Source organism: Allobosea sp. ASV33 (genome assembly GCF_016428755.1).
In the GTDB taxonomy this organism is placed as follows: Bacteria; Pseudomonadota; Alphaproteobacteria; order Rhizobiales; family Beijerinckiaceae; genus Allobosea.
In genome coordinates, this window is record NZ_JAELTI010000041.1 from 1 (window position 1) to 41342 (window position 41342).

General features: G+C 67.2%; 35 protein-coding genes. 15 read left to right on the plus strand and 20 right to left on the minus strand.

The window, feature by feature from the left end; translation table 11 throughout:
• Nucleotides 1–248: 248 nt before the first annotated feature.
• Entirely contained in the window at nucleotides 249–818 is a 570-nt protein-coding gene (locus tag JHD80_RS13805) for a gamma-glutamylcyclotransferase (RefSeq protein WP_199088201.1), read from the minus strand.
• A gap of 169 nt (nucleotides 819–987) precedes the next feature.
• On the opposite strand from JHD80_RS13805, the gene JHD80_RS13810 reads away from it, so the two are divergent.
• Nucleotides 988–2028, plus strand: a complete 1041-nt coding sequence (locus JHD80_RS13810; RefSeq protein WP_199088203.1) for a DUF2125 domain-containing protein — start codon at nucleotides 988–990, stop codon at nucleotides 2026–2028.
• Nucleotides 2029–2222: 194 nt separating this feature from the next.
• Here the strand turns inward: JHD80_RS13810 and rpoH are convergent, their stop codons facing one another.
• From rpoH to JHD80_RS13830, 4 genes are all read right to left on the minus strand, one after another.
• The gene (gene rpoH / locus JHD80_RS13815) at nucleotides 2223–3119 is read right to left on the minus strand and encodes an RNA polymerase sigma factor RpoH (protein ID WP_199088205.1); all 897 of its coding nucleotides are present in this window, start codon (nucleotides 3117–3119) and stop codon (nucleotides 2223–2225) included.
• Between the two features lie 218 nt (nucleotides 3120–3337).
• Entirely contained in the window at nucleotides 3338–4366 is a 1029-nt protein-coding gene (locus JHD80_RS13820) for an RluA family pseudouridine synthase (RefSeq protein WP_199088206.1), read from the minus strand.
• 184 nt (nucleotides 4367–4550) lie between these two features.
• A complete protein-coding gene (locus tag JHD80_RS13825; protein WP_199088208.1) occupies nucleotides 4551–6251 on the minus strand; it encodes a heme biosynthesis protein HemY in 1701 nt (566 codons plus the stop codon).
• 18 nt (nucleotides 6252–6269) lie between these two features.
• Nucleotides 6270–8123 (minus strand): uroporphyrinogen-III synthase, encoded by a 1854-nt coding sequence (locus JHD80_RS13830; RefSeq protein WP_199088216.1) that lies wholly within the window; start codon nucleotides 8121–8123, stop codon nucleotides 6270–6272.
• A gap of 269 nt (nucleotides 8124–8392) precedes the next feature.
• Here JHD80_RS13830 and tsaD point away from each other — a divergent pair, with 269 nt between their 5' ends.
• From tsaD to JHD80_RS13850, 4 genes are read left to right on the plus strand one after another with little or no spacing between them, the layout of a single operon-like run.
• Nucleotides 8393–9448: a tRNA (adenosine(37)-N6)-threonylcarbamoyltransferase complex transferase subunit TsaD gene (tsaD, locus tag JHD80_RS13835; RefSeq protein WP_199088222.1), complete on the plus strand. Its 1056-nt coding sequence runs from the start codon at nucleotides 8393–8395 to the stop codon at nucleotides 9446–9448.
• The gene (locus JHD80_RS13840) at nucleotides 9445–10440 is read left to right on the plus strand and encodes an NAD(P)H-dependent glycerol-3-phosphate dehydrogenase (protein ID WP_199088224.1); all 996 of its coding nucleotides are present in this window, start codon (nucleotides 9445–9447) and stop codon (nucleotides 10438–10440) included. The genes tsaD and JHD80_RS13840 overlap by 4 nt, the downstream gene beginning before the upstream one ends.
• On the plus strand, nucleotides 10437–10778 hold the full coding sequence (locus JHD80_RS13845) for a hypothetical protein (protein WP_199088226.1): 342 nt from the start codon (nucleotides 10437–10439) through the stop codon (nucleotides 10776–10778). Before JHD80_RS13840 ends, JHD80_RS13845 begins: the two co-directional genes overlap by 4 nt.
• Nucleotides 10778–11188 (plus strand): EVE domain-containing protein, encoded by a 411-nt coding sequence (locus tag JHD80_RS13850; protein WP_199088235.1) that lies wholly within the window; start codon nucleotides 10778–10780, stop codon nucleotides 11186–11188. Before JHD80_RS13845 ends, JHD80_RS13850 begins: the two co-directional genes overlap by 1 nt.
• 5 nt (nucleotides 11189–11193) lie before the next feature.
• Here JHD80_RS13850 and JHD80_RS13855 read toward each other — a convergent pair whose 3' ends face one another.
• Nucleotides 11194–12324, minus strand: coding sequence for a DUF2235 domain-containing protein (locus JHD80_RS13855; RefSeq protein ID WP_199088237.1), 1131 nt, complete (start codon nucleotides 12322–12324; stop codon nucleotides 11194–11196).
• A gap of 230 nt (nucleotides 12325–12554) precedes the next feature.
• On the opposite strand from JHD80_RS13855, the gene acs reads away from it, so the two are divergent.
• Together acs and JHD80_RS13865 are read left to right on the plus strand one after the other, a co-directional pair.
• Complete coding sequence (acs, locus tag JHD80_RS13860; protein WP_199088239.1) at nucleotides 12555–14507, plus strand: acetate--CoA ligase; 1953 nt, start codon at nucleotides 12555–12557, stop codon at nucleotides 14505–14507.
• Nucleotides 14508–14718: 211 nt separating this feature from the next.
• On the plus strand, nucleotides 14719–15441 hold the full coding sequence (locus tag JHD80_RS13865) for an AprI/Inh family metalloprotease inhibitor (RefSeq protein ID WP_199088241.1): 723 nt from the start codon (nucleotides 14719–14721) through the stop codon (nucleotides 15439–15441).
• Nucleotides 15442–15585: 144 nt separating this feature from the next.
• Here the strand turns inward: JHD80_RS13865 and JHD80_RS13870 are convergent, their stop codons facing one another.
• On the minus strand, nucleotides 15586–16200 hold the full coding sequence (locus JHD80_RS13870) for a GNAT family N-acetyltransferase (RefSeq protein ID WP_199088243.1): 615 nt from the start codon (nucleotides 16198–16200) through the stop codon (nucleotides 15586–15588).
• Nucleotides 16201–16529: 329 nt separating this feature from the next.
• Here JHD80_RS13870 and JHD80_RS28700 point away from each other — a divergent pair, with 329 nt between their 5' ends.
• Nucleotides 16530–17210, plus strand: coding sequence for a cold-shock protein (locus JHD80_RS28700; protein WP_282568392.1), 681 nt, complete (start codon nucleotides 16530–16532; stop codon nucleotides 17208–17210).
• A 111-nt stretch (nucleotides 17211–17321) separates the two neighbouring features.
• Here the strand turns inward: JHD80_RS28700 and bfr are convergent, their stop codons facing one another.
• The 5 genes from bfr to JHD80_RS13905 form a co-directional block, all read right to left on the minus strand.
• On the minus strand, nucleotides 17322–17816 hold the full coding sequence (gene bfr / locus JHD80_RS13885) for a bacterioferritin (RefSeq protein WP_199088251.1): 495 nt from the start codon (nucleotides 17814–17816) through the stop codon (nucleotides 17322–17324).
• Between the two features lie 118 nt (nucleotides 17817–17934).
• Nucleotides 17935–18222, minus strand: coding sequence for a (2Fe-2S)-binding protein (locus JHD80_RS13890; protein WP_199088259.1), 288 nt, complete (start codon nucleotides 18220–18222; stop codon nucleotides 17935–17937).
• Complete coding sequence (gene irrA / locus JHD80_RS13895; RefSeq protein ID WP_199088260.1) at nucleotides 18219–18752, minus strand: iron response transcriptional regulator IrrA; 534 nt, start codon at nucleotides 18750–18752, stop codon at nucleotides 18219–18221. Before irrA ends, JHD80_RS13890 begins: the two co-directional genes overlap by 4 nt.
• A 228-nt stretch (nucleotides 18753–18980) precedes the next feature.
• Nucleotides 18981–20570, minus strand: a complete 1590-nt coding sequence (locus JHD80_RS13900) for a DHA2 family efflux MFS transporter permease subunit (protein WP_199088262.1) — start codon at nucleotides 20568–20570, stop codon at nucleotides 18981–18983.
• 203 nt (nucleotides 20571–20773) lie between these two features.
• Nucleotides 20774–21970, minus strand: coding sequence for an HlyD family secretion protein (locus JHD80_RS13905; RefSeq protein WP_199088264.1), 1197 nt, complete (start codon nucleotides 21968–21970; stop codon nucleotides 20774–20776).
• A gap of 149 nt (nucleotides 21971–22119) precedes the next feature.
• On the opposite strand from JHD80_RS13905, the gene JHD80_RS13910 reads away from it, so the two are divergent.
• Nucleotides 22120–22803, plus strand: coding sequence for a TetR/AcrR family transcriptional regulator (locus JHD80_RS13910; protein WP_199088266.1), 684 nt, complete (start codon nucleotides 22120–22122; stop codon nucleotides 22801–22803).
• 10 nt (nucleotides 22804–22813) lie between these two features.
• Here the strand turns inward: JHD80_RS13910 and JHD80_RS13915 are convergent, their stop codons facing one another.
• The 3 genes from JHD80_RS13915 to JHD80_RS13925 form a co-directional block, all read right to left on the minus strand.
• A complete protein-coding gene (locus JHD80_RS13915) occupies nucleotides 22814–23314 on the minus strand; it encodes a histidine kinase (protein ID WP_199088268.1) in 501 nt (166 codons plus the stop codon).
• A 118-nt stretch (nucleotides 23315–23432) separates the two neighbouring features.
• On the minus strand, nucleotides 23433–24365 hold the full coding sequence (locus JHD80_RS13920; protein ID WP_248311546.1) for a DMT family transporter: 933 nt from the start codon (nucleotides 24363–24365) through the stop codon (nucleotides 23433–23435).
• A 145-nt stretch (nucleotides 24366–24510) separates the two neighbouring features.
• Entirely contained in the window at nucleotides 24511–25545 is a 1035-nt protein-coding gene (locus JHD80_RS13925; RefSeq protein ID WP_199088277.1) for an aspartate-semialdehyde dehydrogenase, read from the minus strand.
• A gap of 456 nt (nucleotides 25546–26001) precedes the next feature.
• Here JHD80_RS13925 and JHD80_RS13930 point away from each other — a divergent pair, with 456 nt between their 5' ends.
• Nucleotides 26002–27105 carry a hypothetical protein gene (locus JHD80_RS13930; protein WP_199088279.1) on the plus strand — a complete coding sequence of 368 codons (1104 nt, stop codon included), beginning with the start codon at nucleotides 26002–26004 and terminating at the stop codon, nucleotides 27103–27105.
• A gap of 89 nt (nucleotides 27106–27194) precedes the next feature.
• On the plus strand, nucleotides 27195–27500 hold the full coding sequence (locus tag JHD80_RS13935; protein ID WP_199088281.1) for a hypothetical protein: 306 nt from the start codon (nucleotides 27195–27197) through the stop codon (nucleotides 27498–27500).
• 229 nt (nucleotides 27501–27729) lie between these two features.
• Here JHD80_RS13935 and JHD80_RS13940 read toward each other — a convergent pair whose 3' ends face one another.
• Nucleotides 27730–30132, minus strand: a complete 2403-nt coding sequence (locus JHD80_RS13940; protein ID WP_199088283.1) for a transketolase-like TK C-terminal-containing protein — start codon at nucleotides 30130–30132, stop codon at nucleotides 27730–27732.
• A gap of 429 nt (nucleotides 30133–30561) precedes the next feature.
• Between JHD80_RS13940 and JHD80_RS13945 the strand changes: the two genes are divergently transcribed.
• On the plus strand, nucleotides 30562–31983 hold the full coding sequence (locus JHD80_RS13945; protein ID WP_199088285.1) for an amidohydrolase: 1422 nt from the start codon (nucleotides 30562–30564) through the stop codon (nucleotides 31981–31983).
• Between the two features lie 206 nt (nucleotides 31984–32189).
• On the opposite strand, the gene JHD80_RS13950 is transcribed toward JHD80_RS13945, so the two are convergent.
• Entirely contained in the window at nucleotides 32190–32468 is a 279-nt protein-coding gene (locus JHD80_RS13950; RefSeq protein WP_199088287.1) for a hypothetical protein, read from the minus strand.
• Nucleotides 32469–32744: 276 nt separating this feature from the next.
• Here JHD80_RS13950 and JHD80_RS13955 point away from each other — a divergent pair, with 276 nt between their 5' ends.
• Nucleotides 32745–33854: an aminotransferase class I/II-fold pyridoxal phosphate-dependent enzyme gene (locus JHD80_RS13955; protein ID WP_199088296.1), complete on the plus strand. Its 1110-nt coding sequence runs from the start codon at nucleotides 32745–32747 to the stop codon at nucleotides 33852–33854.
• Nucleotides 33855–34029: 175 nt separating this feature from the next.
• On the opposite strand, the gene JHD80_RS13960 is transcribed toward JHD80_RS13955, so the two are convergent.
• Genes JHD80_RS13960 through JHD80_RS13970 form a run of 3 tightly spaced genes read right to left on the minus strand, consistent with a single transcriptional unit; the run spans nucleotide 34030 to nucleotide 36720 of the window.
• Complete coding sequence (locus tag JHD80_RS13960) at nucleotides 34030–34986, minus strand: Rossmann-fold NAD(P)-binding domain-containing protein (protein WP_199088298.1); 957 nt, start codon at nucleotides 34984–34986, stop codon at nucleotides 34030–34032.
• On the minus strand, nucleotides 34979–35596 hold the full coding sequence (locus tag JHD80_RS13965) for a helix-turn-helix transcriptional regulator (protein ID WP_199088300.1): 618 nt from the start codon (nucleotides 35594–35596) through the stop codon (nucleotides 34979–34981). Before JHD80_RS13965 ends, JHD80_RS13960 begins: the two co-directional genes overlap by 8 nt.
• Nucleotides 35597–35604: 8 nt before the next feature.
• Nucleotides 35605–36720: an aminotransferase class I/II-fold pyridoxal phosphate-dependent enzyme gene (locus JHD80_RS13970; RefSeq protein ID WP_199088302.1), complete on the minus strand. Its 1116-nt coding sequence runs from the start codon at nucleotides 36718–36720 to the stop codon at nucleotides 35605–35607.
• A gap of 150 nt (nucleotides 36721–36870) precedes the next feature.
• Between JHD80_RS13970 and argH the strand changes: the two genes are divergently transcribed.
• Entirely contained in the window at nucleotides 36871–38289 is a 1419-nt protein-coding gene (argH, locus tag JHD80_RS13975; RefSeq protein ID WP_248311547.1) for an argininosuccinate lyase, read from the plus strand.
• A gap of 317 nt (nucleotides 38290–38606) precedes the next feature.
• Nucleotides 38607–41342: aminotransferase class III-fold pyridoxal phosphate-dependent enzyme (locus JHD80_RS13980; RefSeq protein ID WP_199088304.1), on the plus strand; the 2736-nt coding region annotated here is incomplete at its 3' end.

Below are 41342 nucleotides of genomic sequence, written 5' to 3' on the forward strand. Positions count from 1 at the left end.
CTGCGAGATCCATGTCCATCTTCTCGCCGAGGACGGGATGAGCCGCCGCGCCGCCTTGCTCGACCTGATGCCGGAAGCCAATCCGGAAGGCTGACGAGACCAGGCCGATATTCGACGGGACCTGAGCGTCATCCCGGACAAGCTGCGCAGCAGCGCCGATCCGGGATCCATCTTGGAACGACGAACTTTATGATGGATCCCGGGGCAAGCCCGGGACGATAAAGCGATTCCGAGAGCAGTTGGCAGCCCTATCCCGCCAGCGGCGGATGCGGCGCGCCAAGCCGTGGCGCGAGGTGCTGCGCCAACTCCGCCAGCACGGGGTCGAAGATGCCCATCTTGCGCAGATGCTCATGGGTCTGCAGCACATAATCCGGGTTTTCGCCGGACTGGCCCCGGCCCTCCCGAACGAGCTTGAGCAACTGCTCCGCCGGCAGCTTGCCGGCATATTGCAGGTGCGTGCGGTCGGCGACATAGACGATACCGCGCACCTGCCGGCCATCCTCCAGCTTCAGCGGCACATGCCGTTCGAGATAGACCGAGGTCGCCTGTTCGCGCGCCCGCAGATAGTCCACCGTCTCCTGCGCCCTCGAGGCCGCGACGCGGAAGGCAAGCCCGCGGCAGACCCCGCCGCGATCGAGCCCCAGCACCAGCCCCGGCCGCTCCGGCGTGCCGCGATGCACATGCGAGAACACGCAGAGCGAGCGGTGATAGCCGCGCAGGCGCGCCTGCACGCTTTCCTCGAAGGCGAAGCCCGGCCGCCAGATCAGCGAGCCATAGCCGAAGACCCAGAGATCCGTCGCGCCGAATTCGGTCGTCATCCTCATCCCATAATTTGGCCGCGCCGGCCTGCTTGCTTGAGCATCGCCCCGAAAAGCGGTACCCGCCTTTCGAGCAAATCCGGTGCCACGACAACGAGATAGGCCGCCCGCGAAAGCAACCCGGGCGATCTAACGATCCGCCCGCCCCTGCGCAAGGAACGCCTGCCGCATGACCGATCCCCTTCCGACGCGCCGCCGCAGCCGCTTCTGGCTTTACGGGCCCTTCATGCTGCTGGTCGTCCTCGCTGCCGGCTGGTCCGCCTTCTGGTTCTACGCCCGCGGCCGGATCGCGACCGAGATCGATACCGCATTGGCCCGCGAGGTCGAACGCGGCCGCACCTGGACCTGCACCGACCGCAGCATCGGCGGCTTCCCCTTCCGCATCGAGTTGCGCTGCACGGCGCTGAGCCTGACCTCGACACGCTGGGGCGATGCGGTCCGCGTCGAAACCGGCCCTGCGGTCGTGGTCGGCCAAGTCTATTCGCCCGGCCTCGTGATCCTGGAGGCTTCGAGCCCGGCAAAGGTCACGCTGCCCGAAGGCCGCGTGCTCGACCTGACCTGGAAGAATCTCGACGCCAGCTTCGCCTGGCGCAGCCCCGAGCGCTTCGCGCTCGTCGCCAGCGAACCGCGCGGCGTGCTGACCACGCCCGGCCTCACCACCGAGACCTGGGGCGCAGCCACCCTCGAAGCGCATTTGCGCCGCAACCCGACGCGCCCCGCCACCGATCAGGCCGTCGACATCGCCATCGCCGCCAAGGGCACGATCCTGCCGCCGATCGATGCCCTGCTCGGCAACACGGAGGCCGGCGAGATCGACCTGCAGGCGACGCTCACCCAGGCCGAGAACTTCCGCAAGGGCTTCAATCCCGACGCGCTCGAAAGCTGGCGCGCCGCCAACGGCACCTTCGAACTGACCCGCCTCGTCTCGACCAAGGGCAAGGCCCGCGTCGACGGCAGCGGCCAGCTCGCTCTCGACCCGCTGCACCGCGTCGCCGGCGATCTCCAGCTCGCGGCGGCCGGTATCGAGCAGATCGGCGGCCTGCGCATCGGCAACCTCCTGGGCGGCCTCGGCGGCATTTTGGGCGGACGCAGCAGCAATGCCGCAGCAGCGCCCGGCCTCACCACCTTGCCTCCGGTTTCGCTGCGCGAAGGCCGGGTCTTCATCGGCCCGTTCCGCTTGCCGCTCCAACCGCTGCCGCCGCTGTACTGAGGCATTCGCAGGCCGTCATGCTCGGGCTTGACCCGAGCATCTCCGGATACGGAGGCGCAGAGAACATGAAAGCTCCCGCGCCTCTCTCGGCATGAGCTTCTCGGGTCGACACTGCATGCCGCCCGAGAATGACGCGGATACGAAAAAGGGGCGCCTCGCGGCGCCCCTTTGAAACTCCAACAGGGAAACCAGGCTCAAGCCGCGGGCAGCGCCGCGCGCGGCGCCTCGATGCGGGTGATCGCCTTCTTCACGGCTTCCTGCACCTTCTCGAAGGCGCGGACCTCGATCTGGCGCACCCGCTCGCGCGACACGCCGAACTCCTCGGAGAGCTGCTCCAGCGTGATCGGATCCTCGGCCAGGCGGCGCGCCTCGAAGATGCGCCGCTCGCGCGGGTTCAGCACCTCCAGCGCCTCGCGCAGCGCCGAGTGGCGGTTATCAGCCTCCTCGGAATCGGCGAGGCGGCGCTCCTGGCTTTCCGAATCGTCGACCAGCCAGTCCTGCCATTCACCCTCGCCATCCTCACGGAGCGGCGTGTTGAGCGAGGCGTCGCCGCCGAGGCGGCGGTTCATATCGACCACATCCTGCTCGTTGACGCCGAGCTTGGTCGCGATCTGCTGGACCTGATCGGGGCGCAGATCGCCCTCGCCCAGCGCCGAGATCTTGCTCTTGGCCTTGCGCAGGTTGAAGAACAGCTTCTTCTGGTTCGCGGTGGTGCCCATCTTCACCAGCGACCACGAGCGCAGGATGTACTCCTGGATCGAGGCCTTGATCCACCACATCGCGTAGGTGGCGAGGCGGAAGCCCTTCTCGGGCTCGAAACGCTTGACCGCCTGCATCAGGCCGACATTGCCTTCCGAGACGACCTCGCCGATCGGCAGGCCGTAGCCGCGATAGCCCATGGCGATCTTGGCGACGAGGCGCAGGTGCGAGGTGACGAGCTTGTGCGCCGCATCGCGGTCGCCATGCTCGCGCCAGCGCTTGGCCAGCATGTATTCCTGGCTCGGTTCCAGCATCGGGAACTTGCGGATTTCATCGAGATAACGTGACAGCCCGCCTTCGGCGGACAGGACGGGCAGCGAAGCACTCGCCATGCTCGTTCTCCTCATAGAGGCCCCCGCTTGGCGGCAGGCCCTCCGCGCGATCAACCTTCGCGCAGGCTTCGGATCCGGCAAAACGATCCAACGCGGGAACCTGTCATCGGTTCGGTCGGAACGCTCGCTTGCGGCGCCCCCTTGGCCATCCGCATCCGAACAACCCCAGTATATGCGAACTCACTCTGGCGGAAAGGTGGCAAAACCGCCCATTTCGCTCACAGCCGCGCGAGCGCGGCTTGCAGATTCGCAAAATCCTCGGGCGGCTCGGATTCGAACAGCATCTCCTCGCCCGTCGCCGGATGCTCAAATCCGAGGATCGCGGCATGCAGCGCCTGCCGGCCGAGCGTAGCCAGCGCGGCCTGCGCATCCACCGGCAGACGCACCGCCTTGGTGGCGAAGCCCGAGCCGTAGAGCTGGTCGCCCAGCAGGGGATGGCCGATATGGCTCATATGCACGCGGATCTGGTGCGTGCGCCCGGTCTCCAGCCGGCATTCGATCAGGCTCGCCAGCGGCTCGGTCTCGTCGAGACCCTTCAGCAGCGGCGGATAGCGCTCGAGCAACTCGATATGCGTGATCGCCTCGCGCCCGCGCCCCTCCTTCACCACGGTCATCTTCTCGCGGTTGCGGGTGGAACGCTCGATCGGCGCATCGATCGTGCCTTCGCGCAGGCGCGGCACGCCCCAGGCGATCGCGAGATAGGCGCGCTGCAGCGGCCCGGTGCGGCCATGGTCGGCGAACTGCTTGGCGAGCTTCTGATGCGCCCGGTCGTTCTTGGCGACGACGAGCAGGCCGCTGGTATCCTTGTCGAGCCGGTGCACGATGCCGGGCCGCCGGACCCCGCCGATGCCGGACAGGCTCTCGCCGCAATGGGCGATCAGCGCATTGACCAGCGTGCCGTCCTCATGGCCACCGGCCGGGTGGACGACGAGTCCCGCCGGCTTGTCGATGACGATCAGGTGCTCGTCCTCGTAGACGACGTTGAGCGGGATATCCTGCCCGACAGGGTCGGCCGGCTTCGCCGCCGGCATGACCAGCGCGATCGTGTCGCCCTCGACCACCTTGCGGCTGCCATCGCTGAAGACGGCACCGTTGAGGCTGACCCCGCCTTCCTTGATGACCTGCTGCAGGCGCGCGCGCGAAATCTCGCCGGCAAGCAACGCGAGCGCCTTGTCCAGGCGCTGGCCGGCCTGCTCGGGGCCGACCGTCAGGGTGACGGTGGCGTTGGGATCGAGAATGGATGTCATCGCGCCGCTATAAGGCGCAAGTGCCCCGGCCGCACGCCTTTTCCGCAGTACACCGGTTCGCTCACCCGCTGTCATGCTCGGGCTTGACCCGAGCATCTCATGATACAGAGGCTCGGGCGCCTCTTCCTGAAAGAGATTCTCGGGTCTGCGCTTCGCTCCGCCCGAGAATGACGCTGGCGCCGGCTTACCCGAACAGCCTGAAGCCGCTCTTCTTCGGCTCCGGCGGCGGTTCCTCCTCCGGGCCCGGATCATCCGGCGCATGTGAGACCGGGAAGATCACCGGCTTGGGCGGCGTTGCCTCGCGCGCAGGTGCCGGCTTGGCCTCGGCCAGCTTGGCTTCGGCAGGCTTCGCAGGCTCGGCAACCACTTCCACCGGTTTCGGTTCGACGACCGGCTTCGGCTCCTCTTTCGGAACGGGCGGCGCCGCGGCCACGACCGGCTCCGGCTTCGGCTCTTCCTTCGCCACAGACGCGGGCGGAGGGACCGGCGGCGCAACGGCGGCAGGCTCGATCGTCGTGACGCTCTCGGCCTTCACCTCGATCAGCTTGGTCGAATCGTCGAGATCGGCCAGCACGTCGTCGACCGCTTGCGCCTTGCTGCCGAGCGTCGCCGGCGGCACCGTCCAGACGAAGGCGTCGAGCCGGCCGGTGATCGGCGAGACCGGCATCCAGTGATCGGAAACCAGCCCGTCCGCGACCCAGGCGGCATCGCGCGGCGCCCGCGTCGCCCGCGCCAGCCATTCCCGCACGCGACCGGCAGCGCCGTGCTCGGCGTCCTCCAGTTCGGCCATCAGCAGGCAGGCGCGCACCGAGGCACCGCCTGCCAGCAAGGGCTTCAGCGTCTCTCGCGCCTTCTGGAACTCGCGCGCCTGGATCGCAGCACCGGCCAGTGCCAGAACGCTTTCGGGGTCGGACGGGCGCAGCTTCGTCAGCGTGACCGCCCGGTTGAGGCGATCCAGCGCGCTGTCGCCCGGCCGCGCATCGAGATAGGCGGCGGCGATATCGGGATGCGGCGCATCCTTCCAGGCCGCTTCCAGCAGCTTCGACGCCTTGCGGACATCGCCCCGCTCGGCGAGCATCCGCCCGGCGAGCGCGGCGGCCGGCGTCAGGGCCGGCGCGAGCTTGACCGCTTCCAGAGCGGCGGCGAGCGCTTTCTCGGGCTCGTTGTCGCGCGCCTGCAGAGCCTCGGCCGCCAAGAGCACCGCGCGCTGGCGGCGCGCCTCGGCCTTGTCTGCGAGCCTGAGAGCGGCCCGGCGCTCGACGGCGGTGCGGGCCGAGGCCCAGTCGCCGGCCTGCGTGTGAAAATCGAGCAGGGCGTCATTGGCCCAGGCGAGCGAAGGCGAACGGCGCACCGCATCATCGGCGAAGGCACGCGCAGCGGTGACGTCGCCGCGCCGCTTGGCCTCGACGAAGAGCCCGCGCAGGCCGAGCACCCGCGTCTCGGATTTCTCCAGCATCGCCTTGAAGGCGGCCTCGGCCTGTGCCCGGTCACCGCTCAACTGCGCGGTCTGCGCTTCCAGCAGCAGGGTCAGCGGCTCGCCCGGCACAAAGCGGCGCGCCTCACCGGTATAGCGCCCGGCGGCGATGGGATCGCCCGCGCCGATCGCGACCATGCCGCGCGACACGGCCTCGAAGCCGCGCGCCCGGCGCCGCGCCCGCGAGGACAGGCTGAAGGCCGATGGCAGGCCGAAGACGAAGCGGACGATCGCCCAGGCCAGCAGGACGAGGAAGGCGAGCGCGACGACGCCGACCGCCGCCAGCGCGACGCTGGTCTCGATGCGGTAGCCCTGCCAGAGCACGGAAACCTCGCCCGGCCGATCGGCGAGCCAGACGGCGCCGAAGGCAAGGCAGGCGAAGACCGCGAGGTAGACGAGAACGCGAACCATGGAATTCTCAACCCTCCGTCAGCCGGCCACGCCGAGCGCCGCGACCGCATCCTGCGCGATTTTGGCGATCGCCGCATCCGCCGCGGCGCGTTTCTGCAGATCCGCGCCGAATTCCGCACTGGCACGGCGCGCCGGCTCCGGCAACTGGCCCCAGAGGGCTGCCGCCTTGATCATGTCCCCGGCCGCGATGGCGCTTTCCAGCCGGATCGGCAGCGTCGCCGGATCGGTCGAGCCGCTATCGCCGACCGGACGGACCGTGACGACGCGGCTCGCCAAGGCCAGCAGCTTGTCGCTCCAGCTATCGGAGGCCGGCATGACCTCGCGCTGGAACATCGCGCCATGTTTCCGGAAGCCGGCTTGCAGGGCCTCGCGTGTCGGCGCCCCGCCCGAAGAGACGGCCGCCAGGGCCGCGAGATCGGCCGGCGCCACGCCGCTCTTGGTCAGCGCCGGGATATCGCCGGCGAAGGGCCGCCCGCCGGCGAGCGCGCGCTGCACGCGCTCGGCCAGCACGATCCGCGCCGCCGCCATCGCCTCCGGGCTCGCACCTGCAGCCGCCTTCGCCTGTGTCTCGACGCTGCCGAGCCGCCCGGCGATCTGGTCGAGCCGCTGGCCGAAAGCTGCGGCTGCCGCCTCGGCGCGCTGAGCCTGGGCCGTAAAAGCGCTGGTATCTGCCGCGGGCGCATTACCGAGCGAAGCGAGCTTCGCCGTCACCGCCTGCAATTCGGAGCCCGCTTTCGCAGCCGCTTCGGTCGCAGCCGCAGCTTTGCGGTCGGCTGCAGCCGTGCCTGCCTGCAAGGCTTCGACCCGACTGCGCAGTTCGGCGATCGCCTCGGTGTTTCCTGCGGGAGCCGTCTTCGGGAGAACATAGGACACGAGCGCGCCGCCGATCACGCCGCCGACGAGCCCGGCTGCGGCAACCGCGAGCCAGGGAGTGCGGGCAGGCGCTTCACGTTCGCCGGGCGCGCGCGCCGGCTCGACCGGGGGCGCCGCGAATTCTTTCGGCAATGCCTCGGTCGGCGCCACCGCTTCCGGCGACGGCTTGCCGGCTGTGTCGTCCGCTGCCGGCTCCGTCGACGACGATACGACCTTGAGATCGACGGTCGGCGGCGTGCGCTGCAGGCTGCCCCGCGGCTCCGGGCGGGCTGCGTTCAGCAGATGCTCGCGCGCCGAGACCTGTTCCAGCGCCGCCAGCATCCCGGCTTCCTCCGGGTGTTCGGCGACCAGTATGGTGCTGGCGCCGGCCGAGATCAGGGGCGCGGCGACATCGGCCGAGAGCGCGACATGGGTCAGTTCGAGCGCCTCGTCGGCAACGCCGGCCGCCTGCGCCAGCGCGATGAAGGTTCGCGCCCCGCGCGCCGAATAATGCAGCGCCGCCCCGCCGCCGCCGTGCCGCAACGCGGCCTGCGTATCTTCGGGCAGGGCAGAGACCGGCTCGGCCGCATAGGCGGTCCAGAGCGTCACTGCGTAGCCGGCCTCGCGGAGGCGATCCGGCACGTCCTCCTTGCGGTCGCGCCCGGCGATCATCAGGAGCTTCGCGGGCGCCGGCAGCGTCCGCTTGATCAATTCGATCAGGTCGTTGCGGTCGCCATCGGCACTGCGGGTATCGTCGAGCCCGGCCTCGCGTACCCTGGCAGCCGTCCGGCTGCCGACGGTGAAGACCGGCAGGTCCCGCCACGTCGCCGGCCCGTCCGCCAGCGCCGGCACGCCGTTGCCGCTGGTCAGCACGAGCGCATCGAAGTCGCCCTCGGGCGCGGCGTCCGATAGGCGGACGACCTCGAAGAGCGGCGCGACGACCGGCTCGAAGCCGTGCTCGGCGATGGCGCGCGCCGTCCGTTCGGCATCGGGGCGGGGTCTAAAGACGAAGACGCGCATTCACAGCTCCTGACAAAACCGGCGGCGACCGCAGGACGATCCGCGAACCGTGCAGCATTCCGCGATCACGCTGCCGATCACGCTGCATTGAGGCGGAACAATGATCCTGCCCATGCCGTCTCCTTTTCCCGTTCCTGCCGTCACGATGGTCAAGGCAGCTCTTGGCCTTGCACCCCCTCGCGCACTATACGAAGGAATTGCCGGTACGAAACCGCCGGACGCCGTTCCTTGATCCTGATCCCTCATTCCGCGAGACAAGTCGACCGATCATGCGTGTACTGGGGATAGAGACGACCTGCGACGAAACGGCAGCCGCGATCGTCTCCGTCGAGCGTTCCGGCGAGAGCAAGATCCTGTCGAACGAGGTGCTGAGCCAGATCGCCGCACATGCCGCCTATGGCGGCGTGGTGCCTGAGATCGCGGCGCGCGCCCATGTCGAGGCGATCGATCGCATCATCGCCCGCGCCTTCGCCAATGCCGACATGAAGCCGGGCGATATCGATGCGGTCGCCGCCGCGGCCGGCCCCGGCCTCGTCGGCGGCGTCATGGTGGGCCTGACCGCCGGCAAAGCGATCGCGCTCGCCACCGGCAAGCCCTTCATCGCGATCAACCATCTCGAGGCTCATGCGCTGACCGCCCGCCTCACCGACGATCTCGCCTTTCCCTATTTGCTGCTGCTCGTCTCCGGCGGCCATACCCAATTGCTCGCCGTGCGCGGCGTCGGCGATTATCTCAAGCTCGGTGGCACGATCGACGATGCCGTCGGCGAGGCCTTCGACAAGATCGCCAAGATGCTCGCCCTGCCCTATCCCGGCGGCCCCTCGGTCGAGCGCGAAGCCGCCAAGGGCGACCCCGAGCGCTTCGATTTCCCGCGCCCGATGCAGGGCAGGCCGAGCCCGGATTTCTCGCTCTCGGGCCTCAAGACCGCCGTGCGCCTCGTCGCCGAGCGCATCGCGCCGCTCTCCGACAATGACGTGGCCGATCTGTGCGCCTCGTTCCAGGCGGCCGTCGTCGACGTGATGGTCGACCGCACCCGCGCCGGCCTGCGCGCCTGCCGCGAGGCCGGCATCACGCCCACGACCCTCGTCGTCGCCGGCGGTGTCGCCGCCAACCAGGCGATCCGCAGCGGGCTTAACCGTTTGGCCACCGAGGCCGGCCTGCCGATGGTCGCGCCGCCGCTCGCGCTCTGCGGCGACAATGGCGCGATGATCGCCTGGGCCGGGCTGGAGCGGCTGAGGCTCGGCCTCATCGACGACATGAGCGCAATCGCCCGCCCGCGCTGGCCGCTCGACGAACTCTCGCCCGCACCGTCGACCGCTGCATGAGCCCTCGCGCGGCCTATCAGAGCGTCGGCGTCGTCGGCGCCGGCTCTTACGGAACCGCGCTGGCGCTCGCCGCGGCCCGCGCCGGGCGAGACGTCCGGCTCTGGGCACGCGATGCTCAAACCATCGACGTCATCGAACAGACGCGGCAGGCGCCGCGCCTTCCCGGCATCGACCTGCCCGAAGGCATCCGTGCGACCGGCTCCCTCGCGGACCTCGCCGATTGCGACGCGCTGATCGTCGCCGTGCCGACGCAGGCCTTGCGATCGGCCTGTGAAAACCTTGCCGAAGTCCTGCCGCCGCGCGTGCCGGTGATCTCCGCCGCCAAGGGCATCGAACAGGCGAGCGGCCGCTTCGCCACCGAGATCATCGGTGAGGCATGGCCGGGCGTTGCCGCCGCGATCCTGTCCGGCCCAAGCTTCGCCGCCGATATCGGACGTGGGTTGCCGACGGCCGTGACGCTCGCGGCCGACAATCCCGATCTGGCGCAGGCCTTGGCCGAGGCACTGAGCTCGTCCGCCTTCCGCATCTACCATTCCACCGACATCCGCGGGGTCGAGATCGGCGGCGCGGCCAAGAACGTGCTCGCCATCGCAGCCGGCATCGCGGTCGGGCTCGGGCTTGGCGAAAGCGCCCGCGCCGCGCTGGTGGCGCGCGGCTTCGCCGAATTGCGCCGCTTCGGCGAGGCCTATGGCGCCGATGCGGAAACGCTGATGGGCCTCTCCGGCCTCGGCGATGTCGTGCTGAGCTGCGCCTCGCCACAATCGCGCAATTTCTCCTATGGTCTGGCACTCGGACAGGGCAAGAGCCCGGCCGAAGCGGCCGGCGGCAAGCTGGCCGAAGGCGCCTTCACCGCCCCGGCCCTCGTCGAGATGGCGCGTGCGAAAGCGGTCGAGACCCCGATCGCCGCGGCAGTGGCTGCAATCATCGCCGGCGATGTCGGCGTGCGCGATGCCGTTGCCGCATTGCTGGCGCGGCCGATCCGGGCGGAATGACGGAGGACAATATGGCGGGAGACTGGTCCGACCTGACGAAGCGCGTCGCGCGCGGCATCGCCGAGGTCAAGAAGACGACGGGCTCCGAGCTCGTCGCCGAGAGCGGCCCGGTGCCATTGGCCGGACGTATCGCGAGCCCGGTGATCCAGCATCGCCGCCGCAAAGCCGAGGGCACGCATCGCTTCGTGCTGATCCTGCCTTTCGGCGAGGGCGAGGTTCGCGTCGAGCTCGACCCCAAGGATTATGCCGCGCTGACCCGCGAGATGGTGCGATTCTGGAACGAACAGGGCGAGGCGGCCTCGCAGCCGCCGACGCCGCTCAAGGAGGACGAGGCCTGATGGCTCACTGGCTGATCAAATCCGAACCATCCGTCTGGTCCTGGGATGACCAGGTCAAGGCCGGCGCCAAGGGTACGCATTGGGACGGGGTGAAGAACCACACCGCCAAGCTCAACCTGATGGCGATGAAGCAGGGCGAGCAGGTCTTCTTCTACCATTCCAACGAGGGGCTGGAGGTCGTCGGCATCGTCGAGGTCGTCAGGGAAGCCTACCCTTGGGAAGATGCCGGGCCGCCCTGGGTCCTCGTCGATTTCAAGGCGGTGAAGCCGCTGCCGAAGCCCGTTTCGCTCGTTGCCGTCAAGGCCGAGCCGAAGCTCGCCAAGATGTCGCTCGTCACCTCCTTCCGCCTCTCGGTCCAGCCGGTGACGGATGAGGAATGGGACATCGTCTGCAAGATGGGCGGGCTTTAGAGCGCTCACCGATAGTAGTCGGCGAAGGGCGGATAGCCCGCCAGAGCGCGCGGCCGATAGGGCAACATCGCGTCGAGTATCGGCACGGCCGCGGCCTGCAGCCGCGGTTCAACGGAGACGGCCATCCGCGCCGGCTGCGGCTGAAAGACGTTCAGCACGAAATCCTCTCGCGTGCCCTCGCTCCAGGGCAGCCAGGAGGTCTTGCGCTCGTCATGCTGGCGGCCGAGCGCATCCGGCCGCAATTCTGCAATCAGCTTGGGCTCGACGACGAGGGGATGCGCGATGGCTTGCGCCTCAGCGATCATCCAGCCGAGCGACAGGTCGGAAAGCCCCATCTGCAGGCCATAGCCGCCGCCGATATCGGTATGCACACCGGCGAACCAGACCTGCCGGATCTGCCCCGGCGGTGCTGCGCTCTCGTCCCATAGCTCGGGCGCGAAGACCTGTCGGTTCTCGTCGATCGCCAGCACCTGGCGGCCATGGGCGACCTGCCGGTTGAGGATCGCATCATGGAACTTGTGACGGCCCGGCAGGCTGCCGATCCCCGGAAATCCAAGCGCCCTCACCGTATCCCAGACGCCGACGAAGAAGGGCGGCGCCGGCTGCGTGCCATGGCGCTGACGGAATGCCGCCGCGGCTTCGGCCCGCGCGGCGGCATCCTCGATCATGTAGACGTCCTTGACGGCGCTCGTGGCGAGGGCCCGCACCTCCTCCGCCTTAATCGCCTCGCTGAACCCGTCCCAGCGCGTCACCGCCGCGAAGCCGCCTGGAACACCGCAGAGCGCCAGCACCCCGCCGAGGCTGCGGACGGTGTAGGCTCCGCGGCTGAAGCCGAACAGGAAGACCCGGTCGCCCGGCCTGTAGGCGCAGAGCAGCGCCGCATAGCAATCGATGATGTTGTCGGTGATGCCGTAGCCGGTCGCCTGCGCCAGCAGATCCTTGATCCGCCGGAACGGCCCGCGAATCTCGCCCTCGTCCGGATTCGAGCCGAGGCCGGGATCATAGAAGCAGATTTGCCCGGCGGGGTCGGCCTCGCGCGTCGCCATGAACAGGCGATAGACATTCGTCCAGTTGATCGGGTTGGCGCCGCCGGCCTGTCCCGTCCCATCCGAGAAGATGCCGATATTGCGCGCCATGACGCCTCCCAGGGGCCTATCCTACCATTGGATGAGGCGATCCGGGGATGTTTTGGCGCTGCGCCATGCCCCGAGCGCCGGCCCCTGCCACGAAAGTGCGATGCACAATGGGTTGCCGCGCCGCGCGCGCAACCTATGATGCGTCGAAATCGAAGAAGCGACGTCCGCCGCGCCTACCCTTCAGGCGGACCAGCGCAACACAGACGGCCCAAGTCTGGGGAGACGCCCGAATGTCCGAGATCATCTACGACGTCCCGACCTCCTGGGCGAAGAAAGCCTGGGCGACCGACGCCAAGTACAAGAAAATGTACGCGGCCTCGATCAAGGATCCCGACAAGTTCTGGGGCGAGCACGGGCAGCGCATCGACTGGTTCAAGCCCTACACCAAGGTCAGGAACGCCAGCTACAAGCCGGGCAAGGTCTCGATCAAATGGTTCGAGGACGGCACGACCAACGTCGCCCATAACTGCATCGACCGGCATCTCGCCACCCGCGCCAAGCAGACGGCGATCATCTGGGAAGGCGACGACCCCTCCGAGTCGAAGAAGATCACCTACGGCCAGCTCTATACCGAGGTCTGCAAGTTCGCGAACGTCCTCAAGGCCAACGGCGTCAAGAAGGGCGACCGCGTCACCATCTACCTGCCGATGATCCCGGAAGCCGCCTATGCGATGCTGGCCTGCGCCCGCATCGGCGCGGTGCATTCGGTGGTGTTCGGCGGGTTCTCGCCGGATTCGCTGGCGAGCCGGATCGAGGATTCCGATTCGAAGATCGTCATCACTGCTGATGAAGGCCTGCGCGGTGGCCGCGCCGTGCCGCTCAAGAAGAACGTCGACAGCGCCGACGACAAGGTGAAGGGCGGCATCGGCACCGTCATCGTCGTCAAGCGCACCGGCGGCAACGTCACCATGAAGGAAGGCCGCGACCGCTGGTACCATGACGAGGCCGCCAAGGTCTCCGGCCATTGCCCCCCCGCCGAGATGAAGGCGGAGGATCCGCTCTTCCTGCTCTACACCTCGGGCTCGACCGGCAAGCCGAAGGGCGTGCTGCACACCACCGCCGGCTATCTCGTCTACACCGCGATCACCCACCAGTACGTCTTCGACTACCATGACGGCGACATCTACTGGTGCACCGCCGACGTGGGCTGGGTGACCGGCCACAGCTACATCCTCTACGGGCCGCTCGCCAACGGCGCGACCACGCTGATGTTCGAGGGCATCCCGACCTATCCGACGATCTCGCGCTTCTGGGAGGTCATCGACAAGCACAAGGTCAACACCTTCTACACCGCGCCGACCGCGATCCGCTCGCTGATGGGCGCCGGCGAGGAGCCGGTGAAGAAGACCAAGCGCAAGTCGCTGCGCCTGCTCGGCTCGGTCGGCGAGCCGATCAATCCGGAAGCCTGGGAGTGGTATCACCGCGTCGTCGGCGAGCGCCGCTGCCCGATCGTGGACACTTGGTGGCAGACCGAGACCGGCGGCATCCTGATCACGCCGCTGCCCGGCGCGACCCAGCTCAAGCCGGGCTCCGCGACGCGCCCCTTCTTCGGCGTCAAGCCCGAGATCGTCGATGCCGAGGGCAAGGTCCTGGAAGGCGCCTGCGAGGGCAACCTCGTCATCGCCGAGAGCTGGCCCGGCCAGATGCGCACGGTCTACGGCGACCACAAGCGCTTCGAGGAAACCTATTTCGCGACCTATCCGAACAAGTACTTCACCGGCGACGGCTGCCGGCGCGATGCCGACGGCTATTACTGGATCACCGGCCGCGTCGACGACGTCATCAACGTCTCCGGCCACCGCATGGGCACGGCCGAGGTCGAATCGGCGCTGGTCGCGCACCCTTCCGTCTCGGAGGCAGCTGTCGTCGGCTACCCGCACGACATCAAGGGCCAGGGCATCTATGCCTATGTCACGCTGATGAGCGGCGAGGAGCCGAGCGACACGCTGCGCAAGGAGCTCGTCGCCTATGTCCGCAACGAGATCGGCCCGATCGCCTCGCCGGACCTGATCCAGTTCGCGCCCGGCCTGCCCAAGACCCGCTCCGGCAAGATCATGCGCCGCATCCTGCGCAAGATCGCCGAGGACGAGTTCGGCGCGCTCGGCGACACCTCGACGCTGGCCGATCCCGCCGTCGTCGACGACCTCGTCGCCAACCGCCAGAACAAGCGCAAGGCGGGCTGACACGCCCGTTTCGGAGGGACATCGAAAACGGCCTGCCCGCATCTGCGCGCAGGCCATTTTCATGGGATCGGGCGCCAGCAGATGGGAACCGGAGCCGATATCGAGGGTTCGCAACGCCGCAGGCCTGCGCTAGACCATGCTCATGCCGCGTTCATCGCATGTCCTGATAATGACGTAACGTTCGGCTGACCGAGATCGGAACCCGCGCCTGATGACGACGATCAAGACCGCATCGACCGCCACCCTGGCACGCGCCGCCGCCCTGCTGCCTCTGCTGGCGCTGACGGCCTGCGCCGGCTCGCAGCGCTTCGACGGGCCGGTGATGAACCAGCCCTCCTACAGCCAGCCCCTGCCCTCCGCGCCGCCGATCAGCTCGGCCCCGATCACCTCGGAGCCTCTGCCGCCGCCGGGCGGCTATCCCGCTGCGCCGCCCCAGGCCGGGGGCTATCCTGTCGCGGGTGCCCCGCAGGGCGGCGCCCTGCCCCCGCCCCAGGACCCGTTCTTCGATCCCAATGCCGGGGCCGCACCGCAAGGCCAGCCGCAGGGCCTGCCCCCGGCCGGCCAGCCGGGGCAGGACCCAGGCCTGCGCGGCAGCAACAATCAGGTCGCGGGCCTCGGCCCGGCACCCGCGGCAGCGCCGCGCCCCTCGGCCAGCCGGGACGGCATGGTCGGCGGCTGGACGGCTCGCGAGGCGACCGGGGGAACCTGCCGGGTGCAATTGTCGAGCAGCCCGACGCTCGATCTCTACCGCGCCTCCTCGTCCGGCTGCGCCAACAAGGATCTGCAGAAGATTTCGGCCTGGGATTTCCGGGATGGCGAGGTCTATCTCTACCAGCAGGGCGGCACGGTCGCGGCCCGGCTGCGCAGCTCCGGCTCCGGCGCGCTCGACGGCGCGGTCACCAAATCCGGCGCCTCGCTGTCGCTGAACCGGTAGAGGCTAAGCCAGCTGCGTCATGGCCGGGCTCGTCCCGGCCATTCACGTCTTCGTCGATGAAGGCCTGTGTTCAAGGCGTGGATGCTCGCCACAAGGGCGAGCATGACGGTGGTTAGGCCGGCACAGAGGCCGTGAGTTCGAGGCTCAAGCTCCGAAGGTCCGGGCCAGCAGCGTGCTCGGCCAGAAGCTCTTCTGGATCGACAGGGCCATCGTCGCGAAGCCCTTGGCGTTGTCGAGCGCCTCGTCGAGGATCGTGAAGGGCGTCGCAGCCCCGGTCGCGATCACGCCCTCGACATCGGCATAGCCGCCGACGAGATCGGCCTCGAACTTCGCGGCGAGCCGGCGCATCGCCGTATTCTCCGGCAGGCAGGTCAGATAGAGCGTGCGGACACCGCGATTGCGCGCCGCCGTGATCAGCCGGCCGAACAGTTGCGAACCGACCCCACGGCGCCGCCACGGCGTCTCGACGCTGAACGCAGCCTCGCCGGTCAGCGCGATGATGTCGTCGAGGCCGCGCAATTCGGCCGCCCCGCGCACCACGCCGTCGACGACATAGGCATAGACCAGGCCGCCGACATTGAATGTCGTCCTGGCATAGGATTCGAGGAACTCGTCATTCACCGCCGTGCCGAAGCGCTGGTGGCGCGTCACGGGGTCGAGCCTGAGCAGATGCTCTCTGAACAGATCGCGCTCCGTCGGCCACAGCCGCCGGATCACGCCATCGCCGGCTCTTTTGCCGGATTGTCGCGAACGGACCAATTGTCATCTCCTGAACTGCGCAAGTGCCGCGCTAACCGACCAGGAGGCGTTGTCTTCCCTAACTCGGCACAGACATCGTACTGTCGGCGCGCGATTGCAAGAGCGCGACCTGCGGCATTTTCGCCGACCCAGCGGAAAAATCGAGCGATAACCGCGCAGTTACATGCACCACATGCATGACAAAGGCCTCATGTGACGTTAGGTAGGGCAACCGAAAAAACCACTATTGCGCCGTAAAATGGCGTGCAATAATTTCGCGTTGACCCCGATGACGGCACGCCCGGCATGCGCTAAGTTGCGTGCTCCCGGTCACTCATATTTGAAGATCCATGTTCGATCGTCGCAAGCCTCCCGCTGCTCAGCCTTTCGTCACGCACGAAAACATTGAAGCCAAGGTCAAGTGGTTCGACCCCGAGAAGGGGTTCGGTTTCGCATCGCCCTCCGACGGTTCGGGCGATGTCTTCTTGCATGTCTCGGCCATCGGCCCGCTCGATCAGCAGGACCTGCTGCCCGGCGCGACGATCGTTGCCGATCTCGGCGAAGGTCGCCGCGGCCTTCAGGTCGTCGCTGTCCATGAGATCGACGCCTCGACGGCGACGCAGACCGCGCCGGCACCCCGCGCTTTCTCGCCCCGTCCTCCGCGCGATGATTTCGGCGGTGGCGGCGGCTATGGCGATCGGGATCGCGGCGGCTTCGGTGGCGACCGCGGTGGCTACGGCGGCGGGGATCGCGGCGGCTTCGGCGGCGGCGATCGCGGCCCGCGCGGCGGCGGCTTCCAGGATCGCAACAGCGGCCCGGTCGAAGGCCCCTATGACGGCGCCGTGAAGTTCTTCAACTCGGACCGCGGCTTCGGCTTCATCGCCCCCGACAAGGGCGGCCCGGACGTGTTCCTGCACGTCTCGTCGCTGGGCCGCAGCGGCCTGCAGCCGCCGATGGACGGGCAGCGCGTGCGCTTCTCGATCCGCACCGGCCGCAAGGGTCCGGAAGCTGCCGACGTCAGCTTCATCTGATCGCCCGCAGCTTCGCTGAAATAACGAAGGCCCGCCATCCGGCGGGCCTTTTCTTTTGGCATGACCGAAACGACGGGAGGCGCGCCGCCGGAGCGGCGCAACTCAACCGCCTCAGTGCTCGTGGTCGTCGCCTTCCAGACCGCCGATATGCTTCTGGGTGTAGAGTTCGATACCGACGCGCGCGATCAGGTCGAGCTGCGTCTCGAGGAAGTCGATATGGCCTTCCTCATCCTTCATCAGGGCCTTGAACAAGTCCTCGGACGGGTAATCGCCGACCTCGCGGCAATATTTCGCCGCTTCCTGATAGAGCGAGCGGGCCTCCACCTCGGCCTTGAGATCGCACTCGATCACTTCCTTGACGGTCTCGCCGATGCGGAGCTGGTCGAGCGTCTGCAGGTTCGGGAAGCCTTCGAGGAAGAGAATGCGGTCGACGAAGCGGTCGGCATGGACCATCTCCTCGATCGATTCCTTCTTCCAGGTCTTGGCCATCTCCTTCAGGCCCCAGTTGTCTAGCATGCGATAATGCAGCCAGTACTGGTTGATGGCGGTGAGCTCCGAGCGCAGCCCCTTGTTGAGATACTCGATAACCTTCTTATCGCCCTTCATCGGGTGCACTCCGCAATCTACATTAGAATAATACTAATGTAGACGGGCTTCTTCCGGAAGTGAAGGGGTAAAAAGCGGTCCTACCGCTTTTGATCGGGCCGCCATGGGAGCGCCGGCCTCAGGCCGCCACGCTCTCCTCGCCGAACTCGATCCCGTCGAGCATGCGCCCGACGGAGACATGCACGGCGCATTCGATCTCGCGGCTGGCGCAACTGCCGCATTGCGTCGCGCAGACCGCGCGAGCCTCGGCCAGCAAGGCCCGAACCTCACGCGCGCAACGTCCGCAATCCGGGCTGCAGCCCAGACAGTCATAGACCTCGCCGGCCGTCCGGGGGCCGCTGCCGTCGGCAGCAATCGTGCCCTTGATCTGGCCGCAGGACAGGACGTTGCAGGAGCAGACGATCACGCGTGGTGGCCCACCACCCGCTTCGTCTCGATTTCCTCGCCATCGGCGCTGCGCAGACGGACGATGACCTCGACCGAGGAGATCACCATGCCCTCGGGCGCATCCGGCAGGCCGGCGACCTGGATCATCGAGCCCGGGATATCGGTGACGGTCTCGTCGTCCTCGTTGTAGAAATGGTGGTGCTCCGACACGTTGGTGTCGAAGAAGGTCTTGGGGCCGGAGACCGAGACCTGGCGCAGCAGGCCGGCTTCCGAGAACTGGCGCAGCGTGTTGTAGACGGTCGCGAGCGAGAGCGGCTCGCGGGCCCGCAGCGCCTCCTCGTAGAGCATCTCGGCACTGACATGGCGGTCGCCCTTGGCGAAGAGCAGCCAGCCCAAAGCCATGCGCTGGCGCGTCGGGCGCAGGCCCGCCGTCCGCAGGCGCGCCTTCACGGCGCTGATCGGACAGCTCGTCGGGTTTTTCTGCGGCCACGGGATATGATCGCCCGCCACGGGCTTGTGATCCTGAGCCTTGCTCGCCAGAACGCTCATCGTAACGCCTTCCACACGCCGAACCTCGGCAGCGTAGTTTAGAAAACATCTAAACTACTGATATTGTTATCATATTTGGCAAACCATCAGCCGAATGTCAATCTTCGCGCCTGCGACAACGGGCAGCGCCCACAGCACATCGCCGTGAATGCCGCGCTTTTCGATGCGTGGGGGATGCATGAAAGCGCAGCCAAAACCGACGGAGGCCGCGGCAAACGCAGGGCAAGCCTAGTGGCCGCCCCCTCCGGCGCCCGCGACAGGCTTCGGCGGCTTGCTCAGGAACAGCGACATCAGGACCAGGCTGCCGAAGATCACCGTCAGGCCGATGAAGACGTCGCCGAAGGCCATGACCAGCGCCTGCTTACGAACGCGCTGGTTGACCAGGGCCAGCGCCATGGTCTGCGCCGCATCGCCGTAGTCGATGAAGCGCTGCGCCGTGTTGGCGATCGCCTCCTCCGCCACCTGCCGGCCGGCCACGACCATCTCGTGCAGCCGGGTGATGTGCAGGTCCGTGCGCGTGTTCAGCAGCGTGTTGATGATGGCGAGCCCGACGGCACCGCCGAGATTGCGCGTGAGATTGTAGAGGCCCGACGCGTTCTTGAGCTGCTGCGGCGGCAGAGAGCCCAGCGCGACATTGTTGATCGGAACCATGCACAGCATGAGCGAGCAGCCGCGCAGCACCTGCGGGATCAGGAGCTCGTAGAAATCCCAATCGGAGGTGATGAAGGAGGCCCACCATGTGCCGACGGCGAAGCCGCCGAAACCGATCATCATCATGATGCGCGGATCGAGCTTGGCCGAGAGCCGCCCGGCGACCGGCGCCGTGAAGAACATGCACAGGCCGGTGACGAACATCGTCTCGCCGATCATCAGCGCGTCATAGCCACGGATGCGCCCGAGATAGACCGGGTAGAGATAGGTCAGGCCGTAGAGGCCGATGCCCATGCAGAACGAGAACAGCGAGCCGAAGGCGAAGTTGCGGTTCCTGAAAGCGTAAAGATCGACCAGCGGATCGTCGCGCGTCAGCGCCCGCCAGAAGAACAGCACCGCGCCGAAGACCATGACGACCGAGAAGAACACGATTTCATGGCTCTGGAACCAGTCCAGCCGCGTCCCCTCCTCCAGCACATATTCGAGGCTGCCGAGAAAGGCGGCCATGCCGGCAAGCCCTAGCCAATCGAAGCGCTTGATCAGGCTGTGGTCCGGCTTGTCGAAATCGATCAGCGTCCAGGCGGCGATGGTCACGCCGATGCCGGGCACCACGTTGACGAGGAACAGCCAATGCCAGGAGAAGGCATGGCTGAGATAGCCGCCGACGGTCGGGCCGATGGTCGGCGCCAGCGTCGCGACGAGGCCGATCAAGGGCGAGACGACCGGCCGCTTCGACGGCGGGAAGATCGTGAAGGCCGCGGCGAAGACACCGGGGATCATGCCGCCGCCGATGAAGCCCTGCACCGCCCGCCACAGGATCATCTCGTTGATCGAGGAGGCCTGGGCGCAGAGCACGCTGGAGATGGTGAAGCCCGCGGCCGCGATCGAGAAGAACACCCGCGTCGACAGCGCCCGGCTGAGATAGCCCGACAGCGGGATCATGATGACTTCGGCGATCAGATAGGCCGTCTGGACCCAGGCGATCTCGTCAGATGAAGCCGACAGGCCGGCCTGGATTTCGGCGAGCGAAGCCGAGACGATCTGGATGTCGAGGATCGCCATGAACATGCCGAAGACCATCGCCATGAAGGCGAAGATCCGGCGAAGCGGGATGGCGTCTTCGGCGGGCTTGGCGCCGGCGCCCGGATTCAGGGTCGCGGTGGCCATGGCGGCCTACCTTTCCTCGGGGTGTCATCCCGTGCGCGCTGCGGCATGGGAATGCCGCTGCGCAGACACGGGACCGTCATCAGAAAGAGGCGCCCTCACAGCGGCGGGAGCCGGTAGCTTCTCGTCTCGCGGTCCAGCATCTGCGCAACAGCACGTCGTGCCGCAGAGCGTGCGGGATGACCCGCTTCATCAATGGCGCTTGATCAGCGCTGCGCATCCGGTCGCGGGTCGATCGAGACCACGACCGACATGCCCGGCCGCAGCACATGCTTCGCCGTCGATTCGCGATCGAGCATGATGCGCACCGGCACGCGCTGCACGATCTTGGTGAAGTTGCCGGTCGCGTTGTCGGGCGGCAGCAGCGTGAACACCGAGCCCGTGCCGCCGGCGATGCCGCTGACCGTGCCATGGAAGACCTGGCCCGGCAGCGCATCGACGGTGATGCTCGCCTTGTCGCCGGTCTTCAGGGGCCCGACCTGCGTCTCCTTGAAATTGGCGTCGACATAGACCTGGTCGAGCGGGACGATCGACATCAGGCGCTTGCCGGCACCGACGAGGTCGCCGATCTGCATATTGGTGTTGGCGACGATGCCATCGATCGGCGCGGCGATCTTCATGAAGGAGAGATCGCGCTCGGCCTTCTGCTCGGCGACCTTGAGCTCGTCGATCTGGCGGGCGGCCTCGATGCGCTGCGCTTCCAGCACCTTGATGTTGGCCTGCGCCTGCACGACGCCGGCCTTGGCGCTCGCGACCGCGGCGATCGCCTGGTCGCGGGCTGCGGTCGCCGCATCGAGCGTCGCCTGAGAGCCGTAGGACTTGGCCGCGAGGCTGCTGGCACGTTCGAAATCCGCGGCCGTGCGCGTCACCGCCGCCTCGGCCGAATTCTGCTGCGCCTGCGCCTGCAGCTGGGCGGCGCGCGCCGCCTCGACCTGGCTGTCGATGCGCGCCAGCGTCGCCTGCGCCGTCGCGGTCTTGGCGCGGGCGCTTTCCAGCGCGATCCGCCAGTCTCCGTCGTCGAGCGCGACGAGCGGCTGCCCGGCCTTGACCTCCTGGTTCTGGCGCACCGAGACGGTCGCGATATTGGCGGAGAGCTTGGCCGAAATCGTCGCCATCTCGGCGCCGACATAGGCATCGTCGGTCGAGACGATGAAGCGGCCATTGCGCCACCAGTCGATGCCGTACCAGAGCCCGGCGCCGACGGCAGCCGCGGCCACCAGCAACAGCGCGCCGCGCTTCAAGGGGCTCTTTCCTGATTTGGCCTTGGCCTCTGTCGCCTCGGGAGGGGCGCTCTTCGCCTGCGCGTCGCGGGCTGTGGGTTCGGCCGGCTGGGCGGTCTCGGCCTTGGCGTCGACCAGCTTGAGCCGGTCGCGGCGATGTTCGGATGCGGTCTCAGCAGACATTGGGCGTCCTGCATGTCAATTCGAACCGCTCGGTTCGATTGCGCTTGAAATAGCGCGGGCAATGATGCATATCAAGTCAAATCGAACCGATTGGTTCGATTCTTTTTTCGCAGTCGCCATGCAGGGCCCGCAGACCGGGCCGGAACACAATGTCGGAAATCTCTGAAGCCCCGGTAAAGACGGGCCCCCGCAATCGCCGCATCGCCGGCACCGACCCCGACAAGCGCCGCCAGATTCTCGACGGCGCGCTGCAGGTGTTCACCTCGCGCGGCTTCGATGCCGCCAGCATGAGCGACATCGCCACCGCCGCGAACGTCTCGAAGGGCACGCTCTACGTCTATTTCGCGGACAAGGAGCATCTCTTCGTCGACCTGATCCAGCGCGAGCGCGAGATCCAGAAGCGCGGCGCGATCGAGGCGCTGAACGAGGATTCCGATCCCGTGCGGGCCCTGAGCCGCTTCGGGCTCTGCATCGTCAGGATGATCAACGGCGATCTCGCGGTCAGTGCGCACCGCGTCGTCATCGGCGTGGCCGAGCGCATGCCCGATCTCGGCCGGGAGTTCTACGAGAACGGTCCGATGCTGGGCTCGAAGCTGATCGCGGGCTATCTCGATCGGATGGTGGCCGAAGGCAAGCTCGCGATCGACGACACCTATCTCGCCGCCGTGCAGTTCCTCGACCTCTGCCAGTCGACGCTGACGCGCCCCCGCCTGTTCAACGCCGTCCGCACGCCCCCGAGCGACGAGGAAATCAACCGCGTCGTCGGCGAGGCGATCGCGATGTTCATGGCGCGCTATGGGCGCGGGACCGGCACCGCGCCGGCCCCACGCTGACCGCGACGCGTTATTTCAGCGCCTTCAGGCTGTCGATGATCGAGGCCAGATCCTTGAGGTTCTCCTTCTCGCCCTCGGGCGAGGCCCAGTAGGTCACGACGAGGCCCTTGGTCTCGGTGACCTGCAGCAAGGTCAGGCTGACATGGGTCGGGCCGTCCTCGTCCTTGCCGGTCCACTGCACCTGGACGCCTTCCATGCCATTGTTGGAGAACGGCTTCTTCTCCTGCGTCGCAGGATCGACGACGACGCCCTTGCTCTTCAGCCAGGTGACCGCCTCGGCGATGGCCTGCGCGGCGTCCTTCAGCTCGGTCACTTCGACCGAGATGTAGACGGCCTCGTCGTCGGAGGTCGATTCGACGCCCTTGTCGATCTCGGTGGATTCCCAATCGTCCGGCATCGTGATCACCGCGACGGGATTGGGATCGGGAATGGAATAGGTCTTGGCGCTTGCGAGCCCGGGCAGCAGGAAAAGGCTGGCGGCAAGAACCGCGCGTGCGAGATGGATCGGCATCGGTCGTTCCTGGGAAGAGGCGCCAAGTGGCGTAACGTCACCCTACGACAACATCGCCGCCATGCCACGCATTCTCATGCGAGGTGGCAGCGCTATCGCGATCCTTGGTTAGCGCTTCTCAGCCGGCGACCTGCCTGGCGCGGATGCGCTCGCGATGCGCCGTATACAACCCCGAAGCGGCGATGATCGCCGCGCCGACATAGGTCCAGATATCCGGGATCGCCGCGAAAACCAGATAGCCGAAGATCGAAGACCAGAGCAGCTGGGAATAGGCGAAGGGCGCCAGCAGCGAGGCATCCGCATAGCGGAAAGCCTGGATCAGAAAAATATGCCCGATCGTCGAGATGCTGCCGATGAAAAGGCCGATCAGGATCGCCTTGGGATCGAGGGCCTGCCAGCTGAACGGCACCACCAACGAGAGCAGGACGAAGCCGATCGTGGCGGAATAGGCCAGTGTCACCACCGGGATTTCGGTGCGGCTCATCATCCGGGTCACGATCAGCGAAAAGGCCCAGAAGAACGACGAGCCGAGCACGAAGAACGACGCGCTGTGAAAGCCCTCGCCGCCGGGACGCACCACGACCAGCACGCCGATCAGCCCGACGATGGTGGCGAACCAGCGCCGCCAGCCGACGATCTCGCCCAGGATCGGAATCGACAGCGCCGTCACGAAGAGCGGTGAGACGAAGGAGGTGGCGGTCGCATCCGCCATCGGCAGGTCGTGCAGCCCGGCCACGAACAGGATCGAGGAGATCGTCACGCCCAGAGCCCGCAGCACCTGAAGGCCGGGCCGGCGCGTGCTCATCCTGCGAAAGCCGCCGGTGAAGGAGATTGTGACGAGCATGATCGCGGCAAAGGTGCCGTAGCGCATCCAGCTGATCTGCAACGCCGGCAAGGTGGTCGCGAGATATTTGGAGGCGATGTCGCCGCTGCACATGAAAATCGACGAGAGCAGCAGAAGCGCGATGCCCCGCGCGGAATTGTCGATGCGCAGCGGCTTGCCGTCCTGCGGGGCGACGACCGGCGGTTCAGGAAGGGGAGCGTTGGGCAAGGGCTCGGTTCACGCGCAAGGATGCTCAAGCCTTAGCCGTTTTGCCTCGCATATCCACACGCAAAGACGGTCACCCGCCCATGCGCATGAACGTTGCCGGTGACCCTGCCCGTTTCCGGACAGGGTCGAGCGGCATGATTTTGCTTCAGGCCGCCTGCTTGCGCGGCTGGATCAGCTTGCGGTTGACCAGAACCTCGGCGATCTGCACCGCGTTCAGCGCCGCGCCCTTGCGCAGGTTGTCCGAGACGCACCAGAAGGCGAGGCCGTTCTCGACGGTCGCGTCCTCGCGGATGCGCGAGATATAGGTCGCGTCCTCGCCGGCCGCCTCATGCGGGGTGATGTAGCCGCCGGGCTCGTGCTTGTCGATCACCAGGATGCCCGGCGCGGTGCGCAGCACCTCGCGCGCCTCGTCGGCGGTAACCGGCTTCTCGCACTCGATGTTGACGCTCTCGGAATGGCCGATGAAGACCGGCACGCGCACGCAGGTCGCGGTCAGCTTGATGTTCTTGTCGAGGATCTTCTTGGTCTCGACCATCATCTTCCACTCTTCCTTGGTGAAGCCGTCTTCCATGAAGACGTCGATCTGCGGGATGAGGTTGAAGGAGATGCGCTTCGGGAACTTCTTGGTGGTCACCTCACCGGCCGAGAACACGGCGCGGGTCTGGTTGAACAATTCGTCCATACCTTCCTTGCCGGCGCCGGAGACCGACTGATAGGTCGAGACGACGACGCGCTTGATGCCGAACTTGTCGTGCAGCGGCTTCAGCGCCACGACGAGCTGCGCGGTCGAGCAGTTCGGGTTGGCGATGATGTTCATCTTGGTGAAGCCGGCAGCGGCGGCGGCGTTCACCTCGGGCACGATCAGCGGCACGTCCGGGTGCATGCGGAAGGCCGAGGAGTTGTCGATGACGACGCAGCCCTGCGCGCCGATCTTCGGCGACCAGGCCTTGGAGACATCGCCGCCCGCCGACATCAGGCAGATATCGGTGTCGGAGAAGTCGTAATGCTCCAACGCCTTGCACTTCAGCGTCTTGTCGCCGAAGGAAACCTCGGTGCCGACCGAGCGGGAGGAGGCGAGCGCCACGACCTCGCCGACGGGGAAGGCGCGCTCGGCGAGAATGTCCAGCATCTCGCGGCCTACATTGCCGGTTGCTCCGACGACTGCGACCTTGAAGCTCATGATGTGATCCTTTGCGGATAAGGCGGTTCGGGTCTCCCTTTGGGGGCCGCCCCGCACCGGTTTCGGGCGGGTTCGGCGATCTCTCCCCGCCGGGGGGAGATGGACCCGGAACCGAGGCGAAGCGTCAGCGCGACAGGCCGGTTTTCCCGGTCGTCGTTTTGGTCGTGAGTTTCGTCGTCGTCAGACGGACAGTCACAGAGCCAATCCCGAAGGGCTGAAAGCGTCGCTAGGCGGCGCAACCTTGCACCACACACCTGTCAGAACACCGGCAACGGCAAAAAGTCAATCTCCTCCTCATAGTCGCGCGCGGCGTCGCCCATTAACCGTGCTCGTTGACCTCCCGTTCACGCTGTCGGTCGATCGCCCCTGCCCGGTAACCCGACGGCGACTCCGGCGGTTCAGCCTGCCCGCCTGAGTGAGGATTGCGTGGCCATCGCCTCGCGCGGGAGTGACGGGTTGCGTTTGCGTTCGAACGAGTTGATGTCGCGGCTTCGGCCGCTGCTGCTGCGGCTCCGGCATGGCTTGTCCCGCGCCGGCACGCTTTGCCGCAGCGCTTGGAGGCGCGCCGCCGCCATCGATCTCGTCCCGTCCTTGATCACCAGCGCCGACCGCATCGAGGCCGCGTTCCGCGCAGCATGCCGCATCGGCCGCCGCCTCATACCGCGCGGCGGATTTGGCCTGCCGGGCGCTCTCGCCTGGCGGGTTGCGGCAGCGCTCGTCGGCGTCAGCCTCACAGCCGCGCTGGTCACAGGCCTGTCCGGCAGCGGCGAAGGCCGGACCCAGCTCGCCAGTCTGTCATCGCCCGTCGCAGCAGCCACGACCCAGACCATGGCTGTGGGACGCAGACCGCTCCTCGGGACGTCCGAGGCCGACTGGGTGGCGATCTCCCGCCCGATCGCGATCTTCAATCTGGAGGCGCCCGAGCTCGGCCGCGAGGCGCCTGCGATCGAAGCCCGGCGCAGCCGGGAGGGAGGCCAGCGGGAGGATCTCCTGAGCTTCGGCTCCTTCGCAGGCTCCGCGCCGCATCTCTCGCTGCGTCTGAAGACGGGTGACGGCAACGCCGCCGGCACCGGCTCCTTCACCGTCGCGCTGGTTCACGCCGCTGCGCTGCGCAGCCTCGCCGTCGAGCGCGGCGGCACGCCGGCCGCGATCGAGACCCGCTTCGGCCCGCTCGAAACCGCCGATATCGTCCTTGGCGACGGCAGCGAGAGCCGCGCCTGCCTCGCCTTCCGGACGGTCGGCCCCGATGCGCCTTTCGCGATGAGCGGCTGGTGGTGCGCCGGCGCCAAGCCCAGCGACCGCAAGCAATTGACTTGCCTGATCGACCGGCTCGACCTCGCCAATGCCGGCGCCGAGCCGGAATTGCGCGCCGCCTTCGCCCGCAGCGAACTCCGGCGCCAGCCGGGCTGCGCCACGCCGCGCCTCTCGGCGACCGGCCGCAAGACGTCCTGGCTCGACGCCGACGGCACGATGCCAGCCCTGCGGATGAAGACGGCAGCGGCCGAGCCCGCGACCGAGCCTCGTCCGCGCCGCGCCAAGAAGCCCCGCCGCAACCGCTAACAAAGTTGTTAACGAGGCGGTGCTAGTCTTTGCGCCGGTTTTTCGATGCTTACATCGAGTGGATCAGTCCGCTCCCGGAGATCGCCGTCATGATGTCGTTCAAGCGCGTTGCCGCCATTCTCGCCGTCGCCGTGACGGCCTCGACCGTCATGGCCGGCATCGCCGAAGCCCAGAACCGCCGCGGCCCGCTGCGCGTCACCGTGCAGAAGCGCAGTTATCTCGATCCCGGCAACGTCGTGCCCGTCGGCTCGCTGAACCGCTATGCCAGCCAGCACATGTCGGCTTCGCCGGTCTATGCCAGCACGGGCGAGCTCTACGGCGAAGGCACCCTGCCCGGCCGCATCGGCGCGGGCACGAACCCGTTCGCGAACACCTTCGCGACACCGCGGTTCTGACAGTCGCCTAAGGCGCTTTATTGAAGGACGCCTTATTGAAGGGCGCCTGTCATCCCGTGCGCGCTGCAGCGTAAAACGCTGCTGCGCAGACACGGGACCGCGTGACGAGAAGGCGCTTCTTTCTGAAGGCGGTCCCGCATCTGCGCAGCAGCACTGCGTGCCGCAGCGCGCGCGGGATGACACGCTTCATTGAGGCGCCTCTTCGCGCCCGACTTCATGCAGACGCGCCTTACTCCGGCAACGCCCTGAGATAACGCACCGGCCGCCCCGGCGCCGCGGCGTTCGCCGCATGCACGATCGCATTCGCGTCGATGCCGAAATGCCGGTAGAGATCGGCGACCGTGCCGGTCTGGCCGAAATGCTCGACGCCGAGCGCCTTCTGTCGGTGGCCATGGACGCTGCCGAGCCAGGCCAGCGTCGCCGGGTGCCCGTCCAGCACCGAGACGATGCCGCAATCGCGCGAGAGTTCGCCGAGCAATCGCTCGACATGGCTCGTCGCCGCATGATTGCCGCGCTGGCGCGCTCGCTCCGCCGCCTGCCAGCCGGCATTGAGCCGGTCCGCCGAGGTGATCGCGAGCAGGCCGACATCGCGCCGGTCCTCTGACAACAGCCCCACCGCCTCGATCGCCTCAGGGGCCACCGCGCCGGTATAGGCGATCACCACCGAAGCATTCGGCCCCGGCTTCCTGAGCCAATAGGCGCCGTCGATGATGGCGCGCTCCAGCTCAGGCGTCATCACCCGGCTCGGCTGCTCGACCTGACGGGTGGACAGGCGCAGATAGACCGAGCCGCCGGTCTCGTCGCGCAGCCAGGTCCGCTCGTCGGGATCGCCCTCGCCGTCGCGCTGCATGTAGTCGAACGACCAGCGCATCATCACGGCTAGCTCGTCGACGAAGGCCGGCTCGAAGGAGCAGAGCCCGTCCTGGCTCATGCCGATCAAGGGCGTCGCGATCGACTGATGCGCCCCGCCCTCCGGCGCCAGCGTGACGCCTGACGGCGTCGCCACCACCATGAAGCGCGCATCCTGGTAGCAGGCATAGTTCAGCGCATCGAGCCCGCGCGAGATGAAGGGGTCGTAGAGCGTGCCGATCGGGATCAGGCGCTCGCCGAAGATCGAATGCGAAAGGCCGAGCGCCGACAAGTTGATGAACAGGTTCATCTCGGCGATGCCGAGCTCGACATGCTGCCCCTTCGGCGAGAATTCCCATTTCTGCATCGAGGGAATGCGCTCGTCCTTGAAGGTGTCGGCCATCGACGCCTTGGCGAAGAGCCCGCGCCGGTTCACCCAGGGCCCGAGATTGGTCGAGACGGTGACGTCCGGCGCCGTCGTCACGATGCGATCGGCCAATGGCCCGCCGGTCTTGGCGAGATCGTCCAGCACCTTGCCGAAGCCCATCTGCGTCGACATCACCGGCTGGATGCCAGCTTCGAGCTTGTCCGGCACCGGCAGTTTCGGAGCCGAGAAGCGCCGCCGCCCCTGCGAGAAGAACGGCACCTTGTCGAGAAAGGCCCGCATCTCGCCCTCAGGCAGGCCAAGGCCCTCGAACAGGTCCCATTCATGGCCGGGGCGGATGTCGTTCGCCTTGCGGAAGCCGTCGAGCTGCTCCTTGGTCATCAGCCCGGCATGGTTGTCCTTGTGCCCGGCGATCGGCAGGCCGAAGCCCTTCACCGTATAGGCGAGGAAGCAGACCGGCCGGTCATGGTCGATCGCCTCGAAGGCTTCCAGGATTGACGGCAGGTCGTGGCCGCCGAGATTGCACATCAGCTTCGAGAGCTCGGCATCCGAGCGCTTCTCGATCAGCTTCGTCACCGGCCCCTGGTCGCCGAGGTCGTCCATCAGGCGCTTGCGCCAGGCCGCGCCGCCCTGGAAGGTCAGCGCCGAATAGAGCTGGTTCGGGCAGGAATCGATCCAGGCCTTCAGCCGCTCGCCGCCCTTCTCCTTGAAGGCGGCCTGCTGCAGCGAGCCGTATTTTAGGGTGACCACGTCCCAGCCGAAATTGCGGAACATCGTCTCGAACCGATCGTAGAGCCCCTCGCGGATGACGGCGTCGAGCGACTGGCGGTTATAGTCGATAATCCACCAGGTGTTGCGCAGGCCGTGCTTCCAGCCCTCCATCAGGGCCTCGAAGATATTGCCCTCGTCGAGCTCGGCATCGCCGATCAGCGAGACCATGCGGCCTTCCGGCCGGTCCTTCGCCCAGCCATGCGCCTTCACGTAATCCTGCGTCAGCGAGGAGAACAGCGTCTGCGCGACGCCAAGACCGACCGAGCCGGTCGAGAAATCGACATCGTCGATATCCTTGGTGCGCGAGGGGTAGCTCTGCGCGCCCTTGTAGCCGCGGAAGTTCTCGAGCTTCTCCCGCGTCTGCAGGCCCATCAGATAGTTGATGGCGTGGAAGATCGGCGAGGCATGCGGCTTCACCGCGACCCGGTCCTGCGGCTTCAGCGCGGCCATGTAGAGCGCCGTCATGATCGTCGCGAGCGAGGCCGAGGAAGCCTGGTGCCCGCCCACCTTCATCCCGTCCTCGTTCTGGCGGATGTGGTTGGCGTTGTGGATCGTCCACGAGGCCAGCCAGAGGATTTTCTTCTCCAGCTCGGCGAGAAACGACAGGCGCGGATCTGTTGTTGTCATGGATTTTGGCTCGAACTCCCCAGTTCAACCGATCATGCACGGAAGCACTGGCAGAACGAGCCAAATTTCTGTGCGGCGGCAGCCGGCATTGGCGGTTTCCGCTACGGTGAGCCGGCAATGCGATGGAAACCACCAATCGCCTCAAGCGGTTCCGTCGCTGGGGGAGCCGGCAAGAAGCAAGCGTATCTGAATGAAGGTGTCATTCCGTGCGCGCTGCGGCGCGCAGTGCCGCTGCGCAGACACGGGACCGTTCTCAGGAAAAGGCGCCTTCTCGTCGCGCGGTCCCGTGTCGGCGCCGCAGCGTTACACGCTGGAGCGCGCACGGGATGACAGGCGGCTCCGAGGGCGCCCCGCTTGTGACCCCCACCGCCCCATGCCAGAACCCCGGCACGGAATCGGGCTGAACGACCCGCGCAGGAGGAAGCTTCCATGAGCAACAGCAAGGATGTCTGGCGTCGGGTCGACGACAAGGCTCCCGCCTATTTCGGGCTCTCCGATCGCATCTGGCACATGCCGGAGCTGAACTATCAGGAGGTCCGTTCGGCCGCCGAGCACCTCGCCATGCTGGAAAGCGAGGGCTTTCGCGTGACGACCGGCGTCGCGGGCATCCCGACCGCGGTCATCGGCGAGGCCGGTGAGGGCGGCCCGGTCATCGCGATCATGGGCGAGTTCGACGCCCTGCCGGGCCTGAGCCAGGAGGCCGGCAATGCGACCGAGACCCCGGTCGAAAAGGGCGGCAACGGCCATGGCTGCGGCCACAACATGCTGGGCTCGGCCTCGCTGCTCGCCGCCGCCGCGGTGAAGGACTACCTCGCCGCCAACGGCCTCAAGGGCCGCGTGCGCTATTACGGCTGCCCCGCGGAGGAAGGCGGCTCGGCCAAGGGCTTCATGGTGCGCGCCGGCGCCTTCGACGATGTCGATATCGCGCTGTGCTGGCACCCCGCCTCGTTCAACGGCGTCAATCGCGCCTTCTCGCTGGCCTGCGTCGAGATCGAGTTCACCTTCTCCGGCCGCGCCTCGCATGCCGCCGCCGCGCCGCATCTTGGCCGCTCGGCGCTCGACGCGGTCGAATTGATGCATATCGGCGTGAACTACATGCGCGAGCACATGCCATCGACCGCGCGCGTGCATTACGCGATCATCAATGCCGGCGGCATCGCCCCCAATGTTGTGCAGGCCACCGCGACGACGCGCCAGCTCATCCGCGCCGCCACGCTCAGTGAGATGTGGGAGCTCGTCGCCCGCGTGAAGAAGATCGCCGAGGGCGGCGCCCTGATGAGCGAGACCACGGTCGCGATCAAGCAGCTCTCGGGCGACGCCAATCTCGTCGGCAACCGCCCGCTGGAAGAAGCGATGCAGGCCAATCTGCTGGCGCTGGGCGGCCCCGGCTTCGACGCCGCCGACCATGCCTTCGCCGCGAAATTCCAGGAGACGCTGAGCCCGCAGGACATCGCCGCCGCCTATGGCCGCTTCGACCTGAAGCCGAAGGAGGGCGAGGCACTGAGCGACGAGATCTATCCGCTCGGCGCCGGCAACGATACCTCCGTCGGCTCGACCGATGTCGGCACGGTGAGCTGGGTCGTCCCGACCGTGCAGTGCCGCACCGCCTGCTACGCGATCGGCACGCCCGGCCATTCCTGGCAGCTCGTCGCGCAGGGCCTCGCCCCGGCCGCGCACAAGGGCCTGGCGCTCGCGGCCAAGACCATGGCCGGCGTCGCCTCGGACGTGTTGAACGATCCCGCCCTGCTCAAGGCGGCCAAGGACGAGTTCGCCGCCTTCCGCGCCAAGAACCCCTTTGCCAACCCGATCACAGACGATGTCGAGCCGCCGCTCGACATGGCCGCTCATTGAGCGGGCGGACTAGACACAACGCAGCTTGAGAATGAGTGAGGCCTACCTCACTCATTCTGGCAGCCATCTCAGCCCAAAGCGCGGGTCATCCCGGACGCAGCGAAGCGGAGATCCGGGATCCATGCCTGAACCGTTCCGGAATGGATCCCGGGTCTCCCTTCGGTCGCCCGGGATGACCCGCGGGTTTCGTTTGGGAATTGGAAGGCTTAGCCGCCCTGCGGCCCCGACAGCTCGACGCGGATCGCCGGGCGGGTCGCCTTGAACTCGGCGACGGCAGCCGATGTGAGATCCGAAACGGAGTCGGACGCGTTCGACATCAGCCGCAGGATGATGCGGCCCAGCCGGTCGCGCGCTTCGCTCTCCAGCTCGGCATCGATCCTGCTGTCATGTCCGATCGCGGCCCAGGCCCTGGCCTGAACGGCTTCTGCGACGAGCAGCTCCTGGGAGTTCAGGACACCGGGAAAGCGGAAATTCGAAGTAGGCATCGGCGATTCAAACATGGCTGGCCAACGGATATAGGGCGGCCGCGGTTCCCGGCAAGGCGAAGAGAAAATCCGAGGCCGGATTGGCCACCCGCTCACCTTCGGAATTCCGTGTGACGAGCACGCTACGAACCCGACGGCGATCGAACATAAACAATCAGTCCAAATTGGACTTACTGTCCAAATTTGCCTTGACCCGTTCCTTTCCCATCTGCACAGATGACCGTCACAGCCTTGCCGCCCCGGCGGCAAGCGACAGACCGCAAGGCGGAGGCTCGCGTGAAGTTCGACATTTTCCAGATGGAGCGGAACCAGACGCTCTTCGAGAACGACGTCGAGATCAACCTGACCGAGAGCGGCGTCCATCCCTGGTCGATCGAGGATATCCTGGGCGAAGAGGCCGCGCGCGACCTGCTGAAGCAGCCGCTCGGCTATGGCTGGACCGATGGCCGGCCGGACCTGCGCGCCAACATCGCCTCGTGGTATCCGGGCGCGACCGCCGCGAACGTGCTCGTCACCAACGGCTCCTCCGAGGCGACGATGATTGCGCTGATGGCCCTGTTCGAGCCCGGCGACGCCCTGGTCTTCGCCCTGCCGAACTTCATGCAGATCGACGGGCTCGGCCGCGCGCTCGGCTTCGACATCCGCCGGCTCGAACTCTCAGGCGATAGCGACTGGCAGATCGATCCCACAGTTCTCGCCAAGGTCGCCGCCGGCGCCAAGGCGATCGCCGTCACCAATCCCGCTAACCCCACCGGCAGCGTGCTCTCGGCCGCAAGCCGCGCCGCGCTCGTCGAGGCCGCCCGGCGTAACGACGCCTGGCTCATGGTCGACGAGATCTATCGCGGCGGCGAGATCGACGAGGCCGAGACCGAAACGCTCTGGGGCAGCTATCCCAAGGTCGTGGTGACCTCGAGCCTGTCGAAATCCCTCGCCTGCCCCGGCTTGCGCCTCGGCTGGATCGTCGCACCGGAAGCAGTCGTCGCATCGGCAGCGGAGCGGCAGGACTACACCACGATCGGCAGCGGCATCCTCAGCCAGATCCTCGCCGAGGAGGTGATGCGGCCGGAAACGCGCGGCCGCCTGCTCGCGCGCGGCCGCGATTTGCTGCGCAGCAATTCCGATCTCGTGGCGCAATGGATGGCGCAGCATAACGACTGGTCGTGGCGGCGCCCGCAGGCCGGCGGCATGGCCTTCCTGCGCTATCCGCTCGACATGCCCTCCGAAGTCTTCTCTCAGAAGCTGCGCGAGGAGGAGAGCGTCTTCGTCGTCGCCGGGAGCTGGTTTGGCATCGAGAAACACATCCGCATCGGCATCGGCGTCCCGACCGAAGTACTGCGCGACGGGCTGGCGCGAATGGATCGGTTTCTGGCGCGGTGCAAGGGCTGACTGAAGAGCCCTCAGGGCATTCGACGGCACTCCGGAACCACACCGTCATCCCGGGCTTGCCCCGGGATCCATCATAAAGCGCCACACCCTCCGATGGATCCCGGATCGGCGCCGCTGACGCGGCTTGTCCGGGATGACGATGAGGTTCTAGCGAAACATTCAAAGACTGCTGGCGCTATCGACGCCCGATCCCGTCCAGCACCACCCGCGCAATCGCGATATCCTGCACCGCGATCCCCGTGAGGTCGGCGATGGTGATATCGTCGTTCGAGCGCCGCGCCGGCACGTCCCCTGCCAGCACCGCCCCCAGCTCGACGCAATCGCCCGCATCGATCAGCCCGACCTTGGCAGCGGCGGCGAATTCGCCATGGTCGAGGCTCTGCTCCAGCGAATCCGCGATCCGCGTATCGGCAAGCGCCACCAGCGCGCTGTCCAGCTCCTGCTTGCCCGGCGCATCGGCACCGAGCGCCGTGATATGCGTGCCCGGCCTGATCCAGTCGTCGCGGATGATCGGAGCGGCGGCCGGCGTCACCGTGATCAGCGCATCCGATTGCGCGCAGAGCGCTTCCAGTTCTGCCACCGGCTCGATAACGATCCCCTCCCCCGCAAGATCGCTCTTCAGCGCTTCAAGCTTCTCCGGCGAACGCGCCCATACCGCAAAAAGCGGCTCGCGCTCGCGCAGCAGATGCGCGGCGGCACGAATCTGAAAACGTGCCTGCGTGCCGGCACCCACGATCCCGATCCGGCGCGCATCGGCCCGCATCCCGGCCCGCGTCGCGATAGCCCCGGCCAGCGCCGTCCTGAGATCGGTGAGCCAAGCCTCGTCGCGCAGGATCGCGACGACCGCGCCGGTCTCGGCCGAGAGCGCGATCATCATGCCGCTCGTCGTCGGCAGGCCCTTGGCCGGATTGTCGTAGAACCCGGTCGCGATCTTCACGACGAAAACGGAATCGCCGGCGATATGGCCGAACTTGATATGGCAGTCGCCATTATGCGCGGGGAAGCCGAGATAGCCGACCGGCGGCATCTGGACCCGGCCGGCAGCCGCCGCCTTGAACCCCTCTTCCAGCGCGATGAAGGCCCGGTCGAGATCGACGGCGGCCTCGATCTCCGCACGCGACAGGTCAAGCATCCGGGGTCTCGTTGGCCTGGTTGAGGTAGTTGTAGACGGTCGCGCGAGCGAGCCCGAGGATGCGCGAGATATAGGCGGCGGCATTGCGGCCACCGAAGGCACCGTTGGCGGCGAGGTCCGCGACCAGCTCGCGCTTCTCGGCCCGGCTGAGGCTGGTCACGGCAAGGCCGCGGCTTTGCGTCCATTGCTGCACGAACTCGTTGATGCGCTCGTGCCAGTCTTCCTTGAACAGCGCCTGCGGCTTCTCGGCACCGGCCGGCACCGTCGCAAAGGCATGGAGTGTCTGCATCAGCGCATGGAACTGCGAGACATCGACATTGATGCAGAGCACGCCGATCGCCTTGGCCCCGGCCGAGAGCACGATGCTGATCGATTTCAGCCGCCGCCCGTCCCAGTTCACCTTCTCATAGGGACCGATGATCGTCTCATTCGGATCGAAGCCGATCTCGTCGAGCAGGGACGGCTCGCCCAGCACGCGCTGCGAGAAATTGCCGGCAATATGCACGACGCTCTGCGAGCCCAAATCATGCAGGACGACCTCGGCATGCGGCCGGAACAGCAGCGCCACCGCATCGCAGACCGGCAGATAGGGGGCGAGTTCCGGCGTCATGCGTAAGCCTAGCGCGGCTGCGACTTGAGATAGTCGCTCAAGCGCTCCAGCCCGGCCGAGAGATGGTCTCCGGGCGCGCCGATGCCTATGCGGATATAGCCGTCCATCCCATAGACGTCGCCCGGCAGCAGCATGATCCCGCGCTCCTCACGCAAACGGTGAACCAGCTCGGTCGAGTTCATCGAGTGGCTGTACTTGATGAAGGCCATGCCGCCGGCCTTGGGCGGCACGAAGGAGAAGAACTCCTCGTTCGCCTTCACCCAATTGGTGAGCAGCGCGAGGTTCTCCCGCAGGATGGTCTTGCTCCGCTGCAGGATCTCGGCGCGCTTGCCCGGCTGCACGACGATGCGGGCGATATGTTCGCTCAGCGCGCTCGTGGTGATCGAGGTGTAGTCCTTGTTCTGCCAGGCGGTGTAGATGTCCTTGGCCGGGCCGACCAGCCAGCCGATGCGCAGGCCGGGCAGCGCCATCGCCTTGGAGAGCCCGCTGGTGACGATCGCCTTCTCGTAGAGATCGGCGAAGCTGGGCGGCTCGTCGGTTTCGAGTTCGGCGCCCTTGTAGACCTCGTCGGCATGGAGATAGCAGCCCTGCGCCCGGGCGATCTCGACCAGCGCATCCATCGTCTCGCGCGACAGCAGGCTGCCGGTCGGGTTGTTCGGGTTGCAGATGGTCATCAGCTTGGTACGCGGCGTGATGGCACGGCGAACCTCGTCGAGATCGGGCGTCCAGCCCAGCTCCTCGCGCAGCTTCACTTCCTTGACGGTGGCGCCGATCGCCCGCGCCCAGCCCCAGATCTGCAGGTAGTTCGGCACGAAGACGACGATCTCGTCGCCCGGCTCGATCAGCGACATCACCATCAGGAAATTGGCTTCGGCCGAGCCATTGGTGACGATCACCTCGTCCGAAGTCCGCTTCCGATAGAGCTTGGCGATGTCCTCGCGCAATTCGACCGCGCCATTGGTCCAGCCATAGCCGAGCTCGACCTCCATCAGCTTCGCGCGCTGCTCCGGGCTGAGCAATTCGTTCAGCGAATAGGGATGGACGCCGCTATCCGAGAGATTGAACTCGACAGTGTTCTCGTAGAGCGACTGGATGCGCTCCAGGGTGAATTCTTCGATCTTCATGCTGCCCGTCCCGCGCCGGCCGATCCGCCGCATCTGCCTGCGAGTATGATGAGCATGATTTAGACGTCAAGGTCGATTTTGGAATTTACAGTCCAAATCGCGATCGCTATCCATGTCGGCGACGTCAAAGCCGCTCCCGGAGAGCCCATCATGTCCGACCAGAACCCCGGTGCCAACAAGATGTGGGGCGGCCGCTTCACGACGGCTCCGGCCGATGTGATGCGCAGGATCAATCCCTCGATCGGCTTCGACTACAGGCTCTATCGGCAGGACATCGCCGCGTCCAAGACCCATGCCGCGATGCTCGCCCGCCAGGGCATCATCGCCAGCGCCGACAACGAGCGCATCCAGGCCGGGCTCGACCAGATCCGCGGCGAGATCGACCGCGGCGAGCTGCAATTCAGCATCGACCTCGAGGACATCCACATGAACGTGGAAGCCCGCCTCAAGGAGATCATCGGCGAGCCGGCCGGGCGCCTGCACACCGCCCGCAGCCGCAACGACCAGGCGGTCACCGATGTCCGCCTCTGGATGCGCGACGCGATCGATGCTCTCGACGGCGCCATCCGCAACATGCAGCAGGCCCTGATCGAGCGGGCGAGCGAGCATGCCGATACGATCATGCCGGGCTTCACCCATATGCAGGTCGCCCAGCCCGTGACCTTCGGCCACCACCTGATGGCCTATGTCGAGATGTTCGGCCGCGACCGGGAGCGCCTGGCCGGCGCGCGCCAGCGCGCCAATGTCTCGCCGCTCGGCGCCGCCGCGCTCGCCGGCACCGCCTTCCCGATCGACCGGCAGTTCACTGCAACCGAGCTCGGCTTCGCCCGGCCGACCGAGAACTCGATGGATTCGGTCGGCGCGCGCGACCATATCTGCGAATTGCTGTTCTGCTGCTCGATGCTGGCCGTGCATCTCTCGCGCCTCAACGAGGAGATCACGCTCTGGTGCAGCGACGGCTTCCGCTTCATCGCGCTTTCGGACGCCTTCACCACCGGTTCCTCGATCATGCCGCAGAAGCGCAATCCCGACGCCGCCGAGCTGGTACGCGGCAAGACCGGCCGCGTCGTCGGCTCGCTCACCGGCATGCTGGTGATGGTCAAGGGTCTGCCGATGACCTTCATGAAGGACATGCAGGAGGATAAGGAGCCGATGTTCGACGCGCTGGAGACGGTCGAGCTCTGCGTCGCCGCCACCACCGGCATGATCCGCGATCTCACCGTGCGCCCCGAGGGTATGCGCGCCTTCCTCGACCGCGGCTTCCCGACCGCGACAGACCTCGCCGACTGGCTGGTGCGCGAGGCCGGCATCCCCTTCCGCGACGCCCATCACATCACCGCCCGGGTCGTCGCGCTGGCCGAGGCCAAGGGCTGCACCTTGCAGGCGCTCGACCTCGACGCCATGCGCTCGGTCGATCCCCGGATCAGCGAAGCGGTGTTCGAGGTGCTGGCGCCGGAGCATTCGGTCCGCAGCCGCCGCAGCTATGGCGGCACCGCGCCGGACACCGTCCGCGAGGCGATCGAGCGGGCGAAGCAGCGCTGGCTGTCCGGCGAGCCGATCCAGGCCTAGTTGTCATTCCGGGGCTTCGCGCAGCGAAGAACCCGGAATCCACGACTGGGCGAGCAGCCCGCGACGGACCACAGGATGTCTCACCCGGTCGTGGGTTCCGGGTTCACGCCTCCGGCGCGCCCCGGAATGACAAACGGGGCGGCAGATCGAAAGCATCCAAGTCGCCCTCGCCCCACGCAACCCGGCGGCCGCCGCCCCGCAAACTTTGCGGGAGCAAACCGGCCGGCTTTCTGGCTATGGATGACGGCGCCAGTCGATTCGACCGGGCCTGAGGAAACGAGCGCGGAGCCATGCAGCTCGGCGGCGGGGGAGAGATGATGGAACACGTCTGGTTGCGTGGGGTGGCCGAGCAGTTCGGCATCGCTGGCGGGCTGCGGCAGCTCGGCGGCGAATACGATCTCAACTTCCGCGGCCGGACCAGCGAGGGCGACGTCATCGTCAAGGCGATGCGCCCGCAGGGCGAGCCCGCCCTCGTCGACCAGCAATGCGCCGCGATCAGTCATGCGCTCGCGGCCGATCCGACGCTGCCACTGCCGCGCCTCCTCCCCGCCGAGGGCAAGAGTTTCTGGCAAAACGTGCCGGATGCCCAGGGCCAGCAGCGCATGGTCTGGGTCCAGTGCGCCTTCACGGGCATCCCGATGGGCGAAGCCGGGCCGCAGCCGCACTCAGTCCTCGCCGAACTCGGCGCGCTGACCGCGCGGCTCGACCTTGCGCTCCGCGATTTCAAGGTCACGGCAGCACCGGATGCGGCGAAATGGGACCTGACCGAGGCCGCCTGGATCAAGCCGCATCTCGAGGTGCTGGAAGGCTCGCGCCGTGCGCTCGTGGCCGACATCGTCGCGGCCTTCGAGGCCCTCAAGCCCGCGCTCGACAAGCTGCCGCGCCAGACCATCCATAACGACCTCAACGACTTCAATATCCTCGTCGAGCCGCGCCTCGGCGAACCCGCCCGCATCAGCGGCCTGATCGATTTCGGCGACATGACCAATGGCCCGCGCGTCTGCGAGATCGCCATCGCCGCGGCCTATGCCATCCTTGACCACGAAACACCGGAAGCGGCGCTCGCGGCCCTCGTCGCCGGCTATCACGGCGTCTCTCCGCTGAGCGCCGAGGAGATCGGCCTGATCTGGCCGCTCGTCCGGATGCGCCTCGCGGTCAGCGTCGTGAACTCGACGATCGAGGCCAAGGGCCGCCCGAACGACCCCTATGTCACGATCTCGCAGGCTCCGGCCTGGCGCCTGCTCGAAAACCCGGCCATCGACGGCGAATTGATGGGCGCGCGCCTGCGCAATGCCTGCGGCCTGCCGGTCACCGATGCCGCCGGCCGCATCGCAGGCTGGATCGCCGGGCAGCGCGGCAGCTTCGCACCCGTGCTCGGCCGTTCGCTCGACGGCCTGCCCGTTGGTTCGCTCGGCGTCGCCGAGGCGACGATCCCGCAGAACCCGTTCGAACTGCGCGCCGACGAAGCCCGCAATCTCGGCACCGGGCTCGGCATCACCTCGCAGTGGTGGCTCGGCCAATATGGCGAGCCGCGGCTGGTCTATACCGACAAGGCCTTCCGCAAGGGCCGCTGGCTCGCCTCGAACCGGCGCACGATCCATATGGCCGTCGATGTCTTCGGCCCGGCCGGGGAGCCCGTCCGTGCGCCTCTCGCCGGCAAGGTCGCGCTGGCGGAGAACCGCAAGGGCCATCTCGACTATGGCGGCGTCGTCATCCTCGAGCACCGCACGCCCGCGGGCGACGTCTTCCACACGCTCTACGGCCATCTCGCGGCGGACGGCGCGGCCAAGCTGAAGCCAGGCCAGGAGATCGCCGCCGGCGAGGCCTTCGCCAGGCTCGGTCCGGCCGAGGAGAATGGCGGCTGGGAGCCGCATCTGCATTTCCAGCTCGCGCTGACGCTGGACGGCATGGGCCATGACTGGCCGGGCGTCGCCGATCCCGACGACTGGGCGCTCTGGCAGGCGATCTGCCCGAACCCCGCCGCCCTGCTGAACCTGCCGGACGATGTCGTCGCCTATCAGGCGATCGACGAGGCCGCGTTGCTGGCCGAGCGCAAGGCCCGCTTCGGCGCCAATCTGAAGCTGAGTTACAAGCGGCCGATCACCTTCCTGCGCGGCTGGCGCCATCATCTCTTCGACGCGATGGGCCGGCCCTATCTCGACGCCTATAACAACGTGCCGCATGTCGGCCACGCCCATCCGCGCATCCGCAAGGTCGCGATGGACCAGCTCGCGCGGATGAACTCCAACACGCGCTACCTGCACCCGGCGCCGATGGCTCTGGCCGAGCGCCTGACCGCAAAGCTCCCCAAAGAGCTGGAGGTCTGCTTCTTCGTGAATTCCGGCTCGGAAGCGAACGAGCTGGCACTGCGCCTCGCCCGTGCGGCGAGCGGCGGCTACGACATCGTCACGCCCGATCACGGCTATCACGGCAACACCACCGGCGCGATCGACATCTCCGCCTACAAGTTCAACAAGCCGAACATGGGCGGCCGCAAGCCCTGGGTGCAGCTCGTCGATGTCGCCGACGACTATCGCGGCCGCTTCCGCCGTGACGACCCCGACCGGGCGCTCCACTACGCCGAGCAGGTCGACGGCGCGCTCGCGGCCATCGCTGCGCGCGGCGGCAAGGTCGCGGGCTTCATCGCCGAGACCTTCCCGAGCGTCGGCGGCCAGATCATCCCGCCGCCCGGCTATCTCGCCGCGGTCTACGAACGCATCCGTGCCGCCGGCGGCATCTGCATCGCCGACGAGGTGCAGACGGGCTTAGGCCGTCTCGGCGACTATTATTTCGGCTTCGAGCAGCAGGACGTGCAACCTGATATCGTCGTGCTCGGCAAGCCGCTCGGCAACGGCCACCCGATCGGCGCGGTCATCACCACCCGCGCCATCGCCGAGCGCTTCGCGGAAGGTCCCGAGTATTTCTCGACCTTCGGCGGTTCGAACCTCTCCTGCCGCATCGCCGCCGAGGTGCTCGACATCGTCGAGGAGGAAGGGCTTTCGGCCAATGCCAAGGCGATGGGCGACAAGCTGCTCGCCGGCATGCGCGCGCTG

What these genes read in the sequence shown, in the direction of transcription:
- JHD80_RS13805 (WP_199088201.1), bottom strand. Translation starts at nt 818, where the DNA reads ATGACGACCGAATTCGGCGCGACGGATCTCTGGGTCTTCGGCTATGGC.
- JHD80_RS13810 (WP_199088203.1), top strand. Translation starts at nt 988, where the DNA reads ATGACCGATCCCCTTCCGACGCGCCGCCGCAGCCGCTTCTGGCTTTAC.
- rpoH (WP_199088205.1), bottom strand. Translation starts at nt 3,119, where the DNA reads ATGGCGAGTGCTTCGCTGCCCGTCCTGTCCGCCGAAGGCGGGCTGTCA.
- JHD80_RS13820 (WP_199088206.1), bottom strand. Translation starts at nt 4,366, where the DNA reads ATGACATCCATTCTCGATCCCAACGCCACCGTCACCCTGACGGTCGGC.
- JHD80_RS13825 (WP_199088208.1), bottom strand. Translation starts at nt 6,251, where the DNA reads ATGGTTCGCGTTCTCGTCTACCTCGCGGTCTTCGCCTGCCTTGCCTTC.
- JHD80_RS13830 (WP_199088216.1), bottom strand. Translation starts at nt 8,123, where the DNA reads ATGCGCGTCTTCGTCTTTAGACCCCGCCCCGATGCCGAACGGACGGCG.
- tsaD (WP_199088222.1), top strand. Translation starts at nt 8,393, where the DNA reads ATGCGTGTACTGGGGATAGAGACGACCTGCGACGAAACGGCAGCCGCG.
- JHD80_RS13840 (WP_199088224.1), top strand. Translation starts at nt 9,445, where the DNA reads ATGAGCCCTCGCGCGGCCTATCAGAGCGTCGGCGTCGTCGGCGCCGGC.
- JHD80_RS13845 (WP_199088226.1), top strand. Translation starts at nt 10,437, where the DNA reads ATGACGGAGGACAATATGGCGGGAGACTGGTCCGACCTGACGAAGCGC.
- JHD80_RS13850 (WP_199088235.1), top strand. Translation starts at nt 10,778, where the DNA reads ATGGCTCACTGGCTGATCAAATCCGAACCATCCGTCTGGTCCTGGGAT.
- JHD80_RS13855 (WP_199088237.1), bottom strand. Translation starts at nt 12,324, where the DNA reads ATGGCGCGCAATATCGGCATCTTCTCGGATGGGACGGGACAGGCCGGC.
- acs (WP_199088239.1), top strand. Translation starts at nt 12,555, where the DNA reads ATGTCCGAGATCATCTACGACGTCCCGACCTCCTGGGCGAAGAAAGCC.
- JHD80_RS13865 (WP_199088241.1), top strand. Translation starts at nt 14,719, where the DNA reads ATGACGACGATCAAGACCGCATCGACCGCCACCCTGGCACGCGCCGCC.
- JHD80_RS28700 (WP_282568392.1), top strand. Translation starts at nt 16,530, where the DNA reads ATGTTCGATCGTCGCAAGCCTCCCGCTGCTCAGCCTTTCGTCACGCAC.
- bfr (WP_199088251.1), bottom strand. Translation starts at nt 17,816, where the DNA reads ATGAAGGGCGATAAGAAGGTTATCGAGTATCTCAACAAGGGGCTGCGC.
- irrA (WP_199088260.1), bottom strand. Translation starts at nt 18,752, where the DNA reads ATGAGCGTTCTGGCGAGCAAGGCTCAGGATCACAAGCCCGTGGCGGGC.
- JHD80_RS13900 (WP_199088262.1), bottom strand. Translation starts at nt 20,570, where the DNA reads ATGGCCACCGCGACCCTGAATCCGGGCGCCGGCGCCAAGCCCGCCGAA.
- JHD80_RS13905 (WP_199088264.1), bottom strand. Translation starts at nt 21,970, where the DNA reads ATGTCTGCTGAGACCGCATCCGAACATCGCCGCGACCGGCTCAAGCTG.
- JHD80_RS13910 (WP_199088266.1), top strand. Translation starts at nt 22,120, where the DNA reads ATGTCGGAAATCTCTGAAGCCCCGGTAAAGACGGGCCCCCGCAATCGC.
- JHD80_RS13915 (WP_199088268.1), bottom strand. Translation starts at nt 23,314, where the DNA reads ATGCCGATCCATCTCGCACGCGCGGTTCTTGCCGCCAGCCTTTTCCTG.
- JHD80_RS13925 (WP_199088277.1), bottom strand. Translation starts at nt 25,545, where the DNA reads ATGAGCTTCAAGGTCGCAGTCGTCGGAGCAACCGGCAATGTAGGCCGC.
- JHD80_RS13935 (WP_199088281.1), top strand. Translation starts at nt 27,195, where the DNA reads ATGATGTCGTTCAAGCGCGTTGCCGCCATTCTCGCCGTCGCCGTGACG.
- JHD80_RS13940 (WP_199088283.1), bottom strand. Translation starts at nt 30,132, where the DNA reads ATGACAACAACAGATCCGCGCCTGTCGTTTCTCGCCGAGCTGGAGAAG.
- JHD80_RS13945 (WP_199088285.1), top strand. Translation starts at nt 30,562, where the DNA reads ATGAGCAACAGCAAGGATGTCTGGCGTCGGGTCGACGACAAGGCTCCC.
- JHD80_RS13950 (WP_199088287.1), bottom strand. Translation starts at nt 32,468, where the DNA reads ATGCCTACTTCGAATTTCCGCTTTCCCGGTGTCCTGAACTCCCAGGAG.
- JHD80_RS13960 (WP_199088298.1), bottom strand. Translation starts at nt 34,986, where the DNA reads ATGCTTGACCTGTCGCGTGCGGAGATCGAGGCCGCCGTCGATCTCGAC.
- JHD80_RS13965 (WP_199088300.1), bottom strand. Translation starts at nt 35,596, where the DNA reads ATGACGCCGGAACTCGCCCCCTATCTGCCGGTCTGCGATGCGGTGGCG.
- JHD80_RS13970 (WP_199088302.1), bottom strand. Translation starts at nt 36,720, where the DNA reads ATGAAGATCGAAGAATTCACCCTGGAGCGCATCCAGTCGCTCTACGAG.
- argH (WP_248311547.1), top strand. Translation starts at nt 36,871, where the DNA reads ATGTCCGACCAGAACCCCGGTGCCAACAAGATGTGGGGCGGCCGCTTC.